Here is a 56,923-nt window from a genome sequence, read left to right as displayed (position 1 = left end):
GCCCGCCGGAAGATGAGCTACGAGACCTGGCACTACCTGCACTTCGCCACCTACCTCGCGGTCTTCCTCGCCTTCGGGCACCAGCTGTCCAACGGAGCGGACTTCGTCGGGAACCGGGCAGCCCAGACCGCCTGGTACGCCCTCTACCTCGGCGCCGCCGTCCTGGTCGCCTGGTACCGATTCGCCGTCCCGCTCCGGCGCGGCCTCCGCCACGGGCTCACGGTCGTCGCCGTCCACCCGGAGGCACCCGGGATCGTGTCCGTCCACCTCACCGGTGAGCACCTGGACGAGCTGGCGGGTGCGCCGGGACAGTTCCTGCGCTGGCGCTTCCTCACCCGCGGGCTGTGGTGGACCGCCAACCCGTACTCCCTGTCCGCCCCGGCCCACCCTCGGCACCTGCGCATCACCGTGAAGTCCGCGGGCGGCCACAGCGGCGCCCTGGCCCGGCTGACCCCGGGCACCCGCGTGTGGGCGGAAGGCCCCTACGGCGCGTTCACCGCGGACCGTCGCACCGCGTCGAAGGTCCTCCTGCTGGCGGGAGGTGTCGGCATCACCCCGCTGCGGACTCTCTTCGAGACCCTGCCCGGCCCGGTGACCCTCGTCTACCGGGCACGCCGTCCGGAAGACCTCGCCCTGCGCGGCGAACTCGACGCGATAGCGCACAGGCGCGGCGCCACGGTCCACTACGTGGTGGACGACCCCGCTCGCTACCACTCCCCCCTGACCGCGCAGGCACTGTCCGCCCTCGTCCCCGGACTGGCCGGTCACGACGTCTACCTCTGCGGCCCGCCGCCCATGACGGAAGCCGCGGTGCGGGCCTTGCGCGAGGCGGGAGTGCCCGCCCGCCGCATCCACCACGAGTCGTTCGCGTTCTGAGGAGAACCACCGCATGCGTCGCGCCGTGCTCACCACCACCGGGACCAGTGCCCTCATCGCCGGGATGCTCTTCCTCAAACCCCACCAGCCGTCCGTCGTGGCAGGCGGTCCGGATCCCTCGGCTGCCTCGCCCACGCCCCAGCGGTCGGAGCAGGCGTCCCCTGGCGGCCACGGCGCCGCCAACGGCACCTTCACCGGTGCGCCCGTCGACACCCCCTACGGGACGGTGCAGGTGGCGGCCACGCTCGCCGACGGAAGGATCACCGCCGTCCGGGTCCTCCAGGCGCCGGACGAGAACGGCAGGGACCGGCAGATCGCCGCCTACGCCCTGCCCCGCCTGACGCAGGAGGCCCTCGGCGCCCAGAGCGCCCGCATCGACGCCGTGTCCGGGGCGAGCTACACCAGCCAGGGCTACGTCCGGTCCCTGCAGAGTGCTCTGGACCAGGCCCGTGCGTGACCCCGCCCGCGGACTGCACCACGTCGAACACGTGATGGGCACCGTCTTCTCCTTCGACGTCCGGGACCGGGCCACCTGCGCCGTCCGCGATGCCCTCGACCGTGCCGTCCGCCATCTGCACACCGTGGACGCCGTGTTCTCCACGTACCGGCCCGACAGCGCCGTCAGCAGGCTCGGCCGCGGCGAGATCGGCCTCGATGACTGTCCGGGCGAGGTGCGCGACGTGCTGGAGCTGTGCGCCCGGGCGACCCACGAGACGGACGGCTGGTTCAGCATCACGGCCGGCTGCACCCTCGACCCCTCGGGTCTCGTCAAGGGGTGGGCCACCGAGAACGCCTCCCGGATGCTCCACGAGGCCGGGGCACACCACACCTGCGTGAACGGGGGCGGCGACGTCCGCCTCCGGGGCCAGGCGGCCCCGGGCACACCTTGGCGCATCGGCATTGCCGACCCGCTTCACCCGGGAGCGCCGGCCGCCGTCGTGTCCGCGAGCGGCGACCTGGCCATCGCGACCTCGGGCACCGCGGAACGCGGCGCCCACATCCTCGACCCGCACGGCGGCACCCCCGCCACCGCCCTGGCGTCCATCACCCTCATCGGGCCGGGCCTGACGATGACCGACGCCTACGCCACCGCGGCCTTCGCACGTGGCAAGGGATCCCGTGCCTGGCTGGAGGGGCTGGACGGGTACGAGGCGCTGGCCATCCTGCCCGACGGCCGAACCTGGCGAACGCCGGGATTCAGCGCCCACGTCGCCTGAGCGGCGACCACGCGGACCCACGCGCGCCCGACGGCCTCCGCGGGTCCGTCGACGACGCGGGAAAGAGCCGTGCCTGCAGGCGCATCGCCAGGTAGCCGAGGGCCGACAGACCGCACGCGATGCCGAGGTCTCCGGCCGAGAGCGGTTCCGTGCCCAGCAGCGCGCGCAGCAGGGGCAGACAGACGCCCGCGATCTGCAGGGCGAGGGCTGTCGCGACGGCGACCAGCAGGAAGGGATTGGCCCAACTGCCGTGGCGGGCCCGGGATGCCAGGGCGATTCCGAGCTGGGTGGCCCCGAGGACGAGGAAGACCATGCTTTGCCACGGACGCCCGGTGTCGTGCGCCCACATGCCCGTGAGCAGCGTGAGGACGGTGACGAAGCAGCCCATCAGCAGGATCCGCGGCCACAGCCCGGCGCCGAGTACGCTTTCGCCCGGCGGGCGGGGCGGCCGGCGCATGACCGCAGGGTCGGCCGGCTCGGCGCCCAGTGCCACCCCGGGAAGGCCGTGGGTGAGCAGGTTGATCCACAGGATCTGGGCCGGGAGCAGCGGCAGTGGCATGCCCAGGAAGGGGCCGAGGAGCATGACCAGGATCTCGGCCATGCCCCCGCACAGGGCGTAGAGCAGGAAGCGGCGGACGTTGGCGTAGACCCGGCGGCCCTCCTCCACGGCGGAGACCACTGTGCCCAGGTCGTCGTCGGCCAGGACGAGATCGGCGGCCTGCCGTGCCACCTCTGTGCCGCGGCGTCCCATGGCGACGCCGATGTCGGCGTGGTGCAGAGCCGGGCCGTCGTTGACGCCGTCGCCGGTCATGGCGACGACGTGACCGCTGCGGCGCCATGCCTGGACGATGTCGAGTTTCTGCTCGGGGGTGGTACGGGCGTACACCCGGGTGCCGGTGGGATCGCCCACGAGGCCGTGGTCGATCCGGTCTCCGGTGGTCACGCGGCTGCCGTCGAGAATGCCGAGGCGACCCGCGACGGCGCCCGCGGTCAGCGGATGGTCCCCGGTGATCATGACGGGGACGACCCCGGCGGTGCGGCAGGCTGCCACGGTTCCCGCGGCGGTGGGCCGTGGCGGGTCGAGGACGGCGACGAGACCGAGCAGCGACAGCCCGACGGACTCCCAGTCGCCAGGGGCGCCGGTCGAGGACCGCGGGCCGTGGTCGGCAGCCGCCACGGCGAGCACACGGTACCCCTGGCGCGCCAACTCCTCTGCACGACCGGCGGCCGCAGCGAGCACGGGAAGCGCGTCGTCGAGGACTTCGGCCCGCAGCATGACCTCCGGTGCGCCCTTGGACACCACGAGGCAACCGTCGACTGGTCCACGGTGAACGGTGGTCATGCGTTTGCGGCCGCTGTCGAACGGAACCTCGTCCACGCGTGGCAGCTCCCGTAGGAGTGCCTCGCGGTCCAGGCCCAGCCGTGCCGCGGCGACGAGGAGGGCAGCCTCGGTGGGGTCGCCCAGGGCATGCCAGGTCGTCGCACCGTCCGCGCCGGCCGAGGGCTCCAGCCCGGCGTCGTTGCACAGTACGGCGGCGCGCAGCAGTCGGGCCAGATCAGGCGCATCGTCGGGGGTGACGGCCCGGCCGTCCCGCACCAGGCTCCCCGCCGGTTCGTAGCCCTTGCCACGAGCCTCGGCCTCGCCCTCAGGGGTCCAGAACCGTTCGGCGACCATGCGGCCCTCGGTGAGGGTGCCGGTCTTGTCCGTGGCGAGGACGGTGACGGAACCCAGCGTCTCCACCGCCGGCAGGTGGCGCACGATGGCGTTCCGGGCGGCCATCCGCCGGGCGCCGAGGGCCAGCCCGAGCGTCACGACGGCGGGCAGGGACTCGGGTACGGCCGCGACGGCCAGGCTGATCGCCGCCACGACCATCAGCTCCACCGGCTGCCCTCGCAGCAGCCCGATGGTCAGCACCACGGCGCACAGCACCACGGTGACGGCGGCGAGGACCCGTCCGAAACCGGCGAGCCTGCGCTGCAGCGGGGTCAGCGCGGGCGCCGTACCCAAAAGCGAGGCGATGCGGCCGGTCGCGCTCGCGGCTCCCGTCGCGGTCACGACGACCGTGCCCCGGCCGCGGACGACGACAGTGCCCGACGCCGTCGAGCCACCGGCGTCCTTGTCCACCGGAACGGACTCGCCCGTGATCGACGACTCGTCCACCAGTAGCGCCGCGGCCTCCGTCACCTCGCCGTCCGCGGGAACGATGTCACCCTCCCCCAGCAGCACCACGTCGCCCGGCACCACCTCCACCGCCGGCACCCGACGCTCCTCACCGTCGCGGACCACACGGGCGGCGGGTGCGCTGAGAGCCGTCAGTGCGGCGACAGCCTGTTCGGCACGGACCTCCTGCGCCACGCCGACGGCCGTGTTGACGGTGATGACGAGCAAGATGACGCAGGCGTCCGGGAAGTCGCCCGTGGCGAGGGTGAGGACGGCGGCCACGACCAGGACCAGGATCAGCGGGTCCTTCATCTGCTGTGCCACGCGGCGCCACAGCGGGGTCGGCGGGCGCGGAGCCACCTCGTTCCCGCCGTAGCGGGCGAGTCGTCGTTCCGCATCTTCCTGTGAGAGCCCTTTTCGGGCCACAGCCGTGTCGTGGTGGATTGCGGGTCCCACGGGATCACCTCTCCGCCGTCGGCGCTTCCCCGGTCGCGGTGGTGCGATCACCCCGGCCAGGCCGGGGGTCCGGACGCCGCCAGCCCTGCCGTGCCGTCCTCGGGCGGTTCCTTCAGTACCGTCCAGGCCACGGGTCCCAGGAGATCGGCCAGGTGCTGGAAGAGGTCGAGGAAGAGATCGTCGACGGTGAGCAACCCTGCGAGCCGGTGCCCGTCCAGCACGGGCAGGGCACGCCGCAGCGGCGGAACGTCCGGTAGGCGTCCGCGAGGTCGTCGGTGACGTCCAGCGTGGTCACGGGGGCCGACATCAGCTCGGACACCGGCATGTCCGGGTCGCCACCCTGCGCCAGGCAGCGTACGACCAGATCACGGTCGGTGACGATACCCAGCAGGCGATCCGCGCGAGCGACCAGTACCGATCCGACCCCGGCGTCCTCCATCCGCAGGGCGGCCTGCCGCGCCGGGGTGCCGGGCTGCACGGTGACGACGGGCGCGTTCATGAACTCGGAGACCTTCACGGTGCGCTCCCGACGGCGGTGGTGAGGTCGAAGGTCACCTCGGGTGGTGCCGACAAGGTGTTGTGGATCGTGCAGTGCCGCGCCACGGCCAGCAGTCCGGCGTCGCGTTCGGGCGGCAGAGGGGGGACCGTCAGCCGAAGGGCGACCGCACTGATCCGCGCGCCGGGTGCCTTGGTGAAGCGGGCGCCGACCCGCAGTTCATCGCCCGGCAGGTGGTGCCGGTCCAGGTAGCGCCCGGCGTAATGGGCGACGCATGACGCGAGGGACGCCACGAACAGCTCTACCGGGGTGGGTCCCCGGTCCGTCCCCGGGCCGCCGAGCGGCTGGTCGGTGTCGATCCGGTGCCCGCGTACGACGGTGGCGTAGTGATCGCCTTCCACCCGGCGTACCTCCACGGGAAGGTCGCCCCGGTCATCCGCGTCGCGCAGGGCTTCCCGCTCGACGGCGCGGGCCTGGGCCGTCAGCATCGCGGCCAGGTGGCGGGCCTCGGCAGGGGTGAGGCTCGCCCGGCCGCGCCATTGGTCGCAGGACGACCGTGCAACGTCAAGGCCGATCCGCCCCGTCCCGACAGGGCGCTCGACGGGATCGACTCGGGACACGGAGATCTCGCAGCCGCTTCGGGTACGCATCGGGCCCGGGCGGGTGAACTGCCGGTCTCGCAGCATGTCAGCCTCCCTCGGTCGGGCTTTCCCTTCGTCCGGCAGACCGCCGCGGCTCTGTACGACGGCAGGGGGCGTTGGGCCCGTCCACGGGGCCGGGTGGCCCAATGGCGGCGGTTACCGGCGCGTCCCAGACTGGGTGCGGGAGGTTTTCCGTCCCTCGTCGAAGGAGGCGGCCATGAACGCCAACCTGCAACCGGCGACGGTGAGCGACGTGATGACACGCAAGGTCGTCGCGGTGGCCCTGGGCACGTCCTTCAAGGAGATCGTGCGGACCCTGGAACAGTGGAAGGTAAGCGCGCTACCTGTGGTGGCCGACGGCACCCGGGTCGTCGGCGTGGTCTCCGAGGCGGATCTGCTGCGCAAGGAGGAACACCGCGAGGACGTCGCCCCGCCGATCGGCGCGGGCCCGGACAAGGCGGCCGCGGTCACCTCCGAGCAGCTGATGACGGCCCCGGCGGTCACCGTGCGCGAGAACGCCCCCCTGGCGCAGGCGGCACGGACGATGGCGCTGCACCACGTGAAACGACTGCCCGTGGTCGACGCCGACGGAACGCTGCGCGGCGTGGTGAGCCGCGGCGACCTGCTCAAGGTGTTCCTCCGGACTGACGAGTACATCGCCCGTGACGTGCGGGACATCCTCGCGGGCGAAGTCCTGCCGGGCGCGTGGCAGTTGGTGGACGTCGAAGTCACCGAGGGAATCGTGACGGTGAGCGGCCTGCTCGCCGACCGGTCGCTGGTCCCGGTCGTGGCACGGATGGTGCGCTCCGTCGAGGGTGTCGTGGACGTGCGCTTCGACCTCACGTCGAGCCGCGTGTGAGGCTCCCCCAAGGCGACCGGTCGGCCTCCTCGACTGGCCCGGCCGGCCTAGGCGGACGCCTGGCGCCGCGCCACACCTTGACGGCAGGACACGACTCCGTCCGAAGGAGGGAAGGCCGTGAAGGCGTGGGTTTTCCAGGGGCCCGGGCAGGCCCGCTGGCAGGAGGTGCCGGATCCGCAGGTCAAGGACCCCGGCGACGCGATCGTGCGCGTCGGCGCGGTCACCGTCTGCGGAACCGATCTGCACATCTTCAAGGGTGACGCGCACGACGTGCGCCCCGGCACCGTCTTGGGTCACGAAGCGGTGGGCGAAGTCGTCGGAACCGGTACCGCTGTCACGACGGTGCGTCCCGGCGACCGGGTGCTGATCTCCTGCATCTGCGGGTGCGGCCGGTGCCGATTCTGCCGCGAGGGAGCCTACGGGCAGTGCGTCGGCGGCGGAGGCTGGGTACTGGGGCACCTGATCGACGGGACCCAGGCCGAGTACGTGCGCGTACCGTTCGCCGACGTCCGCCTGCACCCGCTGCCCGCCTCGGTGCGCAGTCAGGACGCGGTGCTGCTCGCCGACATCTTCCCCACGGCCTACGAGGTGGGCGTCCTCAACGGCCGCGTCCGGCCCGGCGACACGGTCGCCGTCGTCGGCAGCGGGCCGATCGGACTGGCCGCGATCGCCACGGCGCGTCTGTACTCCCCCGACCGGATCATCGCTATCGACCTGGCGGAGACCCGTCTGGACGCGGCCAAGCGCCTGGGCGCGGACGCGGTCGCCAACGCCGGTGAGCAGCCCGAGCGGCTGGTCCTCGACCTGACCGAGGGACTCGGCGCCGACGTGGTGATCGAGGCGGTGGGTGTTCCCGAGAGCTTCGAACCGTGCGCGCGCATCGTCCGGCCGGGCGGCCATCCGGCCAACGTCGGCGTCCACGGCGCGCCGGGCCACCCTTCACCTGGAGGACCTGTGGAGGAGGAACGTGACCATCACCACGGGGCTGGTGGACACGTACTCGACCCCGGTGCTGTTGCGCATGATGGCTTCCGGACGCCTCCGGCCGCTTCCCTCGTCACCCACACCTTCGAACTCCAGGACATGGAGGAGGCCTACGCCGTGTTCGGCCGGGCGGCCGACGCCGCGGCGCTCAAGGTCGTGCTCGGCGGCCCGCACCACTCGGCGATGGCGCTCACCGACTGAGCTCTGAGGAAAGGACCGACGGTCATGACGAAGCACTCCCCAGCCACCGTGCCCGGGGACATCGGCCGGCGCATCACGATGCGCCGTGAGGAATTGGGCCTGTCGCGGGAGGAAGTGGCGGCCCGTACGGGCATCGCCCCTGGCTATCTGCAGTACGTGGAGGAGGATTCCACCGCAGCTCCCGGCATCGCGACACTGCGTGGCCTGGCCATGGCGCTGGACACCAGCGTCTCCGCGCTCAGCGGTGGCGAGGCCGATCTGCCGTCGGGGCGCGGGCAGGCCGCAGGCCGCGCCGAACTGGTGGAACTGGGCGGTGAGGAGTGCTGGAGACTGCTGTCCTCTCACGGGGTGGGCAGGCTCGCCCTGTCCATGCCCGAGGGACTCACCGTCGTACCGGTCAACTACAGCGTCGACCAGGGCACGATCGCCTTCCGCACCTCGCCGGCCGCCACCCCCGCGGAGGCCTCTGACACCAAGTGCGCCTTCGAGGTCGACGAGGTGGACGACGCCCTGAGCCAGGGCTGGAGCGTCCTCGTCCGCGGGATGGCGCACACCGTCACCGACCCCGCGGGCGTCCGGCGGCTCAACGAACAGGCGTACACCGGGCCGTGGGCCGGCGGGGACCGCGACCTGTGGGTGCGCATCACACCGGCGACCGTGACGGGCCGCCGCATCGTGGTGGGCTGACATGACGACCAAGGGAGGCGGGGCATGACGGGCCGCGGATACGCAGCGGGGCCGCCCCGCGTACCACACGGGGAGGTCGTCGTGGGGGTCGACGGATCGGACCCTGCCGTGCGCGCCCTGGACCGGGCGGCCGACGAGGCACACCGGCGGGACGCCGCCCTGCGGATCGTGCTCGGTCTGCCGTGGCCCGATCCGGGCGAGGTCGGATTCGGCCTGGAGGCCGATGGCGAGCGCCCGCCGGGCGAAGCGGCCCGTACGGTCCTGGACTTGGCCGCCAGACGCGTGGAGGACCGGCATCCGGGGCTGTCCGTCGCACTGGAGCAGGCTGCCGAGCCGGCGGCCTCGGCGCTGGTGCGCCTGGGCCGGACCGCGACCCTGACCGTGGTCGGCACCAGAGGCCGTGGCGGTTTCGCCGGCCTGCTCCTGGGCTCCGTCAGCCTGCGGGTGGCCGCCCACACCGTTGGTCCGCTGATGGTCGTCCGCGGCGAGGACGCGGCCGTCCGACGGGGGCTGCTGCACGACAAGGTGCTGCTCGGCCTGGAGGACGAAAGCGACGCCGAGGCCGCCCTGTTCGCGTTCGAGGAGGCCGAACGACGCGCCGCACGGCTGAGGGTCCTCCATGCCTGGACCCACCCGCACATCTCCATGGGAGAGTGGCCCACGTCCCACCGCCAGGACCTGGCCTCCCAGGCACGGCAGCACAAGGAACTGGCCCGGTTCGTCGTGTCAAAGCTGACCGAACGCTTTCCGGATGTCGCCGTGCGGGTGGACTCCGTTCCGGGACACGCCGCCGCCGCGCTTGTGGAGGCGAGCCGCGCGGCGGACGTGGTGGTGGTCGGTGCCCATCGCCGCCAGGACCGCCCGCTCGGCATGCGCCTGGGACCGGTCACCCACGCGGTGCTCCAGCACGCGCACTGCCCCGTCGTCCTGGTCCCCATCGGCTGACCTCCGGACCCCCTGGTCAGCGGTGGCTCACCGACGTGCACCCGCCTTCGGTACCGGGCGGGCCAGGACATGGGGCCGGTAGGCCCCTGCGGGCGGAGGGTGCCGGGGTGCAGCCTGAGGACGAGGGCCGCCGACGGGCCGCCCGGTCGTCCCCCGTCACGTCGTGTGGACGGTCCTCAGGACGGAGGTGCCGGTGATGACCACCGCCACGACGAATGGCCTGCTCGACGTACTGCCGGCCCAGGCGCGACAGCGCCTGACGGAACTCGGCCGCGAGGTGTCCTTCCCGGCCGGGACCCGGATCTTCGAGGAGGGGCAACGAGCCGACAGGTTCTGGATCATCCACACCGGATCTGTCGCACTCGACCTCCACGTCCCCGGGCGCCGCCCCGCCGTGCTGGAGACTCTCGGACACGGCGACCTTCTCGGCTGGTCGTGGCTGTTCCCTCCGTACAGCTGGCATCTGGGCGCCCAGGCGCAGAGCCCGGTGCGGGCGACGGAGTACGACGCCACGATCGTGCGGGCGCTGTGCGAGGCCGACCCTGCCTTCGGCCGGGCCGTGTCCCGCCGGGTGGCGGAGATCGTCGCGCACCGCCTGCTGCAGACCCGCACCCGTCTGCTGGACCTCTACGGTCCTGCCGGCAGCGGAACCGCGCACTGACCGGCTTCCGCCCGCCAGGAGGAGAGGGACCGATGCACGGCAGTCCGCACATCGTCAGCGACGTGATGACCCGTTCCGTCGTCGCCGTTGGCCGGGACGCCTCGTTCAAGGAGATCGTCACGACCATGGAGCGGTGGAAGGTCAGTGCACTCCCCGTGCTGGAGGGCGAGGGTCGGGTAGTCGGCCTGGTGTCCGAGGCCGACCTGCTGCCCAAGGAGGAGTACCGCGACAGCGCTCCCTCCCGCAACGAGCAGATGCGGCGCCTGCCGGATCTGTGCAAGGCCGGCGCCACCACCGCCGACGAGCTGATGAGCGCCCCCGCCGTGTGCGTGCACGCCGACGCCACGCTGGCCCAGGCGGCGCGCGCCATGGCGTTCCGGAACGTCAAGCGGCTGCCGGTCATCGACGCCGAGGGCATGCTGTGCGGCATCGTCAGCCGCGGCGACCTGCTGAAGGTCTTCCTGCGTCCGGACGAGGAGATCGCCGAGGAGGTCAACCGCGAGATCGCCGGGTACCTCTTCCCCGGCGAGCCCTCACCGGTACGGGCACGCGTCGAGGAGGGCGTCGTCCACTTCTCCGGCGCGCCGGGAGACCCGTCGCTGGTCCCTGTGGCGTCACGGTTCGCCCGAGCCGTGGAGGGCGTCGTCAACGCCGTGTGGGACTGAAGCACACCGGAAGCACCCCGGGCGTTGGGGGTGATCATGCCCGCCGGTGGCCCCACGAGGGTTCCACTTCGGCCCACTCCCGCTCCCACGCCGCCGCCCGATGACGGTCGATCCGCAGCCGGACGGCCCAGCGTCCTGCCAGGACCAGCCCGCCCGCGCCGGTGGCGGCGAAGACACCGAACACCTGCCCCTGCACCTCCGCCTGCACCGGTGTGAGCAGTGGTTCCCTGATCTCGTCGTGCCGGTCCACCCAGACGGGTGTGGTGGACCCCGTCCGGCTGTTCGGCTCCACGCGAGCGCTGCCGACGTGCGCGACACCGTCCGGGGCGGTCCACCGCACGGTGGCCCGCACCGTACCGGAGGACCCCGTGTAGGAGTTCTCCACCGCGTCCGCCGCGTCCTCGGTGAGGACTGCCGTCACCTGGCGCATGCCGTCACCTTGGTGCAGTGCGTCGTGCTCCACGGCGACCGCGGAAGCGACCCCCGCGGCGGGACCACCGACGGCCATCAGGACCGCCGCCGCCACTCCCGTCCACGCCTCCGCGACATCCGTTCCGCGTCGCATCGAATTGCGCCGCCACCGCCAGAACATCACCCGACCGCTCATGGCCACGCCCCCTTTCCCTGCGGCGACGGTCGCACGGGGGCGGGGTTGAGGAGCAGGGGCCGAAGAGGCCGCCCGGGTGGGCCGGGCAGGCCGTTCTCACCGGCTGCCGGGCCCGTTCGGCCCTGTCTCCGGAGCCGCCGATGGGCGACGATCGTAAGGGTCCGACCCGCACGCGGCAGTGCGCGGTCTCTCAGATCCTCGGGACCAAGGACGTGAGCAGCATGGCACCGAATCCGTATCCGGCCGCCCCTGGTGACATGGGGCGCCGTGTGGCGAAGCGGCGCGACGAGTTGGGTCTGACCCGTGAGGAAGTCGCGGCCCGGGCCGGCATGGCCACCAGTTACCTGCGGTTCATCGAGGAGCAGTCCACGGCCGCTCCCGGTCCGGGAACGCTGGGAACGCTCGCGGCCGCCCTGGACACCACGGTCGTGGCGCTCAACGGAGGGGAGGCCGACCTTCCGCCCGGCCGCCTCGGGCGCGCCTCATCGCACGCACGCCTGGTGGAGCTCTCCCCCGAGGAATGCTGGTCGCGCCTGAACGGCCACGGCGTGGGCCGGATCGCAGTGACCGCTCCCGGCCGCGAGGCCATCCTGCCCGTGAACTACAGCGTGGTCGACGGTTCCGTTGTCTTCAGGACCGCCCCCGGTTCCGGGCCGGCCGAGGTCACCGGAACGGAGGTCGTCTTCGAGGTGGACCACGTGGACGAGGCGCTCAGCCAGGGCTGGAGCGTCCTGGTACGGGGCCCGGCCAGGCACGTCGAGGACCCGGAGGCCGTGCGGCACCTCGCCCGACGGGCGTACAGCGGCCCGTGGCCGGGCGACGACGACCGCAGCGAGTGGGTACGGATCGACGCGGCCGCGATCACCGGCCGGCGCATCGACGTCCCCTGATGGGCCCGCCCCGTTCCGATGGGTCCGTTCGGCCCTGGCGCGCCCGGCCCTGGTGGGTGAGGATCACCGGGACACGGGACGTCAGGGCAGCGACACACGGCAGGGGGCCGGCATGACGGGTGCAGAGGAGTTCTCACCGCGGGCGCCGATCAGGGTGTTCCTGGTCGACGACCACGAGGTGGTACGGCGGGGCGTGCACGACCTCCTCGACGCCGAACCCGACATCGAGGTCGTCGGGGAGGCCGGCACGGTCGGCCACGCACTGGCGCGGGGACCGGCCCTGCGGCCGGACGTGGCGATCCTCGACGTGCGTCTCCCGGACGGCGACGGCATCGGGGTCTGCCGGGAGCTGCGCTCGCGCATGCCGGGACTGGCCTGTCTGATGCTGACGTCCTTCGACGACGACGACGCCCTGCTGGACGCGATCATGGCGGGCGCCGCCGGCTACGTGCTCAAGCAGATCAAGGGCTCCGACCTGATCTCCGCCGTCAGGACCGTGGCCTCGGGCCAGTCGATGCTCGACCCGGCGACCACCGCCCGGTTGATGAGCAGCCTGCGCCACCAGGAAGAACCGGCGAGTCCGCAGGACGAGACCCTCGCCACGCTCACTCCGCGCGAGCGGGAGATCCTGGAACTCATCGGAGAGGGCCTGACGAACCGGCAGATCGGCAAGCGGCTGTTCCTGTCGGAAAAGACGGTCAAGAACCACATCTCCCGGATGCTGGCCAAGCTCGGCGTGGAACGCCGCATCCAGGCCGCCGTGCTCGCCACCCAGCACCAGACCGGGGGCGGCGGGGACGCCGAGTCACGACGCTGAGATGGTGCCGCATGGCTCCTGCCTCAGGGACGAGCGGCCCCTCCCCCGCGAGCACGGCGGGGCGGAACCTTGAGCCAGGTTCCGGGCCGGGAGGAGACCACCATGATGCCCACGACCCTCGACGGCGCGACGTTGGAGAAGCTCATTTCCGCCGCCGTCGCCGCGCCGTCCTTCCACAACAGCCAGCCGTGGCGATTCCGCCTGGAGCCGGACACTGCCACGGTCCTGGTCCGTGCCACGGGTGAGCGCGGGCTGCGTGAGGCCGACCCGCTGGGCCGGGCGCTGCACGTGTCCGTCGGTGCGGCGGTGTTCAACCTGCGGGTCGCGGTGGCCCACTTCGGCTGGGAGCCCGTCGTCCGGCTGCTGCCGGTCCCGGCGCAGCCGGACCTGCTGGCTTCGGTACGGCTGGCCGGACCGTCCCGCAGCGGTGGGGAGCACCGTGCGGACCTGTACCAGTCGTTGTGGCGCCGGCACAGCAGCCGCGCTCCCTTCTCGGCGCACCGGCCCCCGGGGCCGGTCCTCGCCGAACTGGCGGACGCCGCCCACTCGGAGGGGGCGAAACTGTACGTGCCGGACGCCGGCGAGACCCAGCGGATACTGCGGCTGACCTCGGAGGCGGAGCAGCGGGGTGTGACCAACCCCGCGCGCCGTACCGAGAGCCGGGGCTGGATCCGCGAAGGTGCTCGGGACGGCCTGACGCCGGTGGCCCTGGGCCCGCGGGACGCCGCAGGGCGGCTGCCGATGCGGGACTTCTCCGCGCTGGGTCCGCAGAATCAGCTGCCGGCCGCGGTATTCGAGCAGCAGCCGCTGATCGCGGTGCTGTCCACCGCCCACGACCGGCGTGCGGACTGGCTGCGGGCCGGCCAGGCGTTGGAGCACGTCCTTCTGGTGGCCACCGCGCACCGGGTGCGGGCGTCGCTGCTGCACCAGGCACTGGAGTGGCCCGACCTGCGTTGGGCGCTACGCAGCGCGGAAAGCGGGCCGGGACACGTCCAGATACTCGTCCGGCTCGGGTACGGCCCTCAGGGCCCGGCAAGCCCGCGCATGTCGGCGACGGACGTCATGGAGGGACATCACGCGCCGGCTCCGGGCCGAGCGGCACCTTCCACTCCAGGTGCGTCCCCCCGGACGGCCTCGTCCGGACGGTGAACGACCCGCCGAGCTTCTCGGCCCGCCTGGCGAGATTCGTCAGACCGCTGCGGCGGCCGCCTTCGGGCAGCCCCACCCCGTCGTCGGTCACGGAAAGTGCCAGGATGCCGGAGCCGACCACCAGGGCGACCTCAGCCGAACCGGCGTGTGCGTGCCGTGCCACATTCGACAGTGCCTCACCCAGCACCGCGACGACCTCGTCGGCCACTGGGGCCGGGACATCGGTGTCGATGAGGCCCTCCATCCGCAGTGACGGGGTGAACCCGAGCGCGGGCACGGCCTCCTCGACCCCCTTCGCGGTGCGCACCCGCAGACCATGCCGGGTCGAGGTCGTTTCGTGGACACGAAGGCCGAAGATCGTCGAGCGGATGATCTTGATGGTTTCGTCCAGGTCGTCCACGGCGCGCAGCAGGCGCTCGCTCGCCTGGGGGTGGTCGACGAAACGCGCCGCGCTCTGCAGGGTCATGCCGGTGGCGAACAACCGCTGGATGGCCAGGTCGTGCAGGTCCCGGGCGATACGGTCGCGGTCCTCGAGCTGTGCCATCTGCTCTGCGGCACGGCGTCGCTCGGCCAGTTCCATGGCGAGGGCGGCCGATCCGGCGAACGCCAGCAGCAACTCCGTCTCGGTCTCGGTGAACACCGGCTGCCCTTCTGCGCGGGCCAGCAACAGCGCGCCGCGCACCCCCTGCGGGGCACTCATCGGGACGGCCACCGCAGGGCCGAGCCCAGCGAACCGGGGCGGGCCGGCCGTGATGCGCGGATCGTGCTCCACGTCCGGGCTGGTGATCGGTTCGGTGGCCTCCATGGCGGCGCCCGCGAACGACCCCTGCCGGGGGAGGGTGAGTCCACGGTGGAGGTCCGCGTCGGTGCCGGTGGCGATCGCCACCTCCACGTCCGTCGTGCCGTCGACCGGCAGCGCGACCACCCCGAGATCCGCGCCGGTGATGCTGCGTGCGCGCTCCACGATCAGCTCCAGGATGCGGGACTCGTCCACTCCCGACAGGAGACTGGCGGTGACCTCCGCGTTCGCCTCCAGCCACCGCTGCTTCGACCGGGCTTCCTGGTAGAGACGTGCGTTGTCGACGGCGACGCCCGCGGCGACGGCGAGGGTGGACAACACGGTCTCGTCCTCGTCGTCGAACTCCTTGGCGCCGCGCTTCTCCGTCAGGTACAGGTTGCCGAACACTTCGTCACGGACGCGGATCGGCACCCCGAGGAACGAGTGCATCGGCGGGTGGTCGACCGGGAATCCGTACGAGGCCGGATGGTGGGAGAGCTCGCGCAGGCGGAGCGGTTCGGGGTGCCGGATCAGTTCGCCGAGAATGCCGTGGCCCGACGGCAGGGGGCCGATCGCCTCGATCTGCTCGTCCGAGACCCCGACGGTCAGGAACTGCGCGAGCTTCGCGTCGTCGCCGATCACGCCCAGCGCCCCGTACTCGGCGTCGACCAGCACCACTGCCGCCTCCACGATCCGCCGCAGCACCTGCGGCAGGTCCAGCTCCCGCCCGACCGACAGCACCGCCTCCAGCAGGCTGTGCACGCGGTCCCGCGTCCCCCGGACCGCGTCGATGCGTGTCTGCAGTTCGTCCAGCAGCTCGTCGAGCCTCAGCCGGGGCAGGCGCTCCGCGCCCTCGCTGCCGTCCATCCCCACGGATCCTCCATCCGGCACAGCAGGCAGGTGCCCAGCTTCAAGATAGCCGGATCGGGGCGGCTTCGAACGTCCCTCCACCGGTGTTCCGCCGTTGCGACCGGCACGGTGGCCGGGGGCGTCGCCCACGGCCTCGGCTCCCGCAGGGGACCTGTCGCGCCCACTCGGTCCTCGGCCGACGAGCCGGCCGCCGTCGACGGCTCGGCCGCCTCGCCGCGGGGCCCGGCACGTCAAGCGCGTGGGCGTACTGCGCCTCCATGATCCGGGCGCGGCCAACACTGAGGCGCTCGGCATCCGTTTCCCGCTGCGCGGCATTCGCGCGCCGGCCCCGCCGCTGACTGCCCATGTCCGCGAACCGTTCAGCCAACTGGTCTCTGCAGAAGGGACGTTCGGCCCCATGCCCACGGGCCTTCGGCCCACGGCGTCGCACCTCCGCCACGCAGGACAGTGAACACGCAACGAAATCCACCAGGTTCACGCTCCGCCCGGATCGGAAGGGATCAGCACCATGGCCATCCAAGGACACCCCCAGCGGCACACCGGGTTCCGCCTCCCCGCACGGCGCAGGACCGGCACAGGCACCGCCCCGTCCGGCGAGGCTGCTGCCACGTCCGCAACGTCCGCCCGCGTGTACGTCCTCGCCGGACTGCGCGTCCTGACCGGGTTCGTCTTCCTGTGGGCCTTCCTCGACAAGACCTTCGGTCTCGGCTACGCCACCGGCTCCGGCAAGGGCTGGATCGACGGCGGCTCGCCGACCAAGGGGTTCCTCAGCGGCGTCGCCGCGGGTCCCTTGCAGTCCACCTTCCACGCCTGGGCCGGCGCCGAGTGGGCGGACTGGCTGTTCATGCTGGGCCTGCTGGGCGTCGGCGTCGCGGTGATGAGCGGCGTGGCGCTGCGGATCTCCGCCGTGGCCGGCACCGCGATGATGGCCTTGATGTGGGTCGCCGAGTGGCCTCCGGCCCGGCACCTGGCCGACGGGTCGCCCAGCATGTCGACCAACCCCTTCGCCGACTACCACCTCGTGTACGCGGTCGTGCTGATCGCCCTTGCCACCGCCTCCGCGGGCACCACCTGGGGCCTGGGCCGCGTATGGGCCCGGCTGCCCGTCGTCCGCGACCACGCCTGGCTGCGCTGACGCCCGGCGCGACGCCCAGCACCGGCCCGGGGAGCTCGGCTCCCCGGGCCCTGACGGACGCGCGGCACGGCACCCTGGGCGTCAGCACCGCCCCGATCGTCCCGTTACGTCATCGGCGGGCCCCGCCTCCTGCATCGTCGACGCCCTTCGACGCAGGCCCGCGGCGACCTGGTGAAGGTCTTCGGCCGGAACGACAACAAGTTGGGCCTACTGCAACCGACTGCCGACCTTACCTAATGCGTCGCCACCCGCCCGTGACCCACGGCCTCGCACTGTGGGCCGACCGGTCCCCCGCGGGGACCAGTGGCCCATACCACCGGCTGGGCATCGCGGGGACGGTAGGAGCACAGGCCCAGCAGCAACCTCGTCCCTTTTGCGGCAAGGAGGTCACGTCATGGTGCGTTGTGTCATCGCAGGTGTGGACGGCTCCCCCGAGAGCCTGGCGGCCGCCGACTGGGCGGCCAGGGAGGCGGAAATGCGCGACCTGCCGCTGCGGCTGCTCCACGCCTGGGAGTGGCAGCCCTACGCCAACGCACCCCTGACCGGGCCGGTCGCCATGCGCTCCTGGGCCGCAGGCGTTCCCAGGGACGCGGCCCGGGCCCTGCGGGAGCGGTATCCGCCGCTGGAGGTCATCTCCGAGGAGTCCGCCGGGCAGCCGGTGGCGGTCCTCGCGGCCGCCGCCGGTGAATCCGAGGTGCTCGCGCTCGGTTCCCGCGGCCTGCACGGCATCACTGGCTTCCTCGTCGGCTCTGTGGCGCTCGCGGTCATCGCCACGGTGCGCCGCCCCGTCGTCCTGGTCAGGGCCGCCAAGACGGTGGAGGAGGAGCACCTTCCGGATGCCGACGGAGTGGCATCGGCCGACACCCCGTACCGGGACGTCGTCCTCGGACTCGACCTGGACCGGCCCCACGACGACCTGCTCGCCTTCGCCTTCGACGCCGCCGCCCGCCGGGCCGCGCCCCTGCGGGTCATCCACGGTTGGACCCTGCCGCCCAACATCCACGGCTCGGGCGTCGTGCTGCCCGACCTGATCAAGGCCTCGGCAGCCGAACGCGACACCGCGCTGACCGAGGCCCTACGTCCCTGGCAGTCGAAGTACCCGGAAATGGACGTCCACGCCCACCAGGTCATCGGCCGGCCCGCCGACCACTTGGTGGACGCCTCCGGCCAAGCCTGCCTGGTCGTGGTCGGTCGCCGCATCCGCCGGTCCACGGTCGGCAGCCACATCGGCCCGGTCACCCACGCCGTCCTGCACCACAGCGCCGCGCCCGTGGCCGTCGTCGCCCACCCCTGACCCCGCGCTCGGACGTCACCGGACCCGCGCTACCCCCGCGTAGATCCCGCTGTCCTCGGGGGACGGCGCCGGGGAGGTCCTGAACCACTCCGGGGCCGTCACCAGGCCGGGGGCGACGAGGTCCAGGCCGTCGAAGAAGCGGGCGACTTCCGGGCGCGTACGGAAGCCGAGGCGGATGCCGCCCTTGGCGTACTCGGCGGTGACCTGTTCGGCGAGCTCCGGGAAGAGATCGGACGCGGCGTGGGACAGGACGAGGTAACTGCCCGGCGGCAGCGCGGCCAGCAGGGGGCGCACGATGCCGTGGGCGTCCTGCTCGTCGGGGACGAAGTGCAGCAGGGCGATGAGCGAGAGCGCGACGGGGCGTGTGAAGTCCAGGACGCCCCGCGCGTGCTCGACGATCTCCTCCGGCCGCCGGACGTCGGCCTCGAGGAAGTCCGTGACGCCCTCGGGGCGGCCCGCCAGCAGCGCCTGCGCGTGGTGCAGCACGAGGGGGTCGTTGTCCGTGTAGACGACCTTCGCCGCCGGTACCACGCGCTGGACGATCTGGTGCAGGTTGGGTTCGGTGGGGATGCCCGAGCCGATGTCGAGGAACTGGTCGACGCCCTGCGCGGCGAGCCAGGCGGCGGCCCGTTGCATGAACTGCCGGTTCTGCCGGGCCGCGTCACGCGCCTCTGGCGGCAGCTTCTCGCCGACGGCCTCGTCGACGGGGTAGTTGTCCTTGCCGCCCAGCAGCCAGTCGTACACGCGCGCCGGGTGGGCCCTGCTGGTGTCGATCCGCGGTGAGTGGGGGGTGGTGCCGGTCGTCATGACGGACTCCATCGCGGGAGGGGGGTCGGTCGTGCTGTCGATCGCGGCAGTCTCGCACACCATGTCCCAGGCCAGCATGGGGAGTTGGCTGAGGTCGCGGCCGCATCCCCACGGCTTTGGTGTCACAAATGGCGACATCTTCGGGCGCTCCCGAATTCACGGCAAAACGGTGGGAGCATTCACTCCCGCCTTCGAAACTTTCGGGGAAAGCGGGGCCCCGACCGCACCGCCGGTCAAATTCTTTTGTTTCCGGTCGGTAAATTTCGCGGACCCTCCCCAGGGCTCTTAACCCGCAGGTCACCGGGGCCTCCTGAGGGCACCTCACCCGGCCGCCACGACCAGGTCCAGCCGAGCCGAAAAGAGAGAACGCTACATTCCGATAGCCTCAGGTTCAAGCTCTTTACACGCCCTCTTCAGTGGTGATCGAATTCGTGCAATCATCCACGCTGGAGGGCAATGTGAGACCCCCTTCTACCCGAAGATATGCGGCGGCCGTGGCTGCTGCCGTTGTCGTCGCTCTCGTCACCCCTGGAGCGGCGAACAGCGTTCCTCCCTCCCCGTCGGCCACGGCGACACCCGCAACCGCCGAGGCACAACGCACGCCCGCACGCGTCACGTTGGTCACCGGTGACAAGGTGACGGTGACTCAGGGTCCGAAGGGCACCGCGCCCGCGGTGGAGGTCGAGCGCGCGCCGGGGGCCACGGGCTCGGTGCGCGTCGCCACCGAGGGCGGGGACACCTACGTGTTCCCCGACGAGGCGGTGGCGTACATCGCGAAGGGGCTGCTCGACAAGCAACTCTTCAACGTCACACGGCTGATGGCCCAGGGTTACGACGACGCGCACCTCAGCGCGCTCCCCCTGATCGTCACCCGCACCGAGGGCTCCGCCACCCTCACGTCCCGCTCCTCGGCGCTGCCGGGGGCCGAGACCACGCGCAGCCTTCCCTCGGTCCGCGGCGAGGCGGTCCGCACCCGGCGGTCGAAGGCGGCGGCTTTCTGGTCGGCCCTCACCGGCACCGCGCGGGCAGACGCCGAGAAGGCGGCGGCACCGCGGTTCGCCGCCGGCGTCGACAAGGTGTGGCTCGACGGCAAGGCGAAGGCGACGCTCGCCGACACCACGGCGCAGGTCGGGGCACCCGCCGCCTGGGCCGCGGGTGGCACGGGGGCCGGGGTGCGGGTGGCCGTCCTCGACACCGGGGTGGACGCCACCCATCCGGACCTGGTGGACCGCGTCGTGGCGTCCCGCAGCTTCGTCCCGGACGGGAACGTCGTCGACCGGAACGGGCACGGCACCCACACGGCGTCCACCGTCGCCGGGACGGGCGCCGCCTCCGGCGGCAAGGAGCAGGGGGTCGCCCCCGGCGCCGACCTGCTGGTGGGCAAGGTCCTGGACGACAGCGGATCCGGGACCATTTCGGGGATCATCGCCGGTATGGAGTGGGCGGCGCGGACCGAGCACGCCAAGGTGGTCAGCATGAGCCTGGGCGTCAGCGGCTGGCACACCCAGGACGATCCGCTGAGCCAGGCGGTCAACCGGCTGAGCGCCGAGACGGGTGCGCTGTTCGTCATCGCCGCGGGCAACGACGGGCCCGGTGCCTACAGCGTGGCAGCGCCGGGGACGGCGGACGCCGCGCTCACCGTCGGCGCGGTGGACGCGTCCGACCACGTCGCCGAGTTCTCCAGCGCGGGACCCCGGATGAACGACGACGCCATCAAGCCCGACATGACCGCTCCCGGCGTGGACGTGCTGGCGGCGCGCTCGCAGTACATGGAGTGGGGCGAGGGCTTCTACCGGGTCGACAGCGGCACGTCCATGGCCACGCCCCATGTGGCCGGGGCGGCCGTCCTCCTGGCGCAGAAGCACCCGCGGTGGACGGGCCGGCAGATCAAGGACGCCCTGATGGGCACCAGCGTGCCGACCCCCGACTACAGCCCCTACCGGGCGGGCACCGGCCGGCTGAACGTGGCCGCCGCCTACAACCAGGACCAGGTCATCGCGACCGGGTCGGTCGACGCGGGGCTGGTGCGGTGGTCGCCCGGTGCGCAGCGGCAGCCGGTCAAGCGGCAGATCACCTACACCAACACCACCGACCGCCCGATCACCTTGCAGCTCTCCGTCGACCGCGGCGACTCCCCCGCACAGGTGTTCGCGTTGTCCGGCGGCCGGGTCACGGTGCCGGCGAACGGCACCGCCACCGCCGAGGTCGTGGTGGATCCGAAGGGCCTCGCGGCGGGTCAGTACGCCGCCCGGGTCACGGCACGCCACGCGGGCGGTGAAGTCCACACGGCGGTCGGGGTCTCCGTGGAGTCCGAGAAGTACGACCTCACCATCCGCCTGAAGGACCGCTCCGGCCGGCCCGCGAGCGGTGAGGTCGAGATCAGGAGCGCCGACGGCGGCTCCACCTACCTGTGGGTTCCCGACGGGTCGCTGACCAGCCGCTGGGCGCCCGGTTCCTACATGGTCGCGTCGCTGGCGGACGTGCAGGGACTCCACGGGCCCCACTCCCTCGGGCTCGCGGTACTGACGGCCCCCGAGATCGAGCTCACCGGCGACCGTTCCGTGGTGCTCGACGCCTCCCGGGCCCGCCAGGTCAAGGTGGCGACACCGCAGCCGACCAGCGTGGTGAGCAGCAGGATCGACCTGTACCGCTCCTTCACCTCCGGCACTCCGACCCCCGGCGACGGGAGCGCCCTGCGCGAGCGGATCTGGCCCTCGGCGACGTACGACAGCCTGTGGGCGCTGCCGACCAAGGACAAGGTGCGCAAGGGCAGCTTCGTCTTCACCACCAGGATCCGCGCCGAGCAGCGGCCCCTGGAGATCACCTACCGGGGCCACCACCTCGACGACCCCCTCGTGCAGCCCGGTTCCCGGCCGCTGCGGGACGGCACCTCGCGCCTGGACGCCGTCTTCGCCGGCACCGGAACGCGGGCCGAGTACGCCGGCGTGTCCGCCCGCGGCCGGGCCGTGGTGGTCCGCGACAGCGACGCCGTGGCCCCCGCCGATCAGGCCGCGGCGGCGCGCGCCGCCGGTGCGGCACTGCTCCTGGTGGTCAACGACCGTGAGGGCCGCGGCAGCGACTGGTACGGCGACCCCGACAAGGTGACGACCGGGCAGCTCCCGGTCGCCTCGCTGTCCCTGGACGAAGGGGAGGCGCTGATCAAGGAGGCCACCGCCGCGGGCAGGAAGGGCGTGCGGCTGGCGGTCGAGGCGCATCCCGCGCCGAAGTACCTGTACGACCTGGTCGACCAGCACCTCGGAGGGATTCCGGCGGATCCCTCCGCCAGGACGGACGCCCGCAGCCTCGCGCGCGTCGACGTCGACTTCACCCCGCCTCCCGGACGGCAGGTCACCGAGTCGCGGCTGGACTTCCCGTCGTACGACTATCCGCCGTACAACGGGTTCTCGCCCAACGCGCTCCCCGCCGAGGCGGTCGCCCCCGGGCGTCGCACCGACTGGGTCACCGCCGGCGTCACGTGGCAGCAGAACGCGGCGCTGGACGGCTGGGGCAGCTCGTCGACGGACCTGGTGACCTACCGGGCGGGCAGTGTGCAGGGGGACCGCTGGTTCGGGCCGATCACCCGGCCCCGCATGGTCACCTCCGACCTCCCCTACCGGGGCGAGAACGCGATGAGCGCCTACATCCAGGGGTTCGGCGACGCGGGTTCGGCGCACAGCGGCGGGTCGCGCATGTACCAGGCGATCTCCTTCTACCAGGGCGACCGGCAACTGTCCCACATGGAGGGCTTCCCCTGGTTCGGCGTCGGTGACCTGGCGCCGGAGAAGCTCCCGTACCGGCTGGTCGTCGACACCAAGGGCGACACCGGGCTCAGCCCCTACTCCACCGCCACCCACACCGAGTGGCGCTTCAGCTCGGGCGCCCCGGAGGGTGTGCAGGCCGTCCCGTTGGTGCAGTTGGACTACGGCACGGCACTGGACGCCGAGGGCCGGGCGCAGCGCAGGACGGAACTCTCCGTCACTCCGGTGGTGCTCGGCAGCTCGGCCGCCGGGGACGCGGTCTCCGCGGTCCGGCTCGAGGTCTCCTACGACGACGGGACGACCTGGCTGCGGCAGGGGCTCAAACAGAAGAAGGGCACCTGGCAGGCGGCTCTGAACGCACCGCACCGGGCCGGCTACGTGTCGATCCGCGTCACCGCCGAGCAGCGCAACGGCGGCGGAGTCACCCAGACCGTCACCCGGGCCTTCGGCCTGAAGTGACACCGTGAGGGGCCGGTGCCCGGCACGACATCGTGCCGGGCACCGGCCCTTTCGCGCGCCCGAAGCCAGCGATCTTGCGTAGAGCACTCAATAAATTGCGTTCCCTCCGAGTGTGCGCCACGCCGACGCCGGCTCATCCGGCGACCGTCCGGAGGGCCTACCAGGGTCTATGCCGTCATGACCGATAGACCCACCCGCGCAAGTGCTCCGCAAGTGACGCAAGCACGGCTCGGGCTCAACTACCCCTGAATTACAAGCTGTTGACAAATCCGAGACGTACGAGAAACCTAATGACGCAGTTTCCGCAAGAAGTTGACTGGCTGACTCAATTGGCGTGCATGGCCGGCTCTCACGTCGGGACGGTCCCCTTCGGTCCCCGCTTCCCCTGCTTCTGCTGCTTCTTCTGGTTCCTCCTCGCCCGGCTGCCGCGCTCCCCGCCCCCCACCGAATAGAGGACCCCATGCATTGGAGACCCCTCGGCCGACGGTCGCTGTCCGCCGCCGCCCTGGCCGGGCTCATGACGGTCGGGCTGTTACCGATCTCCGCCACCGCCCAGGCAGCCCCCACGGCCTCGGACGCTGCCGCTGCCGCTGCCGACGTCAACCTCGCCCTCGGCCGCCCTGCCACCGCCGGCGGTTCCCTCGGCGCATACCCGGCCGGGAACACCACCGACGGCGCCCAGGCCTCCTACTGGGAGGGCCCGGCCGGCTCCTTCCCCCAGTGGGTGCAGGTCGACCTCGGCGCCACCCGTGCCGTCGACCGGATCGTGCTCAAACTGCCGTCCGGCTGGGAGACCCGGACGCAGACGCTCTCCCTGCAGAGCAGCACCGACGGATCCTCGTTCACCACGCTCTCCGCCTCCGCCGGCCGGGTGTTCAACCCGGCCCAGGCCAACACCGTCGCCGTGGACCTGAGCTCGCCCGTCAACGGCCGGTACGTCCGCGTCAACGTCACCGGCAACACCGGCTGGAACGCCGCGCAGCTGTCCGAGCTGGAGGTGTACGGAGACGACGGCGGCAGCACCGACCCGCCGCCCACCGGCACCAACCTGGCGCGCAACAAGCCGGTCGAGGCCACGTCGTCGACGCAGACCTACGTCGCCGCCAACGCCACCGACGACTCCACCTCCACCTACTGGGAGGCGGCCGGCCACCCGGCTGACCTCACCGTGAAGCTGGGCTCCGCAGCGGACGTCACCGCCGTGGTGGTCAAGCTCAACCCGGACCCGGTGTGGGGCGCCAGGACCCAGGGCATCCAGGTGCTGGGCCGCGGGGCGTCCGACACCGGCTTCACCTCACTGCGCGACCGCGCGGACTACGCCTTCAGCCCGGGAACGGGCAACGCGGTGACCATCCCGGTCAGCGGCCGCTGGGCCGACGTGCGCCTGCGGTTCTCCTCCAACACCGGCGCGCCCGGCGGGCAGGTCGCCGAGTTCCAGGTCGTCGGCACCGCGGCACCCGCGCCCGACCTCACCGTCACGGGCCTCACCTGGTCACCGGCCGCCCCGTCGGAGCGGGACCCGGTCACCGTGAACGCCGGGGTGCGCAACGCCGGCACCGCGCGCTCGGCCGCGACGACCGTGGACGTCAACGTGGAGGGCACGGTCGCCGGCAGCGCCGACGTGCCCGCCCTCGACCCGGGTGCGTCCGCCACCGTCGCCGTCTCCACCGGCACCCGCGCGGCCGGGAGCTACGCCGTCTCCGCGGTGGTCGACCCGCGCAACACGGTCGCCGAGCTGGACGACACCAACAACAGCCGGAACGCCGCGGACCGGCTGGTCGTCAGCCAGGCCCCCGGCCCCGACCTCGAGGTGACCTCGATCGCCACGAACCCGGCGAATCCGGCCGTGGGCGCGTCCGTCTCCTTCACCGTCGCCGTGCACAACCGCGGCATCACCGCCGCCGCGGCAGGTTCGGTGACCCGGCTCCAGGCCGGCACCACCACGCTCAACGGAACGACCGGTCAGGTCGCGGCCGGTGCCACGGTCACCGTGGCGATCAGCGGGACCTGGACGGCGACCGCCGGCGGGGCCACGCTCACCGCCACCGCGGACGCCACCGGAGGCGTCACCGAGACCAACGAGAACAACAACGTGCTCGCCAAGTCCCTCGTCGTCGGACGCGGCGCCGCCCTGCCGTACACCGAGTACGAGGCCGAGGACGGCCGCTACCAGGGCACCCTGCTCACCGCCGACGCCAAGCGGACCTTCGGGCACACGAACTTCGCCACCGAGTCCTCGGGCCGCAAGTCCGTCCGCCTCGACTCGGGCGGCCAGTACGTCGAGTTCACCTCCACCACGTCCACCAACTCCATCGTGGTGCGCAACTCCATCCCCGACTCCTCCGCCGGCGGCGGAGCCGACGCCACCATCAGCCTGTACGCCGACGGCACGTTCGTGCAGAAGCTGAACCTGTCCTCCAAGCACAGCTGGCTCTACGGCAGCACCGACGACCCGGAGGGGCTGACCAACCGGCCGGGCGGCGACGCGCGGCGGCTGTTCGACGAGGCGCACGCGCTGCTGTCGGGCACGTACCCGCAGGGCACCACGTTCCGTCTGCAGCGTGACGCGGGCGACTCGGCGGCCTACTACGTCATCGACCTGATCGACCTGGAGCAGGTGGCTCCCCCGCTGAGCAAGCCGGCCAACTGCACCTCGATCACCGAGTACGGGGCCGTCCCCGGCGACGGGCTCGACGACACCGACGCCATCCAGCGGGCGGTCACCGCCGACCAGAACGGCCAGATCCCCTGCGTGTGGATCCCGGCCGGGCAGTGGCGGCAGGAGCAGAAGATCCTCACCGACGACCCGCTCAACCGCGGCCAGTACAACCAGGTGGGCATCAAGGACGTCACCATCCGCGGCGCGGGCATGTGGCACTCCCAGCTCTACACCCTGACCCCGCCGCAGAACGCCGGGGGCATCAACCACCCGCACGAGGGCAACTTCGGCTTCGACATCGACGGCAACACCCAGATCTCCGACATCGCCATCTTCGGCTCGGGCACCATCCGCGGCGGCGACGGCAACGCCGAGGGCGGCGTCGGCCTCAACGGGCGCTTCGGCAAGGACACGAAGATCACCAACGTGTGGATCGAGCACGCCAACGTCGGCGTCTGGGTCGGCCGTGACTACTCCAACATCCCCGAGCTGTGGGGCCCCGGCGACGGGCTGGAGTTCACCGGCGTCCGGATCCGCGACACCTACGCCGACGGCATCAACTTCGCCAACGGCACCCGCAACTCCACCGTCTACAACTCCTCGTTCCGCAACACCGGCGACGACGCGCTGGCGGTGTGGGCCAGCAAGTACGTCAAGGACACCTCCGTCGACGTCGGCCACGACAACCACTTCCGCAACAACACCATCCAGCTGCCCTGGCGGGCCAACGGCATCGCGGTCTACGGCGGCTACGGCAACACCATCGAGAACAACATCGTCTCCGACACGATGAACTACCCGGGCATCATGCTCGCCACCGACCACGACCCGATCCCCTTCTCCGGTCAGACCACCATCTCGGGCAACGCCCTGTACCGGACGGGCGGCGCGTTCTGGGGCGAGGCGCAGGAGTTCGGCGCCATCACGCTCTTCGCCCAGGGCACGGACATCCCGGGCGTGACCATCCGGGACACCGAGATCCACGACTCGACCTACGACGGCATCCAGTTCAAGACGGGCGGCGGCTCCATGCCCGGCGTCAAGGTCACCGACGTCCGCATCGACAACTCCGTGGGCGGCTCCGGCATCCTCGCGATGAGCGGCGCCCGCGGCAGTGCCACCCTGACCAACGTCACGATCACGAACTCGGCCCAGGGCAGCGTACTGATCGAGCCCGGTTCCCAGTTCACCATCACCGGATCGCCGAACGGCGCGTCCGCGGCACGCAGGTCCGTCTGAAACCGGCGGGGTCCCCGGCTCACCGCGAGCCGGGGACCCCGCACCGCCGCACCGCCGCACCGCACGCCCTGCGGTGCGGCGGTGCGGCGGTTCAGCCGTCCAGCGCCGCCTTGCGGAGCTCGGGGGCCGGCGCGGCCTCTGCGTCGCCCGACGCGGCGCGGGCGGCCGGGATGGCCATGGCGACGAGCGCGGCGACCAGCGCGATGCCGCAGCCGATCACCAGCCCGGTGCGGAAGCCGTTCTCGGAGGTGAAGGTGTAGCCGCCCACGGTCGTGGTCATCTGGGAGAGGACGACACCGATCACGGCGGCGCCCACCGAGGTGCCGAGCGAACGCATCAGGGCGTTGAAGCCGTTGGCGGCGGCCGTCTCCGACAGCGGGACCGAACCCATGATCAGGGCGGGCATCGATCCGTACGCGAGTCCCACGCCGCTGTTGACGACCATGACCGCCAGCATCAGACCCCAGGCGGAGCCCGTCAGCACCAGCGACAGGCCGTACCCGGCGGCGAGGACCAGGGCGCCGCACATCAGGGTGAACTTGGGGCCGCGGGCATTGGTCAGCTTGCCGCCCAGGGGAGAGACGATCATCATCATGATGCCGCCCGGCAGGAGCCACAGACCCGCCGCGAGCATGGACTGGCCGAGGCCGTAGCCGGTCGCCTTCGGGAACTGCAGCAGCTGCGGGACGACCAGCATCCCGGCGTACATGCCGAAGCCCACGAAGACCGAGGCCAGGTTGGTGATCAGCACCCGGGGCCGGGCCGTGGTCCGCAGGTCGACCAGCGGGTCGCGGGTGCGCAGTTCCCACCAGCCCCAGCCGGCCAGCACGACGACGGCGGCACCGAACAGGCCGAGCGTGGTCGCCGAACCCCAGCCCCAGTCGGCTCCCTTGGAGACGGCGAGCAGCAGGCAGACCAGTCCGACGCCGAGGCCGAGCGCGCCGGGCACGTCGAAACGCTGGCCCTTGGCACCGGCGGGAACCTCGGGGATGAAGAACCAGATCAGCACCGCGACGACGGCGGCCAGGCCCGCGGAGCCCCAGAAGAGCACGCGCCAGTCGGCGTACTGGGCGATCGCGGCGGCGATCGGCAGGCCCAGGCCGCCGCCGATGCCCATGGAGGCGCTGACCAGGGCGATGGAGGAGCTGAGCTTCTCCGCGGGGACCACGTCACGGAGCAGGGCGATGCCGAGCGGCACCATGCCCATGCCCATGCCCTGCAGACCCCGTCCGACGATCATCGGCGTGACGGAGGACGACAGGGCGCACACCACCGAGCCCGCCACGAGCGGCACCGAGCAGACGACCAGCATGCGCCGTTTGCCCACCAGGTCGCCGAGGCGCCCGAAGACGGGCACGCACACGGCCGCCACCAGAAGGGTGGCGGTGATCACCCAGGCGGCGTTCGAGGACGAGGTGTGCAGGATCTGGGGCAGCTCCGTCAGCAGCGGGGTGACGAGCGTCTGCATGATCGCGGCGGTGATGCCGGCGAGGGCCAGCGTGGCGACCACGCCCCCTGCACGGGCGGTGGGTTGTGGGGCGTTCATGACGGCACTCCTCGCCTGACGGTCCTGCATTCGGGATCGATCGATGTGCATCGTACATAGGAAGTGCATCGCGCACATGATGTGGCTGGTGCACGCGCTGTGCGAGGATGACAGCGGGCGCCGCACACGCACCCCGGCGGCCCGGCGGACGGCAGGAGGCGGAAGACGTATGGGCAGGTCCACCCACGAGGTCGAGTACGAGCAGATGCTCCTCAGCCGCCACGAACTGCTGCGCCACCGGTCCGGCGCCCTGGACCGCAGCGCCTACATCCTCCTCAGCCGCATCCGGGTCCAGGGGCCCATGTCGATCGGCGAGCTGAGCGAGGCCTTCGCGCTCGACGCCTCGACCCTCAACCGGCAGACCGCCGCGGCGATGCGCGCCGGGCTCGTGGAACGCATCCCCGACCCGGAGGGCGGAATGGCGCGCAAGTTCCGCATCACCCCCCAGGGCGCCCGCATGCTGGACGAGGAGCGCGACGCCATCATCGGCGGCCTGGACAAGGTCATGGCCGACTGGCCGGACCAGGACATCGCCGCCTTCGCCTCCTACCTCAGGCGCTTCAACACCGACATCGAACGCCTCGCCGGACGGCCCTGGCCCCGCCCCTGAACCGCCTGGCGCCCGGCCGGCGGTCCGCCAACCCACCTCACCGGCACGATATTTGACGGGTCAAGCACTCCTCGATTTACTTGACGCAGCAATCATTTCTGCGACCGGTCCGGCTCGCCCGCGCCGCCACCCGCGGAAGTACCCGTCATTCCTTGGAGGTTGTGCAATGGGACGTCTACCGGGCCGCGCCGCACTCGTCACCGGTTCGACGAGCGGCATCGGCCGTGCGGTCGCGGAAGCCCTGGCACGCGAGGGTGCCACCGTCGTGGTCACCGGGCGCAGCGCGGAGCGCGGTGCCGGGGTCGTCGAAGCGATCACGGCGCAGGGCGGCCGCGCGCACTTCGTCCAGGCCGATCTGGCGGTGGGCGGTACGGAGGTCCGGCGGCTGGCGCAGGAGGCGTCGACGGCCGCGGGCGGGCCGATCGACATCCTGGTGAACAACGCCGCCTACCTGGTCCCGCCGCAGTCGATGACGGAGGCGACCGAGGAGCAGATCGACGAGGCGCTGGCGGTCAACGTCAAGGTCCCGTTCCTGCTCGCGGCCGCGCTGGTGCCCGCCATGGTGGAGCGCGGCTCCGGATCGGTGATCAACGTGGGGTCGATCAACGGCGTCGTCGGCATGGACTTCGCCGCGCTCTACGGGGCCACCAAGGCCGGTCTGCACTCGCTGACGAAGTCCTGGGCGGTCGAGCTGGCCTCCAAGGGGGTGCGGGTCAACACCGTCGCCCCCGGCCCCACCGTCACCGAGGCCAACGAGGTCTACCGCACCCTGCTGGAGAAGCTCGCCCGGAACTACCCCGCCAAGCGGCCGGGCACCGCCCAGGAGGTAGCCGCCGCGGTGGTCTTCCTCGCCGGCGACGACGCCGCGCACATCCACGGCGCCACCCTCCCGATCGACGGCGGCGCCCTCGCCCTCTGAGGCGGACACACAGGCCCCGCCCCGGCCCCACCTGCGGTTTCGCGGGTGGGGCCGTGTCGTCGCCACCGCCGGCGACATCTGACTTTCATTGTTAAATCCAGATGCTAGCCTGGAACGGCGGGCCCCGAAGGGCCACGTGCTCGAGCTGTGTCCGGTGCCCTGCCGAGAGGGCGTGCCGCAAAGGAAAGCCGTATGGACATCAAGGGATCCGTCGCCCTGGTGACGGGAGCCAACCGAGGGATCGGGCGCGCGTTCGCCCGGGCGCTCCTGGAGCAGGGCGCGGCCAAGGTCTACGCCGGCGTCCGCGACCCGAAGAGCGTGACCGATCCGGACCTCGTCCCGCTGCGGCTGGACGTGACGGACGAGGCGCAGATAGCCGCGGCCGCCGAGGCGGCGGGCGACGTCTCCGTCCTGGTCAACAACGCCGGCATCGGCGGCGCGACCACCGGGCTGCTGTCGGGCGGCCTCGACGGCGCGCGGCAGGCGATGGAGGTCAACTACTTCGGCACGTGGGCGGTGTCCCGGGCCTTCGCCCCGGTGCTGGCCCGCAACGGCGGCGGGGCGCTGGTGAACATGCTGTCGCTGGCCTCCTGGGTCGGGCAGCCGCAGTTCCCCGGTTACGCCGCGTCCAAGGCCGCGCAGTGGTCGCTGACGGACGCCCTGCGCAAGGGCCTGCACGACCAGGGCACCCTGGTCGTGGGTGTGCACTGCGGATTCGTGGACACCGACCTGAGCGCATGGACGGACGCGCCGAAGATCAGCGCCGCCAGCGTGGCGGAACTGACCATGGAGGCCCTGACGCACGACCGGTTCGAGGTCCTCGCCGACGAGCAGACGCGAAGCGTCAAGGCCGCCCTGTCCCAGCCCCCGGCCGTGGGGCCCGCAGCCTGATCCGGCCGGCCCCGGTCCCGCCGCGCGGCGGGACCGGGGCCGCCCTTCGACCAAGCCGACACCTCCTCATCTGACCGACTCCGACGTGGAGATGGCGCAGACGAACGGATTGTCAGGGATTCCCTGACGCCCTAGGTTGTCAGGGAATCCCTGACAACCTAGGAGTGAGCCGTGCCCACCTCTGACATCCAGGACGAATTCACCCGGTGCTCCTTCTGCGGCAAGCCCGACCGCGAGGTCGAGAAGCTGGTCGCGGGCGCCGGTGTGCAGATCTGCAACGAATGCGTGGCGCTGTCCGCATCGATCATCGAAGGCAGTCTGGGCACCCCGCCGGGGGCTCCCCTGCCGCTCTGGGCGTCGCTGACCGACGCGGAGATGCTGGGCCACATCCCGCGCGTCGCCGCGCACATCGACCAGGCCGAGGCCGATCTGCGCTCATGGGTGCAGGAACTGCGGCGCCGCGGTGTCACCTGGACCCGGATCGGCGAAGCCCTCGGGATCACCCGGCAGTCCGCGTGGGAACGGTTCTCCGGCGAGGAGTGACCGGCGCCGCCCCCTTCTGCCCGACCACGCGACGACCGGCGCGTTCGGAATAGAACGCTCCGGATGAACGTAATAAGGATGTAAAAGTCGCTGGTCAAGAGCGCGCCGTCCGCAGGGGTGGGGTGCGGGTCGCCTGGGAGGCAGGAGTGGGCATACGGCGGACGACCCTTCCGGGCATCGGCACGCAGTACGACGTGACCACGCGGACCGGGCGGAACCTGTCGGTGGTGGTCCACCAGGACGGACGGAGGTTCCTCGGCTTCTACGAGGCCGACGATCCCGACGCGTGCGGGATGTCGGTCCCGCTGGAGGCCGACGAGGCCGCAGGGCTGGCACGGTTGCTGGACCCGACACCGCTGGAGGCGGTGCGGACGGAGGGCATCGGGCTGGTCACCGAACAGATCCCGGTGGACTCCAGGTCGCCGTACGCGGGACGGCCGCTGGGTGACACCCGCGCCCGGACGCTGACCGGGGCCTCCGTCGTGGCCGTGATGCGGCGGACCACCGCACACCCCTCTCCCGGGCCGGACTTCCGGCTGGCGATCGGGGACACGCTCGTGGTCGTCGGCACGCGTGAGGGCGTGGACGCACTGGCCGCGATCGTGGCGGGGCAGTGACGATGCACGACACCACCGCGCTGCTCATCGAGCTCGGCGCCGTCATCCTCGGGCTGGGCCTCATCGGGCGCTTCGCCGGCCGGATGGGGCTGTCGCCCGTCCCGCTCTACCTGCTGGCCGGACTGGCCTTCGGGCACGGCGGCATCGTGCCGCTGTCGGCGAGCGAGGACTTCATCTCCGTGGGGGCCGAGATCGGCGTGGTCCTGCTGCTCCTGCTGCTCGGCCTGGAGTACAGCGCGTCGGAACTGGTCACCAATCTGCGCGGGCAGTACCCGTCGGGGGTCGTGGACCTCGTCCTCAACGCGGTACCCGGCGCGGTGGCGGCGCTGTTGCTGGGGTGGGGGCCGGTGGCCGCCGTAGCGCTGGCCGGGGTCACCTGGATCTCCTCGTCCGGTGTCATCGCGAAGGTGCTCACCGACCTCGGCCGGCTCGGCAACCGCGAGACGCCCGTGGTGCTCGGCGTCCTCGTCATCGAGGACCTGGCCATGGCGGTCTATCTGCCGCTGCTGACCACCCTGCTGGCGGGCCTGGGCCTGGCGGCCGGGGGCGTGACGCTGGCGATCGCCCTCGGCACCGTGGGCACGGTGCTGTACCTGGCGTTGCGCCACGGCCGGCTGCTCAGCAAGGCGGTCTCCTCCGACAACCCCGAGATGCTCCTGCTGGTCGTGCTCGGCCTGGCGCTGGTGGTGGCGGGCATCACCCAGAAACTGCAGGTGTCGGCGGCCGTCGGGGCGTTCCTGGTGGGCATCGCCCTGTCCGGTGAGGTCGCGGCGGGAGCGGGACGTCTGCTGACGCCGTTGCGCGATCTGTTCGCCGCCGTCTTCTTCGTGTTCTTCGGGCTGTCCACCGATCCGGCGGCGATCCCGCCCGTGCTGCTTCCGGCGCTGGCCCTGGCGCTGGTCACCACGGGAACCAAGATCGTCACCGGTTGGTACGCCGCCCGGCGGGCGGGCATCCATGCGCGGGGCAGGCTGCGGGCGGGTGGCGCGCTCGTCGCACGCGGGGAGTTCTCCATCGTCATCGCGGGCCTCGCCGTCGCCACGCAGCCCCGTATCGGGCCCCTGGCCACCGCGTACGTCCTGATCCTGGTCGTCGTCGGGCCCCTGGCGGCCCGCTACACCGAACCCGCGGTCACCGCGCTCGGCCGGCGGCTGCGGCGTGACGCCTTCACGCAGCCGCTGCCGGGGGCCGTCGAGGCGTTCGAGGTGACGCCGCCCGAGGACTCCCCCGCCCGGCGGTGACGGCGGTCATCTCCATCAGAGATGACAGATATCGTGATGCATCTTCCTCACCAGGGAAGCAATCGTCGGGTGCGGGCGCTGCAACATTCATCCGAGCGGCGCGAGAAGTTGCTCGGCCGCCACTCACCCGCCCGAACCGCACCACCGGTTCCCGACACGAGAAGGTCCTCGTGTCCCCTCCCCGCACGACCAGGTCCGTGCGTCGTCCGGCGCCCGCCGGGGCCGCCCACGGCGTTCCGGGATGGCTGGTCGGGCTGCTGGCCGTCGCCTCCGGGCTGACCGTCGCCAACCTCTACTACGCCCAGCCGCTCCTGGCGTCGCTGAGCACGATCTTCCACCTCGGTCCGGCAGCGGCCGGCACTTTGATCACGGTGACCCAGATCGGCTACGTGGTCGGCATGGTCTTCCTGGTCCCGCTCGGGGACCGGCTGGAGAAGCGCCGGCTGGTCACCGCGCTGCTGACCGTCACCACGGTCTCCTTGGCGGTGGCGGGTTTCGCCACGAGCTTCCCGATGCTGCTCGTCGCGTCCCTGGTCAGCGGTGCCACCTCCGTCGTCGCGCAGATCCTGGTGCCGTTCGCGGCGAGCCTCGCGCCCGACCGCGCCCGCGGCCGCATCGTCGGGACGGTGATGAGCGGACTGCTCGCCGGGATCCTGCTGTCCCGCACCGTCAGCAGCCTGGTCTCCGACCTCGCGGGCTGGCGCTACGTCTACCTCGGCTCCGCGGTCCTGATGGCGCTCCTGGCCCTGGCGCTGCGCGCCGCCCTGCCGCAGCACGCCCCGACGACCTCCCTGTCGTACGGGCGGGTCCTGCGTTCGACGGTGCAGTTGGTGCGGACGCATCCGGCGCTGCGACGCCGGGGGCTGTACCAGGCGGCCATGTTCGGCGCCTTCAGCGTCTTCTGGACCCCCGTCTCCTTCCTCCTCACCGGCCCGTTCCACTACTCGCCGATCGGCGTCGCGGTCTTCGCGCTCGTGGGCGCGGCGGGTGCCGCGGTGGCACCGCTGGCGGGCCGCTGGGCGGACCGCGGCCTCGTCCGCCCGGTCACGGGGATCGCCCTCGGCGTCGCGGCCGTGGCCTTCGCCGTCGCGGGCTTCGGGCAGCACAGCATCATCCTGATCGCCTTCGCCGCGGTCCTCATCGACATGGCCGTGCAGACCTCGCTCATCCTCGGGCAGCACACGATCTACCAGCTCGACGCCGCCGCGCGGTCGCGGCTGAACAGCGCCTTCATCGCGATCTTCTTCGTGGGAGGCGCGCTCGGATCGCAACTCGGGGCGCTGGCCTACCACGCGGACGGCTGGACGGCGGTCAGCGTCCTCGGTGCCGCGCTGCCCCTGATCGGCCTCGGCTACTGGGCGACGGAGCGTCGCGCCGCCCGCGAGGACGCGGAGGCCGCGACCGCGCAGGCCCCCTCCCGGTAAGGGGTCCTGCAGACTCCACGAGATGACCATTCGTCAGGCGTGGCCTTCGGATCCTTGGTCCGGGGCCGCGAGGCGGCGGAGTTCCCTGCGTGTCCGTGCCATGCCGACCGACCACGGTGATGAGTTGTCGCGCCCGCACCCGTCACACGTACGACGGGACACGACGAGACGGAAGGATGACGTGATGAGTGCGGACACGCGGCTGGAGGAGCTGGGCGGGAGCGGTCTCGGCGAGGTCGACGAGCCGGCGTTCCCGGGGCTGGCGGAGCGGCACCGGCGGGAGCTGCACGTGCACTGCTACCGGATGCTCGGGTCGTTCGAGGACGCCGAGGACACCGTGCAGGAGACGTTCCTGCGTGCCTGGCGACGCCGGGAGACCTTCGAGGGGCGGTCGACGTTCCGCGCCTGGCTGTACCGGATCGCCACCAACGCCTGCCTGGACCTGCTCGCCAAGCGCCGCCCGGAGCCCGCGACCGGCGGCGAGGTGCTGTGGTTGCAGCCCTACCCGGACCGGCTGCTCGACGAACTGCCCGCGGCCGACGCCGACGAGCCGGAGACCGTCGCCGTCGCGCGGGAGACGATCGAGCTGGCGTACCTCGTCGCCGTCCAGCACCTCGCGCCGCGCCCGCGCGCCGTACTCATCCTGCGCGACGTGCTCGGCTGGCCGGCGAAGGACGTCGCGGAACTCCTCGGCGACTCCGTCAACTCCGTCAACTCCGTCAACAGCGCGCTGCAACGGGCCCGCGCCGGCATGCGGGAGCACCTGCCCGCCGAGCGGCAGGACTGGAGCGGCGGCGCCGAGGACTCCGGGACACGCGAGCTGGTACGCCGCTTCACCGACGCCAGCGTGGCCACGGACGTCGACCGGCTCGCCGGCATGCTCCGTGACGACGTCCGCTGCTCGATGCCGCCGACGCCGAGCCTGTCCCTGGGCCGCGACGCGGTGGTGACCGGCTGGATCGAGGACGGCTTCGAAGGCATGCGGGGACTGCGCGGCGTCCCCACGTCGGTGAACCGGCAGCCCGCCGTCGCCTTCTACCTCTGGAACGAGCGCGAGGGCGCTTACCTGCCGTTGACGCTCGACGTCCTGCGCGTCACCGGCGGGGTGATCACCGAGCTCGTCGTCTTCCACGCCGACCGGTTCCCGCGGCTCGGGCTGCCGGAGCGCCTGCCGGCGGACGGTACGGAGTAGCCCCGGTGCGGACGCTCGCGCTGCGCGGTGGTACTCGTGTCGCGATGGTCGCCGCGCGATGGTGCGACGCCTTCGGCGTCGTCACCCGCGGGCGAGTGCAGCTGGAGCTGCGCGACGGCGAGCCCCGGCCGGTCCTCGGACGCGACGCCGGACTCTGGCTTCGCGGCACCGGCGTCCGCGCCCTGCGCAACCCCGGCCGTCGCACGGGGAGGGTGCGCATCGTCACCCCCAAGGCCGTGACCGTCACATGCCGGTCACCACACCCCGTACGCCGGTCACCGGATCAAGGAGGAACGACATGAACACCATGAAGGGCACACCGGGGTCGTCGCAGGCCCGGCATCGGGCCGGACCAGCCACACCCACCGACTCCGCAGGCTCGCCGGCACCGGCCTCATCGCCACGCTCGCAGCGATGGTGGCCACCACCCTCGCCGCTGCGCTTGCCCAGGCCGTCGGCGTCGGCTTCGAGGTCCCCGATGGTGGCGAGACGATCCCGTTGCCCGGGTTCGCCGTGGTGACCGGCTTCTTCTCGGTCGTGGGCGTCGTCATTGCCGTCGCTCTTCTTCGTCGGAGCGCTCACCCCGCCAGGCGATTCGTGTGGACGGCAGTGCCGCTGACCGCGATCTCGCTGGTCCCGCCCCTCCTGTCCGGGGCGGACACCGCCACCACCACCGCCCTCATCGGGCTGCACCTCGTCCCTGCGACGGTGATGATCCCCACCCTGGCGCGGAGCCTGCGCACCCGGACCGATTGACGATCCCGCAACGGAGCAACGCGCGGCGCAAGGGCGTGCGCGAGCGCACCAACGTGGGTCGAACAGGTTCGCGGCGCACCCCGGCGATCACCCCCACGTGGCCTGCTCTCCGCGTACGATCACCCGATGGCCGACATGACCGAAACCACGCCCGGCTGGCTGTCTCCGGACGACCTGGAGCTGACCCGCGCACGCATGCCGATCCTGTACGTCGACGCCGTGCCCGTGCGGGTCGACGACAGCGGGGAGGTGACACACATCGGTCTCCTCCTGCGCATCGGACCGGACGGGAACGTCAGCCGCGCCCTCGTCTCCGGGCGGGTGCTCCACCACGAACGTGTCCGCGAGGCGCTCATCCGCCACCTGGAGAAGGACCTCGGGCCCATGGCCCTGCCCCGCATCCCGGTCTCGCCGCAGCCCTTCACCATCGCCGAGTACTTCCCGACACAGGGTGTGACACCCTTCCACGACCCCCGGCAGCACGCGGTGTCCCTGGCCTACGTCGTCCCCGTGGCGGGCGACTGCCACCCCCGGCAGGACGCCCTCGACCTGGTGTGGTTCACCCCGCAGGAGGCGTCCTCGCCGCAGTTGCAGCAGGAGATGCAGGGCGGGCAGGGCGTCCTGCTACGGCAGGCCCTCGCCCACGTCGGCTGCCTCACCTGAGGTCCGTGGCGGCCCGGGCGGTCCACTGCCCGCGCCGCCACACGCACGAAGGACCACCGCGCGGGTACGGGCGCGCTCCAGCGGGTACGGGCACGCTCAAGGGGGGCCGGCACCGGTTGCCGGCACACACCGATCCGCGCGGGCCCCGGCCGCCGCCCGGCCACAGGAGCCCCGTCCGGGAGGCACCCTGATGAAGCTGTCGTTCCTGCAACCGCTGTTCGACCGGCCGGGCCCGTGGGCGAGCGCCTACCTGGACACCTCCCGGGACGTCGCGGATCCCGACCGCGTCATCGCACGGCGCTGGCGGCACCTGCGTGACAACCTCACCGCCCACGGCGCCGACCCCGCCACCGTCCACGCCCTGCACGCCGCGGTGGGCATGGACGACGACCTGCCCGGACGGCACGGCCAGGCCCTGTTCGCCACCCGTGGGGAACTCGTGCTCGCCGCGGAGCTGCCCGAACCACCCGTGCACGACACCGCCGACCTCGACGACCTGCCCGACGCCCTGCCCCTGGTGGTTCAGCGCGCCCCGGACCTCCCCTACCTGGCGCTGTTCGTCGGCCGCACCGAGGACGGCGGCGGCATCCAGGTCGCCGCCCAGACGGAGCGCTGGCCGGCCGGACGCATCGACACGGATCCGGCCGTCCGGCAGACCGTCCCGGCGGAGGACTGGCAGCGGACCGCGCCCCGGCTCGCCGGGGACCTGACCGACCTCGCCGACCGCGGCGCCGCCGAGGTGCTCGTGCTGGGCCGCGATCCCGGTGACCCCCGGACCGCCGGTGTCCTGGTCGACCACATGCCGGAACGCCTGGGCAACGCCCTCGTCACGGTCGGCACCCGCAACCCCGGCGGCGCTCCCGACCGGGCCCTGCTGGAGGAGCACCTCGCCCGCGAGCTCGGCGGCCGCCTCAACGCCGCTGACCAGGCCCGCCTGGAGGCGTATCTGATGCAGCGCGCCCAGGACCGCGCCGCCTGCGAGGGCACCGCAGCCGTCGTCGCGGCGCTGGGGCGCGCGGACGCCGAGGCCGTCCTCGTCAACGATCCCCCGCCGCTCCCCGGGCACCTGCCGGCAGGGCCCGGGGAACCCGCCGGAGCGGCCCTGCTGCGTGCCGCGGCGTGTACCGGTGCCGAGCTGGTGGTCGTGCCCCGCGGCACCCTCGCCCTGGACGACGGGGTCGGTGTCCTGCTGCGCCGCGGCGACCCCGGCGCGTAGCCCCGGCCTGCGGAATCGTCGGTGACCCGCCCGTGTTGTACCGATAGGTACAACGAGAGGGATGGGATGGATACCGTCGACGCAGGGCAGCGGCCGGGCCGGCAGTCCCTGCCGGCCCAAACAGACAGCTGGGCGCTCTGCTACCGGCCCGAAGCCCCCGCAGAAGCCCGCAAACTCACCAAGGAAGCTCTGCACCGCTGGAACGTGCCGGCAGCCGCTGCCGACGAGATCCTGCTGGTCGTCTCGGAGCTCGTCACCAACGCCTTCGAATACGCCCGGCCGCCCATCGTGCTCCACCTGGACCGCGACCGGAGCACCGGGCAGGTCCGCGTGGAGGTCACCGACGGCGGACCGGCCGCCTCCATCGGGGAATGGGCCGCCAGCTGCGGCGACTGCGAACACGGCCGGGGCATGACCATCGTGGACCAGGTGGCCTCGGCGCACGGCGACCGCTGGGAGACCGGCCGCGCCACGCACTGGGCCGAACTCGCTCCGGCCGCCTGACCCGGCGGCGTCGTACGGCGCGGGGTCCGGACCGGACCCCGCGCCCGCGTACGCAGGAGGCGGCCGCCCCGGCCGGCGAGCCCCGCGACCATCCCACCGGCCGCTCCCGCAGAGGACTGGGAACCAAGGTCCGCCGCGCCGCAGACGGGACCTGCCGGCTCCCGGGTCAAGAAGCCGGCAGTGCGATGCTGTCGATCGCGGCGTCGGCGATTCGGTTCCTGGTCTTCACGTCGACCCCTGCCTTGGCGAGCGCTTCGAGCCCGCGATGCGTGGCGACGATCAGTCCGCCGAGCGCCTCGGCGTCGGCGGCCGGATCCAGGTGGCCGGCGCGCTGCGCCTGCTCGACAAGCTGGCGGCAGCTGTCGAGCAGCACTTCGAACGCCGCGAGTGACCTGGTCGCGATGGCCTCGTTCTCCGACGCCAGTTCGGCCGTGGCCTTGGCCAGCAGACAGCCGGGCTGACCGGTGTGGTCCTCCGGCGCCGTGAGCCATTTGCGGAGGCGGTCGAGGGCCTGGTCCTCCGGGCCTTCGAGCAGGGCGGCGGCGCCCTCGTCGGAGTTTGCGCAGTACTCCTCGAATATGCGCTGGAACAGGGACTCCTTGTCGCCGAACGCGCCGTAGAGGCTTCCCTTGCTGAGCCCTGTCACGCGGGAGAGGTCGTCGACCGAGGTTCCGTGGTAGCCGGTTTCGTTGAACTGCCGATGCACAGCGGCCAGGACGTCTTGCTCGCTGAATTTCCGTGGTCGCCCCATGCCTCTATGGTACGCCGTTCTGAACCATCGGTCCAGATCTTCTGGACGTTCGGTCCAGAACCTGTTATTTTGGACCGCATGTTCAGAACTAGCACTTCACCCGACCCCACCGAGTTCGCAGGAAAGCGCGCGATCGTCACGGGAGGCACTCGCGGGATCGGCGCGGCCATCGTGCAGCGGCTGCTCGACGGCGGCGCGACCGTCGTCACCACTGCGCGTAACGCCTCCGACGAGACGCCGAAGGCCGCCACCTTCATTCAGGGCGACATCGGCACGCTCGCGGGTGTGCGGGCATTCACTGCGGCAGCGCTCGACGTACTCGGCGGCGTCGACATCGTGGTCAACAACGCGGCGGCGGCACGCGCCCACATCGGGGGCCTCTCATCCATCCCCGATGAGGAATGGATCGACGCACTCGACCTCAACTACCTGTCCGCCGTGAGGGTCAACAACGCGCTGCTGCCGGCGCTGCGCGAGGCCGGGTCGGGCGCCGTGATCGTCAACATCTCATCGGGAGCGGCCCTCACGCCGGCGCCGCCATTGGCTCACTACGCTGCCGCCAAGGCCGCCCTCAACACCTACGGCAAAGCGCTCGCTTCCGAGCTCGCCCCTGCCGGAATCCGCGTCACCACGATCATCCCCGGCAACGTGCTCACCCCGGGCGCCGACGCGATCCGCCAGAACTTCGCCGACGCGATGGACGTCCCGCTTGCCGCCACCACAGCGGGCATTCCTCTGGGGCGTCCCGGAGACCCGCGCGACATCGCCGAGGCCGTCGCCTACCTCGCATCGGACCGGGCTCAGTGGGTCACCGGAGTGAGCCTGACAGTCGACGGCGGTGAACTCCCCCTCATCTAGCTCCCGGTCCGGTCAGCCTCTTGTACGGTCCACAACGACCCCGGCGGCGCGAGAGCTGTCCCACGCCGCCGGGCGTCAGGTCGAACAGCTGACCGACAACGCACCCGGCGTGACGCCGCGCGTCAGGCGCCCGGGACCAGCTCGCGCAGGATCGCCTGTCCGGCCTCACGGTGCTGGGCCGCGGCGGACGGATCCGTGACGTCGAGCACGGCGGCGATCCCCTCGTGGGCCAGCGCCTCCTCGTACCGGTGCCCCACCCGGGGGGCGAGGTCGAGCGCCTGCCGGTGCAGCCGCAGGGCCTCCTCCGGCAGACCGGCCAACCGGCAGGTCTCGGCGTAGCCGTTGAGGAAGTGGATCTTCCACTGCTCCTCGAAGAGCTCGTCGAGCAGCGCGAAGGCCTCGCGATGACTGGCCAGCGCCTCCTCATAGCGGCCCATCCGTCGCAGGGCGACACCCAGGCAGTTCAGGCACCAGGCCTCGTTGTGCCGGTGCCCGTCCTCACGGGCCAGCGCGAGGGCGTGGTGCAGATGGCCGCGGGCGCGTCCGGGTTCCTCACGCGCGATGGCCACCCCGAGGGTGATGAGCGCGGTGAGCGCCGGCGGCCACGCGGGGTCGGCGTGCGGGATCTCCATCGCCTGACGGGCCAGTCGCGCCGCTTCCTCGCGGTGCCCCAGCTGCAGCAGGGCCCAGGCCTCGTAGGCGGTGGCGTGGGCCGTGCCCATCGGGCAGTCGGCGTCCGCGTACAGCTTCCCCGCCAGGCGGAACAACTCCAGCGGCTCCTCGACGTACCCCTGGTCCCACCTCAGGTAGCCGCGCCGCATGGCCAGTTCGGCCTCGGCCCGGAGGTCCCCCGCCTCCGCCACCAGGGCGGTGGCCGCCTCGTACGCGGCACCGGCCTCCGCCATCCGGCCCGCGTTGTGGCGTGCGAAGCCCAGATCGCTGTGCGCCTCACCGAGTTGCCGCGGGTCGCCCAGGCGCCGGGCGGCGGCCAGCGAGCCCTCGAAGAGGGAGTTGAGCTGGGTGGTGCCGCAGCGCCGGGCGAAGTACGACCTCATGAAGCGCGGCAGTTCGCACACATGGGCGTCGGCCCCGGCGGCGAGGGCGGCCTCGAAGGCGGCCAGCAGATTGGCGTACTCGGCGCCGAACCAGGCGAGGGCGCTGTACTTGTCGGTGAACCGCGGCAGCTCCGCAGGGGCCGGGCCCGCGCATGCCTCCCGGCTGCGGGACAGGAAGGGCATGGTGGCGTCGGCGGCGGCCGCCGCGTGCACGTAGTAGTCGAGCACCCGGCCCCGTGCCCGCTCCCGTTCGGCCGCCGGGTCCTGCTCGGTGGTGGCCCGCAGTGCGTGCCGGTGCACCAGGTCGTGCAGCCGGTAGCGGCCGGGGGCGGGCTGCTGGACCAGGTGCGCGTCGAGCAGGTCCTCGAGCATCACCCGGGTGTCGCGCAGTGGCACGTCCGCGAGGGCGGCCGCGACGTACTCGTCGAAGGTCGAGCCCGGCAGGAGGCTCAGCAGGCGGAACAGGCGGCGCTGGGCACGGTCCAGCTGGTTCACCGACATCGCGAACGCGGTGTCGAACTCGGTCGGGCCCTCCGCCATCCGCTCGACGAGGATGGCCACGGTCCAGCCCGGCCGGTGCCTCAGCCGCGCCGCGGCCAGCCGCAGGGCCAGCGGCAGGTTGCCGCACAGCCGCAGCACCTCGGCCGCCGCTTGCGGTTCGCGGGCCAGCCGCCCGTCGGACCCGCCGGGCTCGCCGCTGGCGCGGGCGAGCAGTTCGGTGCTCTCCTGCGGGGTCAGCACGTCCAGCGAGACCGGGGGCACCTCCTCCAGGCCCAGCAGCCGGTTGCGGCTGGTGACCAGGGCGACGGAGGGGCCCGCGCCGGGCAGCAGCGGGCGGACCTGGCCGGCGTCCGCGGCGTTGTCGAGGACCACGACGGCCCGCCGGTGGGCCAGTTCCGAGCGCCAGCAGGCGGCCAGTTGCTCGAAGCCTTCCTGCGGGATCCTCTCGGAGGGCACGTCGAGCGCCGCGAGCAGCGCCCGCAGGGCGGGGCCGGGGTCGAGCGGCCGCCGGCCCTCGGTGAACCCGTGCAGGTCCAGGTAGAGCTGGGCGTCGGGGTAGTCGGCGGCCAGGCGGTGCGCGGCGTGCACTGCCAGGCAGGTCTTGCCGACACCCGCCATGCCGTCGACGGCGACCACCCTGCTGCTGCCGACCGCGTCGAGCACGGCGGCGAGTTCGTCCCTGCGTCCGGTGAAGTCGGTGGCGTCACGCGGCAGATCGTTGCGGGGCGGCCGCGGGGCCGACGCGAGTGGCGTCGGGGGGTGGACCTGGCGGCTGGTCCTCGGGGGCGCGGGCAGCGGGTTGGAGGCCCGTTCCCACAGGGGCCGCAGCGGGCGCGGGTCGCGTGCGAGGAGACGGCAGAGGGCCACGACGGCGGGCCAGGGCGGCACGGTCCGGCCGGTGAGGTAGCGCGACAGTGACGACGAGCTCAGGCCCGTGTCACGCGCCAGGGCCCGTACGCCCCGTCCGGACAGCTCCTGGAGCATGCGGAGCCGGGCGGCCAGCTCCTCCGGTGGGTCGGCCTCCGCCGTCCGTTGCTGCGCAACCACCCGTCCCCCGCCTTCCTGTCCCGCCCCGGAAGAACGCCTCCGGGCCGCATCGCCGCTGTACAAGGCCCTTCCGGCTGTCCCACGGTGTCCCACCGCCGTCGTCATGGCAAGTCCGAAGCGCTGTCATGGAGTCACGCCCCGGGGAGCGGGGCACCGAAGCGGAAGAGGGAGAACCATGATGCAGTCCCGTATGCAGAACCCGGCCGCCGTCCTGCCCGGCGCGATGCAGCCCATCCAGGAGCTGATCAAGGCCGTGCACTCCGGTGGGGTGGACGGGCAGACGCTGGAGCTGGTGCACCTGCGGGTCAGTCAGATCAACGGCTGCAGCGCCTGCGTCGACGGCGGTGCGAAGACGGCCCGCAAGGCCGGGGTGAGCGACGAGCGCCTGGCGACCGTCGCCGCGTGGCGGGAGGCCCCGTACTTCAGCGAGGAGGAGCGGGCGGCGCTCGCGCTGGCCGAGGCCGCCACGCGGCTGGCCGACCGGCCGGAGGCGGTCGGTGACGAGGTGTGGGACGCGGCCGCCACCTACTTCGACGAGAAGCAGCTCGCCGCGATCGTCCTGATGATCGGCGTGACCAACCTGTTCAACCGGCTCAACGCCACGACGCGGCAGATCGCCGGCGCCTGGGGATGAGGGGCGCGCCGTCCGGTCCCGGGCCGCGTCCACGACGCGCCGCCCGGGACCGGCGTGCCCGGCCGCCCAGGCCGTGCTGTCCACGGCGGCGGAGGCCTGAGCCGGTCCCACGGGGCGGCCGGACGTGTCACAGCGGCGGGGGCTGTCCGGTCAGGAGGGAGATGGCTCAACTTCTTCCCGCGTCCCACCCGGGCACGACCGATGATTGAGGAGGCCCGCCATGCTGCACATCGCCAGGGCCGTGCCGGGGATCGGGGGAACGCGTGGACACGACCAGGAGTACGCGCTCACGCCACGGCGTCCGCACGCGACCGCGTGTCGCGCCACCTCGGCGGACAAGTGGCTGGTGGGGTTCAAGGTCCGTACCCGTGGCCCCGCGTCCACCTGGTTCTACTACGTGGTGGACCATGCGGACGACGCGATCGCCGCGAAGGAGGCGGCCATCACCATGGCCGGTGACGAGATCGGCGTCCCGTGCCTGCACGGGCTCGACGGCGTCGGGAGGACGGAGATCCGGCTCATCCACGACGACGGGATCGGACCGCGGCGGCTGCTGCGCTGCCCTTGACCGGGCTCCCGTGGCGGCGGTGTCCTCCGGTGCCGGGAACGCGGCTGCCGCCGGTGCCCCGGACGAGGTCCGGGGCACCGGCGGCAGTGGTCGTGCGCGACCGCTTCGTGAGCTACTTCGTGAGCGGGGAGAGCTTCGGGTCGTTGGCGTAGGCCTCGGCCGCGTTCTCCTTGGTCACGATGACCGGCGGGAGCAGGTACGACGGGACGACCTTGCTGCCGTTGTTGTACGACTTGGTGTCGTTGATCGTCGGCTTGCCGCCCGTCTGCAGGGCCTGGACCATCTTGATGGTCTCGGCGACGAGCTTGCGGGTGTCCTTGTTGATGGTGGAGTACTGCTCACCCGCCATGATCGACTTGACCGACTCGACCTCGGAGTCCTGGCCGGTGACGACCGGGACCGGCTTGCCGGCGCCCTTCACCGAGGTGATGATCGCCCGGGCGAGGGTGTCGTTCGGGGACAGCACGCCGTCGAGCGTCTTCTTGCCGTTGTAGGTGGAGTTCAGCAGCGAGTCCATACGGCTCTGGGCGTTCTCCGCCTTCCAGCCCTGCGTCGCGGTCTGCTTGATGTCGGTCTGACCGGAACCGACAACGATGTCGCCCTTGTCGATGGCGGGCTTCAGCACCTCCATCGCGCCGTCGAAGAACACCTTCGAGTTGTTGTCGTCCGGCGAACCGGAGAACAGCTCGATCGTGTAGGGGCCCTTCGCCTTCTTCGCCTTCATGCCGTCCAGCAGCGCCTGGCCCTGCAGCTGGCCGACCTTGAAGTTGTCGAACGCGATGTAGTAGTCGACGTCCGGGGTGTTGGTGATGAGGCGGTCGTAGGCGATGATCGTCGCACCGGCCTGCTTGGCCTGCGCCACCTGGGTGGACAGCTGCGAGGCGTCGGTGGCACCGATGACGATGACCTTCGCGCCCTTGGTGACCATGGAGGAGATCTGCGCCTGCTGGTCCGCGACGGTGGTCGAGGCGCCCGCGTACTGCACGTCGGCCTTGAAGCCGGCGTCCTTCAGGCCGTTGGTGAACAGGTCACCGGCGAGCACCCAGTTCTCCGAGGTCTTCGCGGGCAGCGCGACACCGACCAGGGCGTCCTTCGCGAAGCCGCCCTTGGCGTCGCTGGTGTCCTTGCCGGTGGAGCCCTCGCGTTCGTTGGAGCACGCCGTGCCCAGGGCGAGCAGCGCGGCGGCGCCGATCACGGCGACGGCTCTGGTGATGGTTCTGCGCATGTGGGTTGTGCCCTTTCCTGGTGATGCGGGGAGAATCGAGCGCCGCCCTGATGCGGCACCCTGGGTTACTGCCGGTCGGTCATCCTGCGACCGGAGCCTTGTCGGGGTCGGAGGCCGGGTTCGCCGGGTCGACCGGTGTGGACGTCTCGTTCTGGCGGAACGGACGCATCAGGGTGCCGATGATCGAGAAGCGACCCTGGCTCTTGCTGTAGACGTCGAAGGCGACGGCGAGGAGCAGGACCAGGCCCTTGATGATCTGGACCATGTCCGAGCCGACGCCCTCCAGTTGGAGACCGTTGTTGAGCAGCGCCATGACGAGACCGCCGACGATGGAGCCGCTGATGGTGCCGAGGCCGCCGGAGACTGCGGCGCCGCCGATGAACACGGCCGCGATGGCGTCGAGTTCCCAGCTCAGACCGTCCTGCGGGCCGGAGGCCGCGGACCGCGCCACGAAGATCATGCCGGCGAGCGCGGCCAGCACGGACATGTTCATCATGACGAGGAAGTTGACGCGCCGGAGCTTCACGCCGGACAGTTCGGCCGCGCGGGAGTTGCCTCCGACGGCGTAGATGTGCCGGCCTCCGATGGTGTTGCGGGTGTAGTACGAGTACGCGAGCACCAGGGCGATCAGGATGATCCCGGAGATCGGGAAGCTGGTGCCGACGCGGCCGCCGGCGAAGCGCAGCGTCGCGAAGACGATGACGCCCGCCATCACGACCAGACGGATCCCCGTGACCCACAGCGGCGCGGCGTCGGCGTGCATGGCGCGCCGGGTCTGCCGGGCCTGCCACTCGCGCCAGGCCACGCCCGCACAGGCGACCAGACCGAGGAGGAGGGTCAGGTTGTTGTATCCGGTGTCCGGGCCCACTTCGGGCAGGAAGCCTGCGCCGATGTCACGGAATCCGGTGGGGACCGGCACGGTGTCGGCGTTGCCGATGTACTGGTTGCCGCCGCGGAACAGGAGCATGCCCGCCAGGGTGACGATGAACGCCGGCACCCCCACGTAGGCGACCCAGAAGCCCTGCCAGGCACCGATCGCCGCGCCGACGAGCAGGCCGAGCACGATGCCGAGGGGCCAGGGGAGCGAGTGCTCCTGCATCGTCTTGGCGACCACGATCCCGGTGAACGCCGCCACCGAGCCGACCGAGAGGTCGATGTGCCCGGCGACGATCACCATCAGCATGCCGATGGCCAGGATCAGGATGTAGGAGTACTGGCTGACCACGGCGATGAGGTTGCCGGAGGTCAGGGTCAGCCCTCCCGTCCAGATCTGGAACAGGAGCACGATCGCGACGAGCGTGGCGATCATGCCGAACTGGCGGGCGTTGGAGGTCGAGCCTCCGAAGAGGTTCTTCTGCAGGTCTGTGATGCGGCTCATGGGCTCGGTGTCTTCTTCATAGAGGTCATCTGTTTCATGAGGAGTTCCGGGTTCGCGTCGCGGCGTGTCACCTCACCGGTGATGGCGCCTTCGAACACGGTGTAGATGCGGTCGCAGAGTCCGATGAGCTCGGGCAGCTCCGAGGAGATGACGACGACGCCCTTGCCCTGGCCGACCAGCCGCTGGATGATCCCGTAGATCTCGTACTTGGCGCCCACGTCGATCCCGCGGGTGGGCTCGTCGAGGATGAGCAGGTCGGGGTCGGTGAACATCCACTTGGCGAGGACGACCTTCTGCTGGTTGCCGCCGGAGAGCTTCACGACCTCCTCGTCCACGCTGGGGGTCTTGATCCTCAGGTTCTGCCGGTACTCCTCGGCGATCCGGTGCTCGCTCACCGGGTCGATGACCTGGCGGCGGGAGATCTTCGACAGCTTGGCGGCGACCATCGAGGTCTTGATGTCGTCCAGCAGGTTGAGGCCGACGGACTTGCGGTCCTCGCTGACGTAGGCGAGGCCGTGCCGGATGGCCTCCGACACCGTCTTGAGGTGGATCTCCTTGCCGTCCTTGAAGACCCGTCCCGACAGGAACGTGCCGTAGGAGCGGCCGAACAGGCTCATCGCCAGTTCGGTGCGCCCGGCGCCCATGAGGCCGGCGAAGCCGACGATCTCACCGCGCCGCACCGTGAAGCTGGACCCCTTGCACACGAGCCGTTCGTCGGACGCGGGGTGCCGCACGGTCCAGTCGCGGACCTCGAAGAACACCTCGCCGATGTCGGGCGTGTGGTCGGGGAACCGGCTGTCGAGTTCGCGGCCGACCATGCCGCGCACGATGCGGTCCTCGTTCACGCCGTCGGCCTCGACGTCGAGGCTCTCGATCGTCCGGCCGTCGCGCAGGATGGTGATGGTGTCGGCGACCGCCTCGATCTCGTTCAGCTTGTGGGAGATCATGATCGAGGTGATGCCGCGGTCCCGGAAGCCGCGCAGCAGGTCGAGCAGGTGCTGCGAGTCGGTCTCGTTCAGGGCCGCGGTCGGCTCGTCGAGGATGAGCAGCTTCACGTCCTTGGCGAACGCCTTCGCGATCTCGACGAGTTGCTGCTTGCCGACGCCGATGTCCTTGACGAGCGTGTCCGGGTCCTCCTTGAGGCCCACCCGCTCCATCAGCTCCACCGCGCGGTGCTGTGCGGCCCTCCAGTCGATCGAGCCGCGTTTGCGCGGCTCGTTGCCGAGGAAGATGTTCTCCGTGATCGACATGCCGGGGACCAGCGCCAGTTCCTGGTGGATGATGACGATGCCGGCCTGCTCGCTGGCCCGGATGTCGTGGAACCTCACGGTGTCGCCGCGGTAGACGATCTCGCCGGTGTAACTGCCGTGCGGGTGGACCCCGCTCAGCACCTTCATGAGGGTGGACTTGCCTGCGCCGTTCTCGCCGCAGATCGCGTGGATCTCCCCCTCCTTCACCACCAGGTTGACGTCCGCGAGCGCCGTCACGCCGGGGAACGTCTTGGTGATGGACCGCATCTCCAGCAGCATCGGGGCGCGGCTCATGCGCGGAGCTCCACGCTGCGGACGCCGCGGCGATCACGCGGGCCCGCCTCCCCTGGGATGCGACATTTCGTGGACATCAACTTGCCTCCGATGACACTGCGCCGTGCCTCCACGCCGGACCTGTTGCGGCTTGGGCACCGGACTTTAAATCCATTTGTTTTACTAAGTCAACGCCCTTGAGCGGTATCGTCATTGCGGTAAGAGAGGAACGCGTGTGCGGCAAGCAGGAACAAACCTCCCCAAAGTCGGGCGGTACAACCGGGCGGTGGTCCTGGACCAGATCCAACTCGCCGACGGGATCAGCCGGGTCGAGATCGCCCAGAAGACGGGGCTGACCCCACAGACCGTCTCGGGGATCGTGCGCCGTCTGCTGGACGAGGGCATCGTGCGGGAGGACGGGGCCAGTCGTGGCGCGGGCGGCGGCAAGCCCCGCACCACCCTGCGGGTCAACGCGGACGCCGGCAACGCGGTCGGCCTCGTCTTCGACCCGGTCGAACTCACCTGCTCCGTGGTCGACCTGCTCGGCCGGCCACTGGTCGTCAGACGGCACCCCACTCCCCCCGGCACCGATCCGACGCACGTGGTGGCGGCCATGGCCGACCTGGTCGCCGAGGTGCTCGCCGAGGCGGACGTGCCGCGCGCCAACGTCCTGGGGCTGGGCCTCGCCACCCCTGGGCCGATCGACCAGCGCAGCGGCATGATCGTCGCCCCGCCCCAGCTCGCGCACTGGACGCGGGTCCCGCTGCAGCAGATGCTCAGTGACGCCACCGGCCTTCCGGTGACGCTCGACAACGACGCCACGGCCGCCGCGGTCGGCGAGCGCTGGTCCGGCGCGGGCCGGGGCGTGGCGAACTTCGCCTACCTGTTCTTCGGCACCGGCATCGGCGGCGGTCTGGTCCTCAACCACCAGGTCTACCGGGGCGGTTCGCTCAACGCCGGCGAGTTCGGCCACTCGACGGTGCTGTCGGACGGGCCGGAGTGCTACTGCGGCAACCGGGGCTGCCTGGAAGGACTGGCCAACCCGTCCGCGATCGTGGCCGAGACGCACCGCCGCCTCACCGACAAGCCCGGCGGCAGCGTGCTGTCCCCGGTGTACGACCGGGACCCGGCCTCCGTCGACCACGCCGCGGTCCAGCGCGCGGCCGGAGCCGGCGACCCGATCGCGGCCGCGGTCATCGACGAGGCCGCGCGTCACGTGGCCACGGTCGCCGTGACCATCGCCAACTTCATCGACGTGGACCTCATCATCCTCGGCGGCCACGGCATCCAGCACGTGGAGTCCCGCTACGTCGACGCCGTCGCCTCCGCGCTGGCCTCACGGCCCCTGGCCCGGCACATCCGCGTCGTCCAGGTCGCGGCCTCCCCGCTCGGCGCGGACGCGGCCGTCGTGGGCAGCGCCGCGCTCGTGCTGCACGCCACGTACTCGCCGCAGTTGTCGTCGCTCGTGCTGGACTGAGGTGCGCGTGCCTCAGGGCGACGAAGGATCAGGCCGGAGCGCCAGAGCGCCGATGAGGCGCTCGACCGCCGCGACGTAGGCGGCGTGGTCCAGTTCGGGATCCCAGGCGGTCTGCAGCGCCAGCCCCTGGTAGATCGCGACGAACACCCGGGCCAGGCCGTCGGCAGGCCATGAGGGGTCCAGTTCGCCGCGCTCCTGGGCCGCCCGGACGAGGTCGGTGACGACGGCGCGGGGACGGTCCACGCCCTCGCGTGCCACCGCGTGCACCCGGGGTGCCCGCAGGGCCTCGGCCCAGATCTGGACGCCGAGTTGCACGCGCTGCCGCTCGTCGGAGCCGGCGAGTGAGCGCAGCAGTCCCAGGTAGCCTCCGGCGACCTCCCGGAAGGCGTCGGCGGTGCGTCCGGCGGGGTCGTCCAGGTGCAGTCGGCGGGCCTGGTCGTCGTGCCACCGGTCCGCGATGGCCGCGACCATGTCGTCCTTGTCGGCGAAGTAGCGGTAGACCAGGCCGGTGCTGAATCCGGACTCGGCCGCGATGTCCTGGATGGTGGTGCGGTGGAAGCCCGTACGGGCGAAGCAGCGGGCGGCGGCGTCGAGGATCTGCCCGCGCCGCGCCCGCAGGTGCTCCTCACTGACCTTGGGCATCACTTCACCTCGGCCTGGGCGATCCGGTAGAAGGGCGCGGCCGGCTCGTGCCGCCCCAGGGGCTCCAGGTACTCCGCGGCGGCCTCCCTCGCCGACCGGTCCAGGGTGAGCTCCAGCCCCCGCTCGGCCAGGTACGCGGGGAGCCCGTCCGGCAGGAAGCCGAAGGTGAAGGGCTCCCCGGCCGTACGCACCGTGTCCGCCCATGTTGTGACGCCGTCGAAGTCACCGGTGCCGTCCAGGGCCCTTCGGTCCATGTAGGTGAGGACGATCCGGCTCCCGGGCGCCAGCGTCGTGGAGAGCGCCGTCAGCGTGGCGTGCACCGAGGGCGCGTCGAGGTAGTTCGTCACGCCCTCCCACACCACCACCGCCCGGTCGCCGGTCAGTCCCGCCCCGCGCAGGGCGTCGCCGAGGTCCTGGTGCATCAGGTCCACGGGAACATAGCGGATGCCGTCTCCCGGCCGGCCCGCCCGGGCGGACCAGGTGGCGGCCAGCCCCCGCTTGACCGCCTGCGTCGCCGGGTGGTCGACCTCAAGGACGGTGGCGCCGCGCGCCGCGTCCAGGCGGAAGGCCCGGCTGTCGTAGCCGGCGCCCAGCAGGACCAGTTGCCGGGCGCCGCGTTCCAGGGCGTCCACGACCAGGTCGTCGATCAGCCGGGTGCGGACCACGGCCGAAGCGCGCGGACCCGCGGGCCAGCGCCGGTCGATCCACCGTTCGAGGAACCGCGCCACGCCCGGACAGCGGGCGATCGTCACGGCCAGGCGGTAGCCGGCACCGAGGCACGAGGCGGCGTACGGGTCGGTGAACAGGCGCGGTCCCCGGCGCACCGACTCCAGTGCCCGGAAGAGCGCGACGTGCTGCGCGGTGCGGCTGGGTGTGCTCTGCATGGCTCCATCATAATGAATGTACATCCATTTTTTATCCACGGCAGCGGCCGGCCTCCGGCGGCCCCGGCACCGCCGGTCCGCACCCTCACATCCGCAGCTCGGGCGGAAAGCCGGTCCAGCGCAGCTCCGCAGGGAGGTGACGGGTGTCGTTCTGGACCAGGACCGAGACGGGCCGCCCCGGCGCGTAGCGGATGACGGTCAGGGCCGCGTTGCCCTGGTTGACCCCGAGCCACCGCCACGGCGGGGCGTCCATGGCGTGCCTCACCAGCCAGCCGACCAGGAAGTTGTGGGTGACGACCAGTTCGTGACGCTCCTGATCGCCCTCGACGGGACCGGTGAACTGCTCGAGCGCGCGCAGGGCCAGCGCCGGGCCGAGCACGCGCTCCTGCGCCGTGGCGCCGTCGAGGAAGCGCAGCAGGTGGTCGGCGCTGTCCGGGGGCAGTTCGTCGCGCCGAGGGAAGTACGGGACGTAGTCGCCGGCGGTCTCCGAGACGCGCAGGACGGCACCGTCCAGGTGCTCCCCGATCACGGCGGCGGTCTGCGCGGCCCTGGGTAGGGGGCCGTGGTGGACCACGGATATCGGGTGGTCCGCCAGCCGGCGGCCGAGCAGGGCGGCCTGGCGGCGCCCATCGTCCGACAGACCGCTCTCGTCCGGCACGGCCTCCCCGTGCCGGACGAGGTACAGGTAACGCGTGGCCGCAGCCGTCATGCCCGGGCTCCTTCACGATGCTTCATGATCGAGTGGGTCGTCCCTGGGCACGACGCCCCCGCTGCCGTTCCGGTTCCGGATTGCGGTCCGGGCGGCGGCGTCAGGGCAGGAGGGCGAGTGCGCTGTACCAGACCGGGCCCGGGTTGAGGCGGTCCGGGTGGAGCTGCAGCATCCGGTCGTAGAACGTGCGGGGGCGGGGTTCGTCCGCCAGCAGGCGCTGGGCGTCGAGCAGGTAGTCGCGGGTCTGCCGCAGGATCACGGGGTCGTCGGGCAGGGCCTTGTCCTTGTGGCCGGCCACGACCGCGCGCGGGTGCAGCGCGAGGACGGTGCCGATCGCGGCGAGCCACTTGTCGATGCCGCCGCCGGCGCTTTCCCGCAGGTACTGGTGGACCCCGTTGTAGGCCACGTCACCGGCCACGACCAGGCCGGTCGACGGGACGTGCAGGACGGTCGTGTCGTCGGTGTCGGTGTGACCGGTCTCCACCACGCGCAGCGGGTGCCCCTCCAGCGTGAACCCGTCGGCCGGGACCACCCGGTAGACCACGGGGCTGTCCGGGATGAGCCCGGGGAAGTCCACGTCCCACCTGGCCCGGCGGCCCTCGGTGGCCTGCCGGTGCATCAGCTCGATGGTGCCCTCGGTGGCGTACGGGACCGCCCCGGGGAAGCGCCGCAGCAGCAGATCGGTGCCGAACCAGTGGTCACCGTGGCCGTGGGTGGCGTAGACGTACGTCAGCCGTCTGCCGGAGCGTTCGATCCAGTCCCCGACACCGCGCACCTGCTCACGGGTGAACGGCGGGTCGACGAGGACCGCTTCCGCGTCGCCGAGGACCAGCGTCGAGGTCAGCGGCGAGGAGAAGATCGGGCTCCCGTCGGGCAACCGGGGGCCCTGGGCGCGGCGCAACCCGTCGCACACGAAGGTGTCGTAGCGCAGATCCGTCATGGCCGGGTCAGCCGAGCCCGGCGGGCACCGGCGCCTCCATCAGTGTCAGCAGGTGGGCGACCTTGTGGTCCAGTTCCAGCCCCACTCGGGCGATCTCCTCGCTGCCGTAACTGCCGAAGTGGGAACTCGGCTTGTCGATCACGAATCGCGGTGCGTCGGTGCTCCGGTAGATCTCGGTGCGCAGCGGCGCGTGCATCATGGCGGAGGGATCGTGGCGGAACATCCGCTCGGCGATGGCGTAGTTGCCCATCAGGTACATCACGAACGGCGTCGTGTCCCCGGCGAGGCCCATGAGCGCCGTTCCGGAGTCCCTCCAGAAGATCATGAATCCGTGGGGCGCGTTCCCCTCGGCCAGCGCGAGGGCGCTCTCCCAGGAGCCGCCGGACCGGACGAGGTCCCGGATCTCATCGGCCCGGTACTGCGGCACCAGGGACTCGTAGCGCCGCACGGCCTCCTCGAACGTCCCGGGCAGGGGGACGTCGAACCTGGTGACGCCGTAGTCGACCGTTCGCGCCTCGGACACCTGGACCACCTCGGACGGCACGGCACACCGCCGCGCCCTCCTCCCATCGTCCCTCCGCGGCACGCCGGCGCAACTCCGCGCTCACACCCAGTTGCGCCGGGCCGCCGCGACGCCGGCGCCGAACCGGTTGGTGGTGCCCAGTTCCGTGTAGAGGTCCTGGATGCGCCGGCGCAGTGTCCGCGTCGAGATCCCGAACTGGCGGGCGATGGCGTCGTCCTTGACCCCGGCGGCGAAGAGGGCGAGCAGGTTCCGCTCCTCGTCGGTGGGCTTGCGCACCTGCTCGCCGGGGGTGGCGGGCTCCGGTGGCGGTGGTGGCTGCGAGCTCGGCCCGCTCAGCGAGGCGGCACCGGCCCAGTAGTGCTCGAAGAGCTCGGTCAGGGCTTCGAGCAAGGGGGGCGCCTCGGTGTAGAGGGTGTCGGTGCTGTCGGGGCCCAGGCTCAACGACACCATGGCCGCCGAGCGGTCCGCCATGGTCAGCTTGACGGGCAGCGAGGACACGACCCTGGCCTCCTCGCCGCGTGAGACCAGGCTGCCCAGCTCCTGCCCCTCGCCGTCCTCGTCGAAGCTGGCGGCCGCGTAGACGACCCGCACCCGTACGCCGCGCCGTACGGCGGCCTCGTCGAGCGGACCGTTCGGAGCGAACAGGAAGGGAGGCCGGGCCAGGCCGCACATCTCGTACTTGGCGGCCTGGTGCAAACGGTAGTAGCAGTCCCCGACTTCCTCCGGGCCGCTGATCGTCCGTGTGGCGGGTTCGCCGGCGCTGGACCGCCTGGCCTCGTCGAACAGCGCGCCGAGCGGACCGGTGGCGTCGCGTACGGCGGCCAGTTGGCGTTCGCGGGACTCCACCAGTGTCCGCAGCGCGTGACGCGGATCCACGGTCAGGTACTCCCCCGAGGAGCGGCGGCTGAGCAGTCCGCAGTGGTGCAGGCGTTCCAGCAGGGCCACCGCCGCTCCGGTGCCGAGCCCGAACGCCGCGGTGACGTCGTCGGCCGTACCGCCACCGTGTGCGAGCAGTTCGCGGTAGACGGCCTCCGCCCCCGCGTCGAGTCCGACCAGCTCCAAGGGTGCGGCGCCTTCCGTCATCCTTCTCCACCTCTGACCTTCGTGCACGCGAGCGAACTGACGTCTTGTCAGCAACGTGTGATGGATGTGCCGCTGTGCGGCGGCCGCTCACACCGTGCAGTGTGTCTCGCTTGCCGATCATTGCGCCGCTTTGCGCCGTGTCCACTTGGTGACATGGCACAGAAGTGCCAAAGGGCCGCCTTTACAGCGATGCGAACGGATGGCTGACTGCGTTCCACCCCACCCCATCGAGTCCATGAGGTTCCCTTGCGCATGCCTCCGTCCCGCAGACGCGGGCTGACAGCCGCCGTCGCCGCCCTGGTGGTGCTGACGGCCACGGGTCCGGCCGCATCGGCCGACCCCTCGGCGACGTCCCCCTCCCCCGCCGCGACCGGTGCCGCTTCCGCAGCCGTGCGCACCGTCACGCTGATCACCGGCGACAAGGTCACCGTCACCGGGGACGGCCGGGCCCAGGCCGTCACCTCGGTCACCGACCCGAACGGCAGGACCGGGGGCGCCCACGTGATGTCGGTGGGCACCGACACCTACGTGTATCCCGACGCCGCGGTTCCCTACATCGCGTCAGGAGCCCTGGACGAGGAGCTCTTCAACGTCACCGCGCTGCTGAAGGACGGCTACGACGACGCGCGCAGCGACCGGCTGCCGCTCATCGTCACGTACACCGACGCCGCTGCCCGCTCCCGCAGCGCCAAGACCCCGGAGGGCGCGCGCAGGACGCTGACCCTCAGCAGCATCCAGGGCGCGGCGATCTCCGCCGAGCACGAGCGGGCCGCGGACTTCTGGTCCTCCCTGACCGGTGCCGGCGCGCAGGCCACCGCGACCGCGAGGACGGCGGACGGCGAAGGGCGGCTCGCCGGCGGCATCGCCAAGGTGTGGCTGGACGGCAAGGTCAAGGCCACGCTGTCGGACACCACGGCGCAGATCGGCGCCCCGGAGGTCTGGGCCGGCGGGGACACCGGGCAGGGCGTGGACGTCGCCGTCCTGGACACCGGCATCGACGCCGCGCACCCGGACTTCGCCGGCCGCATAGCCGCGACGGAGAGCTTCGTGCCCGGCGCGGACGTCACCGACCGGCACGGTCACGGCACCCACGTCGCCTCGACCGTCGCCGGGACCGGCGCCGCCTCCGGTGGCACCGAGAAGGGCGTCGCCCCGGGCGCGTCCCTGCACATCGGCAAGGTCCTGGACGACTTCGGCAGCGGCCAGGACTCCTGGATCCTGGCCGGCATGGAATGGGCCGCCCGCGACCAGCACGCCAAGGTCGTCAGCATGAGCCTGGGCGGCGACGCCACCGACGGCACCGACCCGCTGAGCGAGGCCGTGAACCGGCTCAGCGAGGAGACCGGGGCGCTGTTCGTCATCGCGGCGGGCAACTCCGGCCCCGCGCCGTACACCGTGAGCGCCCCCGGTGCCGCCGACGCCGCGCTGACGGTGGGCGCGGTCAACGGCCCCGGCAAGGGCGTGGACCAGCTGGCGCAGTTCTCCAGCCGCGGCCCCCGCGTGGGCGACAACGCCGTCAAGCCCGACCTGACCGGCCCGGGGGTGAACGTGCTGGCCGCGCGCTCGCAGTACGCCCCTGAGGGCGAGGGCGCCTACCAGACGATGAGCGGCACCTCCATGGCGACGCCGCACGTGGCGGGCGCCGCGGCCCTGCTGGCCGCCGAGCACCCGGACTGGACGGGGCAGCAGCTC

51 protein-coding genes and 1 pseudogene (1 of these 52 cut by a window edge) are annotated in these 56,923 nt (G+C 72.0%); 34 read left to right on the top strand and 18 right to left on the bottom strand.

The features are described from left to right. The 3 genes in view from PV350_RS05930 to PV350_RS05920 are tightly spaced (at most 13 nt apart) and all read left to right on the top strand, a layout consistent with a single transcriptional unit that may run on beyond the window. Positions 1-876: the 3' portion of a ferredoxin reductase family protein gene (locus PV350_RS05930; protein ID WP_499508987.1), read on the top strand. The gene continues 486 nt to the left of window position 1, outside the view; 876 of the gene's 1,362 nt are visible here — the last part of the coding sequence; its start codon lies off the left edge, out of view; the stop codon is at positions 874-876. 13 nt (positions 877-889) lie between these two features. Then, on the top strand, positions 890-1,333 hold the full coding sequence (locus PV350_RS05925; RefSeq protein ID WP_499508988.1) for an FMN-binding protein: 444 nt from the start codon (positions 890-892) through the stop codon (positions 1,331-1,333). After that, on the top strand, positions 1,326-2,093 hold the full coding sequence (locus PV350_RS05920; RefSeq protein ID WP_500333071.1) for an FAD:protein FMN transferase: 768 nt from the start codon (positions 1,326-1,328) through the stop codon (positions 2,091-2,093). Before PV350_RS05925 ends, PV350_RS05920 begins: the two co-directional genes overlap by 8 nt. Here PV350_RS05920 and PV350_RS05915 read toward each other — a convergent pair. From PV350_RS05915 to PV350_RS05905, 3 genes are all read right to left on the bottom strand, one after another. Next, entirely contained in the window at positions 2,074-4,680 is a 2,607-nt protein-coding gene (locus tag PV350_RS05915) for a cation-translocating P-type ATPase (protein ID WP_500333076.1), read from the bottom strand. The two genes, PV350_RS05920 and PV350_RS05915, sit on opposite strands and share 20 nt — an antisense overlap. Positions 4,681-4,822: 142 nt before the next feature. Next, positions 4,823-5,227, bottom strand: a complete 405-nt coding sequence (locus PV350_RS05910; RefSeq protein WP_500333070.1) for a CBS domain-containing protein — start codon at positions 5,225-5,227, stop codon at positions 4,823-4,825. After that, positions 5,224-5,892 (bottom strand): OsmC family protein, encoded by a 669-nt coding sequence (locus PV350_RS05905; protein WP_500333069.1) that lies wholly within the window; start codon positions 5,890-5,892, stop codon positions 5,224-5,226. Before PV350_RS05905 ends, PV350_RS05910 begins: the two co-directional genes overlap by 4 nt. A gap of 172 nt (positions 5,893-6,064) precedes the next feature. On the opposite strand from PV350_RS05905, the gene PV350_RS05900 reads away from it, so the two are divergent. From PV350_RS05900 to PV350_RS05875, 6 genes and pseudogenes are all read left to right on the top strand, one after another. Further along, positions 6,065-6,706, top strand: a complete 642-nt coding sequence (locus PV350_RS05900; protein WP_499508993.1) for a CBS domain-containing protein — start codon at positions 6,065-6,067, stop codon at positions 6,704-6,706. A 117-nt stretch (positions 6,707-6,823) separates the two neighbouring features. Continuing rightward, positions 6,824-7,891, top strand: a pseudogene (locus tag PV350_RS05895) (alcohol dehydrogenase catalytic domain-containing protein). Positions 7,892-7,915: 24 nt separating this feature from the next. Further along, entirely contained in the window at positions 7,916-8,578 is a 663-nt protein-coding gene (locus PV350_RS05890; RefSeq protein WP_499508994.1) for a helix-turn-helix domain-containing protein, read from the top strand. A gap of 81 nt (positions 8,579-8,659) precedes the next feature. Further along, complete coding sequence (locus PV350_RS05885; protein WP_499508995.1) at positions 8,660-9,523, top strand: universal stress protein; 864 nt, start codon at positions 8,660-8,662, stop codon at positions 9,521-9,523. A gap of 196 nt (positions 9,524-9,719) precedes the next feature. Next, the gene (locus PV350_RS05880) at positions 9,720-10,184 is read left to right on the top strand and encodes a Crp/Fnr family transcriptional regulator (RefSeq protein ID WP_499508996.1); all 465 of its coding nucleotides are present in this window, start codon (positions 9,720-9,722) and stop codon (positions 10,182-10,184) included. A gap of 32 nt (positions 10,185-10,216) precedes the next feature. Then, the gene (locus PV350_RS05875; RefSeq protein ID WP_499508997.1) at positions 10,217-10,849 is read left to right on the top strand and encodes a CBS domain-containing protein; all 633 of its coding nucleotides are present in this window, start codon (positions 10,217-10,219) and stop codon (positions 10,847-10,849) included. Positions 10,850-10,883: 34 nt separating this feature from the next. On the opposite strand, the gene PV350_RS05870 is transcribed toward PV350_RS05875, so the two are convergent. Further along, positions 10,884-11,456 carry an Rv1733c family protein gene (locus PV350_RS05870; RefSeq protein WP_500333068.1) on the bottom strand — a complete coding sequence of 191 codons (573 nt, stop codon included), beginning with the start codon at positions 11,454-11,456 and terminating at the stop codon, positions 10,884-10,886. Positions 11,457-11,677: 221 nt separating this feature from the next. On the opposite strand from PV350_RS05870, the gene PV350_RS05865 reads away from it, so the two are divergent. The 3 genes from PV350_RS05865 to PV350_RS05855 all read left to right on the top strand — a co-directional run bounded on the left by PV350_RS05865 (position 11,678) and on the right by PV350_RS05855 (position 14,312). Then, positions 11,678-12,346: a pyridoxamine 5'-phosphate oxidase family protein gene (locus tag PV350_RS05865; protein ID WP_499509000.1), complete on the top strand. Its 669-nt coding sequence runs from the start codon at positions 11,678-11,680 to the stop codon at positions 12,344-12,346. Between the two features lie 112 nt (positions 12,347-12,458). After that, a complete protein-coding gene (locus PV350_RS05860) occupies positions 12,459-13,163 on the top strand; it encodes a response regulator (RefSeq protein ID WP_499509001.1) in 705 nt (234 codons plus the stop codon). 102 nt (positions 13,164-13,265) lie between these two features. Then, entirely contained in the window at positions 13,266-14,312 is a 1,047-nt protein-coding gene (locus PV350_RS05855; protein WP_500333067.1) for an Acg family FMN-binding oxidoreductase, read from the top strand. Here PV350_RS05855 and PV350_RS05850 read toward each other — a convergent pair. Then, complete coding sequence (locus tag PV350_RS05850) at positions 14,224-15,957, bottom strand: sensor histidine kinase (RefSeq protein WP_499509003.1); 1,734 nt, start codon at positions 15,955-15,957, stop codon at positions 14,224-14,226. The genes PV350_RS05855 and PV350_RS05850 overlap by 89 nt on opposite strands. Before the next feature lie 511 nt (positions 15,958-16,468). Here PV350_RS05850 and PV350_RS05845 point away from each other — a divergent pair. Further along, entirely contained in the window at positions 16,469-17,095 is a 627-nt protein-coding gene (locus PV350_RS05845; protein ID WP_499509004.1) for a hypothetical protein, read from the top strand. A gap of 394 nt (positions 17,096-17,489) precedes the next feature. After that, the gene (locus PV350_RS05840; RefSeq protein ID WP_499509005.1) at positions 17,490-18,389 is read left to right on the top strand and encodes a universal stress protein; all 900 of its coding nucleotides are present in this window, start codon (positions 17,490-17,492) and stop codon (positions 18,387-18,389) included. 15 nt (positions 18,390-18,404) lie between these two features. On the opposite strand, the gene PV350_RS05835 is transcribed toward PV350_RS05840, so the two are convergent. Further along, on the bottom strand, positions 18,405-19,196 hold the full coding sequence (locus tag PV350_RS05835; RefSeq protein WP_500333066.1) for an SAM-dependent methyltransferase: 792 nt from the start codon (positions 19,194-19,196) through the stop codon (positions 18,405-18,407). A 641-nt stretch (positions 19,197-19,837) separates the two neighbouring features. On the opposite strand from PV350_RS05835, the gene PV350_RS05830 reads away from it, so the two are divergent. Both PV350_RS05830 and PV350_RS05825 read left to right on the top strand, forming a co-directional pair. Continuing rightward, positions 19,838-23,413, top strand: coding sequence for a S8 family serine peptidase (locus PV350_RS05830; RefSeq protein WP_500333065.1), 3,576 nt, complete (start codon positions 19,838-19,840; stop codon positions 23,411-23,413). A gap of 460 nt (positions 23,414-23,873) precedes the next feature. Continuing rightward, complete coding sequence (locus PV350_RS05825) at positions 23,874-27,311, top strand: CARDB domain-containing protein (RefSeq protein WP_500333064.1); 3,438 nt, start codon at positions 23,874-23,876, stop codon at positions 27,309-27,311. Between the two features lie 91 nt (positions 27,312-27,402). On the opposite strand, the gene PV350_RS05820 is transcribed toward PV350_RS05825, so the two are convergent. Then, positions 27,403-28,857 (bottom strand): MFS transporter, encoded by a 1,455-nt coding sequence (locus PV350_RS05820; protein WP_499509009.1) that lies wholly within the window; start codon positions 28,855-28,857, stop codon positions 27,403-27,405. Positions 28,858-29,026: 169 nt separating this feature from the next. Between PV350_RS05820 and PV350_RS05815 the strand changes: the two genes are divergently transcribed. The 13 genes from PV350_RS05815 to PV350_RS05755 all read left to right on the top strand — a co-directional run bounded on the left by PV350_RS05815 (position 29,027) and on the right by PV350_RS05755 (position 39,433). After that, on the top strand, positions 29,027-29,467 hold the full coding sequence (locus PV350_RS05815; RefSeq protein WP_499509010.1) for a MarR family winged helix-turn-helix transcriptional regulator: 441 nt from the start codon (positions 29,027-29,029) through the stop codon (positions 29,465-29,467). A 166-nt stretch (positions 29,468-29,633) separates the two neighbouring features. Next, entirely contained in the window at positions 29,634-30,386 is a 753-nt protein-coding gene (locus tag PV350_RS05810) for an SDR family NAD(P)-dependent oxidoreductase (RefSeq protein WP_499509011.1), read from the top strand. A 192-nt stretch (positions 30,387-30,578) separates the two neighbouring features. Next, the gene (locus PV350_RS05805) at positions 30,579-31,277 is read left to right on the top strand and encodes an SDR family oxidoreductase (RefSeq protein WP_499509012.1); all 699 of its coding nucleotides are present in this window, start codon (positions 30,579-30,581) and stop codon (positions 31,275-31,277) included. A 171-nt stretch (positions 31,278-31,448) separates the two neighbouring features. After that, complete coding sequence (locus PV350_RS05800) at positions 31,449-31,820, top strand: ClpX C4-type zinc finger protein (protein ID WP_499509013.1); 372 nt, start codon at positions 31,449-31,451, stop codon at positions 31,818-31,820. Positions 31,821-31,966: 146 nt separating this feature from the next. Further along, the gene (locus tag PV350_RS05795; RefSeq protein WP_499509014.1) at positions 31,967-32,437 is read left to right on the top strand and encodes a cation:proton antiporter regulatory subunit; all 471 of its coding nucleotides are present in this window, start codon (positions 31,967-31,969) and stop codon (positions 32,435-32,437) included. 2 nt (positions 32,438-32,439) lie between these two features. Next, positions 32,440-33,678 (top strand): cation:proton antiporter, encoded by a 1,239-nt coding sequence (locus tag PV350_RS05790; protein WP_499509015.1) that lies wholly within the window; start codon positions 32,440-32,442, stop codon positions 33,676-33,678. A gap of 197 nt (positions 33,679-33,875) precedes the next feature. Continuing rightward, positions 33,876-35,102, top strand: coding sequence for an MFS transporter (locus PV350_RS05785; RefSeq protein WP_500333063.1), 1,227 nt, complete (start codon positions 33,876-33,878; stop codon positions 35,100-35,102). 184 nt (positions 35,103-35,286) lie between these two features. Next, positions 35,287-36,294 carry an RNA polymerase subunit sigma-70 gene (locus PV350_RS05780; protein WP_500333062.1) on the top strand — a complete coding sequence of 336 codons (1,008 nt, stop codon included), beginning with the start codon at positions 35,287-35,289 and terminating at the stop codon, positions 36,292-36,294. A 5-nt stretch (positions 36,295-36,299) separates the two neighbouring features. Beyond that, positions 36,300-36,596, top strand: a complete 297-nt coding sequence (locus PV350_RS05775) for a hypothetical protein (protein ID WP_500333061.1) — start codon at positions 36,300-36,302, stop codon at positions 36,594-36,596. A gap of 112 nt (positions 36,597-36,708) precedes the next feature. Next, positions 36,709-37,050 (top strand): DUF6069 family protein, encoded by a 342-nt coding sequence (locus PV350_RS05770; RefSeq protein ID WP_499509018.1) that lies wholly within the window; start codon positions 36,709-36,711, stop codon positions 37,048-37,050. A 126-nt stretch (positions 37,051-37,176) separates the two neighbouring features. Beyond that, a complete protein-coding gene (locus tag PV350_RS05765; RefSeq protein ID WP_499509019.1) occupies positions 37,177-37,713 on the top strand; it encodes an NUDIX hydrolase family protein in 537 nt (178 codons plus the stop codon). A gap of 190 nt (positions 37,714-37,903) precedes the next feature. Then, positions 37,904-38,929: a baeRF2 domain-containing protein gene (locus PV350_RS05760; RefSeq protein WP_500333060.1), complete on the top strand. Its 1,026-nt coding sequence runs from the start codon at positions 37,904-37,906 to the stop codon at positions 38,927-38,929. Positions 38,930-38,995: 66 nt separating this feature from the next. Continuing rightward, complete coding sequence (locus PV350_RS05755; RefSeq protein ID WP_499509021.1) at positions 38,996-39,433, top strand: ATP-binding protein; 438 nt, start codon at positions 38,996-38,998, stop codon at positions 39,431-39,433. 166 nt (positions 39,434-39,599) lie between these two features. Here PV350_RS05755 and PV350_RS05750 read toward each other — a convergent pair whose 3' ends face one another. Then, positions 39,600-40,184, bottom strand: a complete 585-nt coding sequence (locus tag PV350_RS05750; protein WP_499509022.1) for a TetR/AcrR family transcriptional regulator — start codon at positions 40,182-40,184, stop codon at positions 39,600-39,602. Between the two features lie 78 nt (positions 40,185-40,262). Here PV350_RS05750 and PV350_RS05745 point away from each other — a divergent pair, with 78 nt between their 5' ends. Next, on the top strand, positions 40,263-41,042 hold the full coding sequence (locus tag PV350_RS05745; RefSeq protein WP_499509023.1) for an oxidoreductase: 780 nt from the start codon (positions 40,263-40,265) through the stop codon (positions 41,040-41,042). A gap of 122 nt (positions 41,043-41,164) precedes the next feature. On the opposite strand, the gene PV350_RS05740 is transcribed toward PV350_RS05745, so the two are convergent. Further along, positions 41,165-43,645, bottom strand: coding sequence for a helix-turn-helix domain-containing protein (locus PV350_RS05740; RefSeq protein ID WP_500333059.1), 2,481 nt, complete (start codon positions 43,643-43,645; stop codon positions 41,165-41,167). Positions 43,646-43,823: 178 nt separating this feature from the next. Between PV350_RS05740 and PV350_RS05735 the strand changes: the two genes are divergently transcribed. Both PV350_RS05735 and PV350_RS05730 read left to right on the top strand, forming a co-directional pair. Next, positions 43,824-44,279 carry a carboxymuconolactone decarboxylase family protein gene (locus PV350_RS05735; RefSeq protein ID WP_500327697.1) on the top strand — a complete coding sequence of 152 codons (456 nt, stop codon included), beginning with the start codon at positions 43,824-43,826 and terminating at the stop codon, positions 44,277-44,279. A gap of 220 nt (positions 44,280-44,499) precedes the next feature. Beyond that, a complete protein-coding gene (locus PV350_RS05730; protein ID WP_499509025.1) occupies positions 44,500-44,847 on the top strand; it encodes a hypothetical protein in 348 nt (115 codons plus the stop codon). Positions 44,848-44,959: 112 nt separating this feature from the next. Here the strand turns inward: PV350_RS05730 and PV350_RS05725 are convergent, their stop codons facing one another. The 3 genes from PV350_RS05725 to mmsA form a co-directional block, all read right to left on the bottom strand. Continuing rightward, positions 44,960-46,072, bottom strand: a complete 1,113-nt coding sequence (locus PV350_RS05725) for a substrate-binding domain-containing protein (protein WP_499509026.1) — start codon at positions 46,070-46,072, stop codon at positions 44,960-44,962. A 79-nt stretch (positions 46,073-46,151) separates the two neighbouring features. After that, on the bottom strand, positions 46,152-47,450 hold the full coding sequence (gene mmsB, locus PV350_RS05720) for a multiple monosaccharide ABC transporter permease (protein WP_499509027.1): 1,299 nt from the start codon (positions 47,448-47,450) through the stop codon (positions 46,152-46,154). Next, positions 47,447-48,994 carry a multiple monosaccharide ABC transporter ATP-binding protein gene (mmsA, locus tag PV350_RS05715; RefSeq protein WP_499509028.1) on the bottom strand — a complete coding sequence of 516 codons (1,548 nt, stop codon included), beginning with the start codon at positions 48,992-48,994 and terminating at the stop codon, positions 47,447-47,449. The genes mmsB and mmsA overlap by 4 nt, the downstream gene beginning before the upstream one ends. 265 nt (positions 48,995-49,259) lie before the next feature. Here mmsA and PV350_RS05710 point away from each other — a divergent pair, with 265 nt between their 5' ends. Continuing rightward, positions 49,260-50,450 (top strand): ROK family transcriptional regulator, encoded by a 1,191-nt coding sequence (locus PV350_RS05710; protein ID WP_499509029.1) that lies wholly within the window; start codon positions 49,260-49,262, stop codon positions 50,448-50,450. A 12-nt stretch (positions 50,451-50,462) separates the two neighbouring features. On the opposite strand, the gene PV350_RS05705 is transcribed toward PV350_RS05710, so the two are convergent. From PV350_RS05705 to PV350_RS05680, 6 genes are all read right to left on the bottom strand, one after another. Beyond that, positions 50,463-51,092, bottom strand: coding sequence for a TetR/AcrR family transcriptional regulator (locus PV350_RS05705; protein ID WP_500333058.1), 630 nt, complete (start codon positions 51,090-51,092; stop codon positions 50,463-50,465). Then, positions 51,092-51,976 carry a class I SAM-dependent methyltransferase gene (locus tag PV350_RS05700; protein WP_499509031.1) on the bottom strand — a complete coding sequence of 295 codons (885 nt, stop codon included), beginning with the start codon at positions 51,974-51,976 and terminating at the stop codon, positions 51,092-51,094. The genes PV350_RS05705 and PV350_RS05700 overlap by 1 nt, the downstream gene beginning before the upstream one ends. Before the next feature lie 85 nt (positions 51,977-52,061). Next, a complete protein-coding gene (locus tag PV350_RS05695; RefSeq protein WP_499509032.1) occupies positions 52,062-52,685 on the bottom strand; it encodes a histidine phosphatase family protein in 624 nt (207 codons plus the stop codon). A 100-nt stretch (positions 52,686-52,785) separates the two neighbouring features. Then, on the bottom strand, positions 52,786-53,625 hold the full coding sequence (locus PV350_RS05690) for an MBL fold metallo-hydrolase (protein WP_500333057.1): 840 nt from the start codon (positions 53,623-53,625) through the stop codon (positions 52,786-52,788). Positions 53,626-53,632: 7 nt separating this feature from the next. Next, positions 53,633-54,148, bottom strand: coding sequence for a DUF302 domain-containing protein (locus PV350_RS05685; protein WP_499509034.1), 516 nt, complete (start codon positions 54,146-54,148; stop codon positions 53,633-53,635). 81 nt (positions 54,149-54,229) lie between these two features. Next, the gene (locus PV350_RS05680; RefSeq protein ID WP_499509035.1) at positions 54,230-55,231 is read right to left on the bottom strand and encodes a LuxR family transcriptional regulator; all 1,002 of its coding nucleotides are present in this window, start codon (positions 55,229-55,231) and stop codon (positions 54,230-54,232) included. A gap of 252 nt (positions 55,232-55,483) precedes the next feature. Between PV350_RS05680 and PV350_RS05675 the strand changes: the two genes are divergently transcribed. After that, positions 55,484-56,923: S8 family serine peptidase (locus PV350_RS05675; protein WP_500333056.1), on the top strand; the 1,440-nt coding region annotated here is incomplete at its 3' end.

It is taken from the genome of Streptomyces sp. PA03-6a (genome assembly GCF_033792765.1).
In the GTDB taxonomy this organism is placed as follows: Bacteria; Actinomycetota; Actinomycetes; order Streptomycetales; family Streptomycetaceae; genus Actinacidiphila.
This window is presented reverse-complemented; position numbering and strand designations above follow the sequence as displayed.

Excerpts from the sequence above, each read along its gene's own strand:
- PV350_RS05925 (WP_499508988.1), top strand. The coding sequence starts at position 890 with ATGCGTCGCGCCGTGCTCACCACCACCGGGACCAGTGCCCTCATCGCC.
- PV350_RS05905 (WP_500333069.1), bottom strand. The coding sequence starts at position 5,892 with ATGCTGCGAGACCGGCAGTTCACCCGCCCGGGCCCGATGCGTACCCGA.
- PV350_RS05900 (WP_499508993.1), top strand. The coding sequence starts at position 6,065 with ATGAACGCCAACCTGCAACCGGCGACGGTGAGCGACGTGATGACACGC.
- PV350_RS05890 (WP_499508994.1), top strand. The coding sequence starts at position 7,916 with ATGACGAAGCACTCCCCAGCCACCGTGCCCGGGGACATCGGCCGGCGC.
- PV350_RS05880 (WP_499508996.1), top strand. The coding sequence starts at position 9,720 with ATGACCACCGCCACGACGAATGGCCTGCTCGACGTACTGCCGGCCCAG.
- PV350_RS05875 (WP_499508997.1), top strand. The coding sequence starts at position 10,217 with ATGCACGGCAGTCCGCACATCGTCAGCGACGTGATGACCCGTTCCGTC.
- PV350_RS05870 (WP_500333068.1), bottom strand. The coding sequence starts at position 11,456 with ATGAGCGGTCGGGTGATGTTCTGGCGGTGGCGGCGCAATTCGATGCGA.
- PV350_RS05865 (WP_499509000.1), top strand. The coding sequence starts at position 11,678 with ATGGCACCGAATCCGTATCCGGCCGCCCCTGGTGACATGGGGCGCCGT.
- PV350_RS05860 (WP_499509001.1), top strand. The coding sequence starts at position 12,459 with ATGACGGGTGCAGAGGAGTTCTCACCGCGGGCGCCGATCAGGGTGTTC.
- PV350_RS05855 (WP_500333067.1), top strand. The coding sequence starts at position 13,266 with ATGATGCCCACGACCCTCGACGGCGCGACGTTGGAGAAGCTCATTTCC.
- PV350_RS05850 (WP_499509003.1), bottom strand. The coding sequence starts at position 15,957 with ATGGACGGCAGCGAGGGCGCGGAGCGCCTGCCCCGGCTGAGGCTCGAC.
- PV350_RS05845 (WP_499509004.1), top strand. The coding sequence starts at position 16,469 with ATGGCCATCCAAGGACACCCCCAGCGGCACACCGGGTTCCGCCTCCCC.
- PV350_RS05840 (WP_499509005.1), top strand. The coding sequence starts at position 17,490 with ATGGTGCGTTGTGTCATCGCAGGTGTGGACGGCTCCCCCGAGAGCCTG.
- PV350_RS05835 (WP_500333066.1), bottom strand. The coding sequence starts at position 19,196 with ATGACGACCGGCACCACCCCCCACTCACCGCGGATCGACACCAGCAGG.
- PV350_RS05825 (WP_500333064.1), top strand. The coding sequence starts at position 23,874 with ATGCATTGGAGACCCCTCGGCCGACGGTCGCTGTCCGCCGCCGCCCTG.
- PV350_RS05820 (WP_499509009.1), bottom strand. The coding sequence starts at position 28,857 with ATGAACGCCCCACAACCCACCGCCCGTGCAGGGGGCGTGGTCGCCACG.
- PV350_RS05815 (WP_499509010.1), top strand. The coding sequence starts at position 29,027 with ATGGGCAGGTCCACCCACGAGGTCGAGTACGAGCAGATGCTCCTCAGC.
- PV350_RS05810 (WP_499509011.1), top strand. The coding sequence starts at position 29,634 with ATGGGACGTCTACCGGGCCGCGCCGCACTCGTCACCGGTTCGACGAGC.
- PV350_RS05805 (WP_499509012.1), top strand. The coding sequence starts at position 30,579 with ATGGACATCAAGGGATCCGTCGCCCTGGTGACGGGAGCCAACCGAGGG.
- PV350_RS05790 (WP_499509015.1), top strand. The coding sequence starts at position 32,440 with ATGCACGACACCACCGCGCTGCTCATCGAGCTCGGCGCCGTCATCCTC.
- PV350_RS05780 (WP_500333062.1), top strand. The coding sequence starts at position 35,287 with ATGAGTGCGGACACGCGGCTGGAGGAGCTGGGCGGGAGCGGTCTCGGC.
- PV350_RS05770 (WP_499509018.1), top strand. The coding sequence starts at position 36,709 with ATGGTGGCCACCACCCTCGCCGCTGCGCTTGCCCAGGCCGTCGGCGTC.
- PV350_RS05765 (WP_499509019.1), top strand. The coding sequence starts at position 37,177 with ATGGCCGACATGACCGAAACCACGCCCGGCTGGCTGTCTCCGGACGAC.
- PV350_RS05760 (WP_500333060.1), top strand. The coding sequence starts at position 37,904 with ATGAAGCTGTCGTTCCTGCAACCGCTGTTCGACCGGCCGGGCCCGTGG.
- PV350_RS05755 (WP_499509021.1), top strand. The coding sequence starts at position 38,996 with ATGGATACCGTCGACGCAGGGCAGCGGCCGGGCCGGCAGTCCCTGCCG.
- PV350_RS05750 (WP_499509022.1), bottom strand. The coding sequence starts at position 40,184 with ATGGGGCGACCACGGAAATTCAGCGAGCAAGACGTCCTGGCCGCTGTG.
- PV350_RS05745 (WP_499509023.1), top strand. The coding sequence starts at position 40,263 with ATGTTCAGAACTAGCACTTCACCCGACCCCACCGAGTTCGCAGGAAAG.
- PV350_RS05735 (WP_500327697.1), top strand. The coding sequence starts at position 43,824 with ATGCAGTCCCGTATGCAGAACCCGGCCGCCGTCCTGCCCGGCGCGATG.
- PV350_RS05730 (WP_499509025.1), top strand. The coding sequence starts at position 44,500 with ATGCTGCACATCGCCAGGGCCGTGCCGGGGATCGGGGGAACGCGTGGA.
- PV350_RS05725 (WP_499509026.1), bottom strand. The coding sequence starts at position 46,072 with ATGCGCAGAACCATCACCAGAGCCGTCGCCGTGATCGGCGCCGCCGCG.
- mmsB (WP_499509027.1), bottom strand. The coding sequence starts at position 47,450 with ATGAGCCGCATCACAGACCTGCAGAAGAACCTCTTCGGAGGCTCGACC.
- mmsA (WP_499509028.1), bottom strand. The coding sequence starts at position 48,994 with ATGAGCCGCGCCCCGATGCTGCTGGAGATGCGGTCCATCACCAAGACG.
- PV350_RS05705 (WP_500333058.1), bottom strand. The coding sequence starts at position 51,092 with ATGCCCAAGGTCAGTGAGGAGCACCTGCGGGCGCGGCGCGGGCAGATC.
- PV350_RS05700 (WP_499509031.1), bottom strand. The coding sequence starts at position 51,976 with ATGCAGAGCACACCCAGCCGCACCGCGCAGCACGTCGCGCTCTTCCGG.
- PV350_RS05695 (WP_499509032.1), bottom strand. The coding sequence starts at position 52,685 with ATGACGGCTGCGGCCACGCGTTACCTGTACCTCGTCCGGCACGGGGAG.
- PV350_RS05690 (WP_500333057.1), bottom strand. The coding sequence starts at position 53,625 with ATGACGGATCTGCGCTACGACACCTTCGTGTGCGACGGGTTGCGCCGC.
- PV350_RS05680 (WP_499509035.1), bottom strand. The coding sequence starts at position 55,231 with ATGACGGAAGGCGCCGCACCCTTGGAGCTGGTCGGACTCGACGCGGGG.